This window comes from Streptomyces zaomyceticus, assembly GCF_014656215.1.
GTDB classification, from domain to species: Bacteria; Actinomycetota; Actinomycetes; order Streptomycetales; family Streptomycetaceae; genus Streptomyces; species Streptomyces zaomyceticus.
The window spans coordinates 1-56,401 of the sequence record NZ_BNBZ01000004.1 but is presented as its reverse complement, the minus strand read 5'-3'; the positions used below and the strand labels follow the sequence as shown (position 1 = coordinate 56,401).

Here is a 56,401-nt window from a genome sequence, read left to right as displayed (position 1 = left end):
GGTCGTTCGTCCCGTGCGCGGCACCGGCGACGATGCCCTCCGGGTCGACCACCAGGACCGTGTCGAACTCCAGCCCCTTCGCCTGGCGCGGGTCGAGCAGGACCACCGGCCGGGAGAGGTCGGGGGCCGGGCCGTGGGCGGCCTCCGGCAGGGCGGCGAGCAGGTCCGGATGCAGTTCCGGCGGGGCGATCACGGCGATCCTGCCCTCGTCGCGGAGCTCGGTCGCCACCGCGTCCGCGGTCTCCTTCACCGGATCGTCGACCGTCCGGTCCCAGGGCTCCACGCCGGTGGACCGCACCGAGCTCGGCGGCTCGAACCCCGGGTCGTCGACCCGTCGCACCTCGGCCGCGACCGCCATGATCTCGGCGGGCGTCCGGTAGTTGACGCCGAGCCGCACCAGCTCCCAGCGGCCCTCCACGTACGGGGCGAGGATCCCTTCCCAGGCACCGACGCCCGCCGGGTCGCCGGTCTGGGCGGGGTCGCCGACCAGGGTCATGGAGCGGTTGGGGCTGCGGCGCATGAGGAGCCGCCAGGCCATCGCGGAGAGCTCCTGCGCCTCGTCCACGATGATGTGCCCGAAGGCCCAGGTCCGGTCGGCCGCCGCGCGCTCGGCGGCGGTGCGGTGGTCGGCCTCCTCGTGGCGCTCGGCGAACCGTTCGGCGTCGATGATGTCGTGGGCGGAGAGGACCTCGGAGGCGTCCTTGTCCTGCTCCTCCTTGTCCTCGAACTCGTAGGTGCGGGAGGCGTAGGAGACGTCGAGGACGCCCTGCGCGTACTGGATCTGCTTCTGCCGTTCGGCCTCCTCGGCGGCGCGGGCGGCCGAGTCGTCCTCGCCGAGGAGTTCGGCGGCCTCGTCGAGGAGCGGTACGTCGGCGGGGGTCCAGGGGCCGCCGGAGCGCCGGATCTCGGCGGCGTCCGCGTCGGCGAGGTGGGTGGGCTCGGCCAGGTAGTCGGCGAGGAGGTCCTGCGGGGTGAGCGCGGGCCAGAGCGTGCCGATCGCCGTGTACACCTCGGGGTTGGCGGCGATGCCCTTGGCGAGCAGGGCGATGTCGTCGGGGCCGAGGAAGTTGGGGCCGCCGTAGGGGTCGGCGCCGATCCGGTCGGCGAGCTGTTCGGCGAGCGCGTCCAGGATCCGGAAGACGAAGTAGGGGCGGGCCAGGTTGTGCGGGAGTGCGGTCTCGCGGGCCTTGTGGCGGGCCTCCAGCGCCATGTCCCAGTCGATGACCAGGTCGCCGTCGTCGTGCGGGACGATCAGCGGTTCGCCGCGTTCGGGGACCTGTTGCCGGTCGCGTACGGCGGCGGCGAGCGCCCCGGCCATGGCGGCGGAGCCCTTGACGGCGGCGGCGCGGGGGGTGTCGGTGCCGGTGGCGCGGACGCCGGGGAACAGTTCGGCGGGGGTGGCGAGGAGGACTCCGGTCTCGCCGAGGGAGGGCAGCACGTTGCCGATGTAGCCGAGGAACGCCGGGTTGGGTCCGACGATGAGGACGGCCCGCTTGGCGAGTTGCTCGCGGTGGGCGTAGAGGAGGTAGGCGGCCCGGTGGAGGGCGACCGCCGTCTTTCCGGTGCCGGGTCCGCCCTCGACGACGAGGACCCCGCGGTGCGGGGAGCGGATGATCGCGTCCTGTTCGGCCTGGATGGTCTGCACGATGTCGTGCATCCGGCCGGTGCGGGCGGCGTCGAGCGCGGCGAGGAGCACCTCGTCGGCGTCACGGCTCTCGTGCCCGGTGCGGGTGGCGTCGGCGAGGTCGAGCACCTCGTCGTGGAGCGCGGTCACGGTGCGGCCGAGGGTGCTGATGTGCCGTCGGCGGGAGAGCCCCATCGGCTCGTACCCGGTGGCGAGGTAGAAGGGTCGGGCGATCTCGGCGCGCCAGTCGACCACGAGCGGGGTGCGGTTCGGGTCGTCCTCGCGGATGCCGAGCCGGCCGATGTGGTGGTCGCGCCCGTCCTTGAAGACGAGGCGCCCGAAACAGAGCCCGCTCTCGCCCGCGTTGAACGCGGCGAGCAGTCCGGACTGCTCGGCGACCAGCACGTCGCGTTCGAGCCGCCCCTGGTTGCCGCCGACCCCGGGGGTGCGCAGGGCCCGCTCGACGGCGGCCTCCGCCTGGTCCCTCAGGTCGTCGAGTCGTGTGTAGAGATCGGTGATGAATTGCTGCTCTTTCCGAAATTCCTCGGTTGACAATTCGACTCCCGGCGCGATACAGTGCGTTTATTGAACTTCTCTGCGTCCGTGGCGTTTCCGGACACGGAATCCATTAATATACGCGAAGAAATACCCCGACTGTCAATTGTAGTCGGGGTATTTCCGTATGCCCTGCGGAAGTACCGGGCGTCCCTGGGGCCGTCCGGTGCGGCAGCCCTAGGAGACGGCCCGGCCGAGCACGTCCTCGAGCTCCGCCAGGAGGCGGCGCTTCGGGCGGGCGCCCACCAGGGACTTCACCGGCTCGCCCGCCCGGAACACCATGAGCGTGGGCGTCGCGAGCACCCCGTACCGCAGGGTCGTCCCCGGGTTCCGGTCCACGTCGATCTCGACGATCCGGAGGCGCTCCGCCTCCTCCGCGGCGATCGCGCCGAGCACCGGGTTCAGCTGCCGGCACGGCCCGCACCACTCCGCCGTGAACTTCACCAGGACCGGCAGAGCGGAGTCCAGCACCTCCGCACCGAAGTCCGCGTCCGTGACCCGGGCCACACCCTCCGCGTACGTCCTCATCCCCGTCGTCCCTCCGTCGTCTCCGCTGTTTCCGTGTCCCACTCCGTGCCGAGCTCGCACCGGGGCTCCGGGCCGAGCGGAAGTTCCGCCTCGGCCCGCAACAGCTGGGCGCCCACCTCGGCGCGCACCGCCCGAAGCTGCTCGATGAGCCCGTCCAGCTCCGCGACCTTCCGCCGGTAGACGGCGATCGAGGCGGGACAGGCGTCCCCCGCCGGGTGACCCGCGCGCAGGCAGTCGACGAACGGCCGTGTCTCCTCCAGCTCGAACCCGAAGTCCTGCAAGGTCCTGATCTGCTGGAGGAGCCGCAGGTCGTTCTCGTCGTACGTGCGGTGCCCCTGCTCCGTACGCCGGGCGGTGAGAAGCCCCCTGGACTCGTAGTACCGCAGAGTCCGCGTGGTGGTTCCGGCCCGCTCGGCCAGCTCTCCGATGCGCATGTCCCCGACCGTAGGCCTTGACGCCGACGTCAGGGCAAGAGGTCGGGGCAGGACGTCAGGCGCGGCCGGGCGGCAGCAGGGGTTTCCGCCCGACCGGGGAGGAGAGCACGATCGAGGTCGTGGTCCGGCCGAGCGCCGAGGTCTGCTCCAGGACCTCTTCCAGGTGGATGGTGTCGGTGACGGCGACCTTGAGGATCCAGCAGTCCTCGCCGACCACGTGGTGCACCTCGATCACCTCGGGGCGGGCGGTCAGTTCCAGGGTCCGCGGGTGCTTCAGGGTGTAGCCGCCGTGCGGGTTCACCCTGATGAAGGCCTGGATGCCGTAGCCGAGCCGGGCCGGGGAGACATGGGCGCCGTAGCCGGTGACCGCCCCGCCCGTCTCCAGGCGGCGGACGCGCTCGGTGACGGCCGCGGGACTGAGCCGGACCCGGCGGCCGAGTTCGCTGAGCTTGATGCGGCCGTCGGTCTGCAGGAGGTCCAGGATCTGCCGGTCGATGGCGTCGAAGGCGGCCGCCGAGGTTTCGTCGGTGACGGAACGCGTATGCCGTGGTTCCTTCGGTGCGGCGGCCGGGACTCCCATGTTCTCCCCTTCAGACGGCGACGGATCAACGTAACACTTGTCCGGTGAGACAAGGGAGTTGGAAATGAAGGACGTTCTGGTCATCGGCGGGAATCGCTATTTCGGCAAACGGCTCATCGCTCTGCTGAGGGAATCCGGGCATCGGATCACCGTTCTCAATCGGGGCTCTTCCGGCACCCCGGAGGGAATCGAGCACCTCGTCGCCGACCGCGACGACGAATCCGCGCTGGAATCCGTTCTCGCGGGCCGTTCCTTCGACGCCGTCGTGGACCAGGTCTGCTACACGCCGCGCCAGGCGGAGATCGCCCGGCGGGTGTTCGGGACGCGCGCCCGGCGCTATGTCATGACGTCGACGGTGGAGGTGTACGAGTACGAGGACTCGGCCACGCCGGTCGCCGAGGACGCCCTCGACCTGTCCGCGGTGACCGTCGACACGGGCCCGGCCTGGGACGACCCGGTGTACCGCGAGGCGCACTACGGGGAGGGGAAGCGGCAGGCCGAGGCGGTCTTCGCGGCCGCGCCGCCGTTCGCGTGGACGTCGGTACGGGTGGCCCATGTGCTCGGCGGCTCCGACGACTTCACCGGCCGGCTCGACCACTACGCGCGGCGCGTCCGGGCGGGCGAGCCGATCGCCGTACCGGTGGTGAACCGTCCCGCGACCTATGTGTACGTCGAGGAGATCGCCGCTTTTCTCGCCTGGGCGGTCGACGCCGAATTCACCGGCCCCGTGAACGCCCATTCCCACGGGCCGCTGACCACGGCGGAGATCTGCGCGGAGGTGGAGAAGCGGGTGGGCGGCCGGACGGTCTTCCGGGAGGTCGAGGTCGGCGAGGTCTCGCCGTTCTCCTTCGCCCGCTCGTACGCCATGGACAACTCCCGTGCGACGGAGCTCGGTTATTCCTTCTCGCATTCCGGTGAGTGGCTCGCGCGGGCGGTGGCCGAGACGGTCGGGGGGAGCGGGGAATGACACGGTTCCGGATGCTGGGGGACGTACGGGTGGGAGCCGTCGGGCTCGGCACGATGCCGCTCTCCGTCGAGGGCCGGCCGGACGAGGCGAGGGCCGTGGCCACCGTGCACGCGGCCCTCGACGCGGGAGTGACCCTGCTCGACACCGCCGACTCCTATCACCCGCCGGACGGCAGGCCCGGCGAGGGCGAACTGCTCGTGGCCCGGGCCCTCGCCTCGTACGGGGGCCGGGTGGACGACGTCCTCGTGGCGACGAAGGGCGGGCGGGGCCGGGCGCCCGACGGCGGCTGGACCGTGGACGGCCGGCCCGGGCATCTGCGGCGGGCCGCGGAGGCCTCGGCGCGACGGCTCGGCTCCGCGCCGATCGGCCTCTACCAGCTGCACAAGCCGGACCCCGCCGTCCCGTACGCCGAATCCCTCGGCGCGCTGAGGGAGCTGCTGGACGCGGGGACGGTCCGGCTCGCCGGGATCTCCAACGTCGACACGGCGCAGATCCTGCTCGCCCGCGAGATCCTGGGCGACCGGCTGGTCTCCGTACAGAACCGCTACTCACCGGCGGTGCGCACGAGCGAGGCGGAGCTGCGGCTCTGCGCGGAGCTCGGCCTGGCCTTCCTGCCGTGGAGCCCGCTGGGCGGGATCTCGCGCAGCTCCCTCGACGGCACGTCCGCCCAGGAGGAGGACCCGGCGTTCGGGGCCTTCCACCGGGTGGCCCGGGCCCACGGCGTCAGCCCTCAGCGAGTGGCGCTGGCCTGGCTGCTCGCCCGTACGGAGACCGTCCTGCCGATCCCGGGTGCGAGCCGGCCGGAGTCCGTACGGGACTCGGCCGCCGCGACCGGGCTGCCGCTCACCCGTGAGGAGCTGGCGGAACTGGACGGCCCCTGAGGGACGCGCGGCGGACGAAGAGGGGCGGCCCCGGCGGGGGCCGCCCCTCTCCCGGGGCCCGGATCCGGCTCAAGGCCCGGGACCCGGACTTCAGACGCCCGCGCGCGCCTTCTCCTCGCCCTCCTCGGCCCGCTGGTCCGGGACCGGGGCCGGGGCGTGGTCGTCGATGAGGGTCTTCTCGTCGAAGGGGACCCGGCCGGCGAGGACCTCGGAGACCCGGGCCCGGTCGATCTCCTTCGTCCAGGTGCCGACGAGGACGGTGGCGACGGCGTTGCCCGCGAAGTTGGTGAGGGCGCGGGCCTCACTCATGAAGCGGTCGATGCCGACGATCAGGCCCACTCCGTCGACCAGCTCGGGCCGGTGCGACTGGAGGCCGCCCGCGAGGGTGGCGAGACCGGCGCCGGTGACGCCCGCGGCACCCTTCGAGGCGATGATCATGAAGACGAGGAGCGAGATCTGCTCACCGACCGACAGCGGGTCGCCCATCGCCTCGGCGACGAAGAGCGACGCCATCGTGAGGTAGATCGCGGTGCCGTCGAGGTTGAAGGAGTAGCCGGTCGGCACGGTGATGCCGACGACCGGCTTGCTGACGCCGAGGTGCTCCATCTTCGCGATGAGACGGGGCAGCGCCGACTCCGAGGAGGAGGTGGAGAGGATCAGCAGGAACTCGCGGCCCAGGTACCTGAGCAGGGACCAGATGTTGATCCCGGCGACCAGCCTGAGGAGCGCCCCGAGGACGACGAAGACGAAGAGTCCGCAGGTCAGATAGAAGCCGATCATGATGACGGCGAGGGACTTGAGCGCGTCGACGCCGGTCGCGCCGACGACGGCCGCGATCGCTCCGAACGCGCCGACGGGGGCCGCCCACATGATCATGCCGAGAATGCGGAAGACGAGGCGCTGGATGTGCCCGATGCCACGCAGGACCGGTTCGCCCGCGGCGCCCATGGCCTGGAGCGCGAAACCGGCGAGCAGGGCGACGAGGAGCGTCTGGAGGACTTCGCCCTCGGTGAAGGCGGAGACGAGGGTCTTGGGGATGATCCCGAGCAGGAAGTCCGGCGTGGACTCGCTCGCCCCCTCGGCCTGCTTGGCGCCCGCCTCGGCGAGCTCCTTGGTGAGATGGAGCCCGGAGCCGGGCTCCAGGAGGTTGCCGACGACCAGGCCGATCGCGAGTGCGACGGTCGACATGACCATGAAGTAGCCGAGGGCGAGACCGCCGACCGCGCCGACCTTGGCGGCCTTCCGGACCGATCCGACGCCGAGCACGATCGTGCAGAAGATGATCGGCGAGATCATCATCTTGATCAGATTGACGAAGCCGGTGCCCAGCGGCTTGAGCTCGACGGCGACGCCGGGGGCCAGGAAGCCGACCGCGATGCCGAGCAGTACGGCTCCGATGACTGCCAGATACAGATAGTGGGTACGGTCCCGTCGTGCGGCCACGGGGTCCTCCTCGTGCTGATGGGTGTCCACGTCCCGGTGGACTCCGCGACTATCCATCAGCCTGTGACCGGGGTCACGGTTGCGTACGTTTCGTTCACGACCGAAACGACGGCGGGGCGGGAGCGAAGGGAACGATTCGGGAACGCAATGCCTCCGCGCAAATTCCGCCGTGCACACTTACCCGCATGCGTCTCCGCCTCCCCCACCCCCGCAGCCTGGCCGGCCAGCTCTTCGCCATGCAGGTCGTGCTCGTGGCCGTCGTCGTGGCGGGGTGCGCGGTCTTCGCGTACGTCACGGACCTGGCGCAAGCCGAGGAGACCGCGCGGCGCCAGGCCACCTCGACCGCCGCGGCCGTCGCCGACTCCCCGTCCGTGGTCGCCGCGGCCCGCTCGGCCGACCCGACGGCGGCGCTCCAGCCGTACGCCGAGTCGCTGCGCCGCCACGCGGACGTCGCCTTCGTGGTGATCATGGCCCCGGACGGCACCCGCTGGACCCACCCCGAGCCCGAGCAGATCGGCCGGACGTACCTCGGCCACATCGAGCAGGCCGCGGCGGGCCGGACCTACTCCGAGACCCACCTCGGGGTGCTCGGCCCCTCCGTGCGCACCGTGGCGCCCGTCTTCGACGGCGGGCGGGTCGTCGCCCTGGTCAGCGCGGGCATCACCATCGACAGGATCAGCGAGCAGGTACGGGAGCAGGTCACCGCCCTGCTCGGCATGGCGGGCGCGGCACTCGCCCTCGGCGGTGCCGGCACGTACGTGGTCAACGCACGGCTGCGCCGCCACACCCACGGCATGAACGCGACCCAGCTGAGCCGTATGCACGACTACCACGAGGCCGCGCTGCACGCGGTCCGCGAAGGGCTCGTGATGCTCGACGGGCGGCGCCGGATCGCCCTCATCAACGACGGGGCACGGGAGCTGCTCGGCCTGGACGAGGGGGTGGTGGGCAGGCCGGCGGCGGAACTCGGCCTCCCCGCGACGCTCACGGGCGCCCTGCTGTCCTCCGAGCCGCGCGTGGACGAGACGCATCTGACGGCTGACCGGGTCCTGGTGGTCAACACCCGCCCGGTGGTGGGCGGGGAGCGGCGCGGAACCGTCGCCACCCTCCGGGACCGGACCGAACTCCAGGCACTTTCCGGTGAATTGGACTCCGAACGGGGATTCACCGAGGCACTCCGCTCACAGGCCCACGAGGCGGCCAACCGGCTGCACACCGTCGTCTCGCTCATCGAACTGGGCCGGGTGACCGAGGCGGTGGAGTTCGCGACGGCGGAACTGGAACTCGCCCAGGCCCTCACCGACCGGGTCGTGGACGCCGTCGGCGAGCCGGTGCTCGCGGCGCTGCTCCTCGGCAAGGCGGCCCAGGCCAACGAGCGGGGCGTGGAGCTGGTCCTCACCGAGGACAGCCGGATCGACGACGGACTGGTCCCGGCGACCCTGCCGTCCCGGGACCTGGTGACGATCCTCGGCAACCTCGTCGACAACGCGGTCGAGGCGGTGAGCGGCACCCCTCAGGCGCGCGTGACGGTCACGGTCGCGGCCCGCAGCGGTGACGGCGAGCTGCTGCTGCGGGTCGGCGACAGCGGCCCCGGCGTCCGCCCGGCCGACCGGGACGTGGTCCTGGGCCGGGGCTGGACCACCCGGGGACCCGGCCGCGGCCTCGGTCTGGCGCTGGTCGGCCAGGCGGTCTCACGCGCCTCGGGCACGCTCGATCTCACGGACGCGGACGAGGGCGGCGCGGAGTTCACCGTACGACTTCCGCTGCCGGCGCGGACGGCGACGCCGGTGGCCGCCGACCCCGACCCCGCCTCCTTCTCCGCCACCACCCCCTCCGCCTCTCCCCTCCGCTCTCCCTCTTCCTCCTCGGAGGTGTCCGCGTGAGTGCGCAGCCCCTCCGGGTCCTCGTCGTCGAGGACGACCCCGTCGCCGCCGACGCCCACGCCCTCTACGCGGGGCGGGTCGAGGGCTTCACCGTCGTCGGGGTCGCCCACTCGCGGGCCGCCGCCGTACGGGTGCTCGACCGGACGCCCGTCGACCTGATCCTGCTGGACCTCTATCTGCCCGACGGCCACGGCCTCCAGCTGCTGCGCGCCCTGCGCGCCGCCGGGCACTCCGCCGACGTCATCGCCGTGACCTCCGCCCGCGACCTGGCGATCGTCCGCGAGGGCGTCTCCCTCGGCGTCGTCCAGTACGTCCTGAAGCCCTTCGCCTTCGCGACCCTCCGGGACCGGCTCGCCCGGTACGCCGAGTTCCGGGCGAGCGCCGGGGAGGCCTCCGGGCAGGACGAGGTCGACCGCGCGCTCGCCACTCTCCGCGCCCCGCACCCCGCCACCCTCCCCAAGGGCCTGAGCGCGCCCACCCTGGAGGCGGTGACCAGGACCCTCCGGTCCACACCCGCCGGGCTGACCGCCGCGGAGGCGGGCACGGTGGTCGGGATCTCCCGGATCACCGCCCGCCGCTATCTGGAACACCTGGTGACCGAGGGCCGGGCCGTGCGCGCCCCGCAGTACGGTCAGATCGGGCGGCCCGAGCTCCAGTACCGCTGGCTCGACGGCCCGACCCGCGGCCACTGATCGCCGTCCTGGTCGTTTTCTGAGGTCAGAGCCTCGGTCACTGATCGTTTCCAAGGTGACCACGCCCGGTTACCGACCGGTTCCCACGTTCCTACGAACTCATGGCCTTGGGGGAACACACCGTAGCCAGCCGTTACCCTGCGCACCTACCGTGACGCGGGTGCACCAACCCTCCCCACCCTTCAACGCCCTGGCCGCGCGCCGCCTCCGTGAGGGTCTCGGCATGGCCCCGGGACACGTCGCGTACGGCCTGCGCGCGCAGTACGGCCTCCAGGTCACCCCCGACACCGTCGTCGCCTGGGAACGCGGCCGGGCCGTCCCCGGCGAACAGGAGCTCACCGCCCTCGCGGGCGTCCTGTGGTGCTCCCCCGCCGAGCTGATCGCCGCCGCCACCACCCTCCGCGAGCACCGGATGGCGCGCGGACTCGCCCCCGAGGAACTGGCCCGGCGCGTCGGTGTCGCGGCCCACGCGTACCAGAAGATGGAGGACGAGGGCCGCTGGCGCGGCACCGAACGCCAGACGGCGACCCTCGCGGAAGTCCTCGGCCTCGGCCCCCGCGCCCTGATCACCGCCACCGGAGGCGACGAGCGGCTCGCCGAACTGCTCCGCGACGCGGCCACCACCCGCTGGCAGGCGTATGTGAAACCGGCGGTGAAGATGGTGCCGCTGCCCCGGCAGACGCTGGAGTTCGCCCTGCAGCGGCTGCACAGCGACTATCACGCCCGGATGGCGGCGACCAGCAGCTGGGGCGCCTCGGCCTCGACCGGCGACGAGGGGCGCGCGTACCTCGACGAGATCACCGGTCACTTCTGGGCGGCGGTCGGCGCCTAGGGGGTGCCCCTTCCGGGCAGCCCCGCGGCGCTTCTGGATCATCACGGACCGGCGCCGTAGGTTGGCGCCGTGAGACGACACATAACCTTCGAGCGACTCCACAACTTCCGTGATCTGGGCGGCTACCGGACCGCCGACGGAGGAACCGTGCGGTGGGAGACCCTCTACCGCTCCGACTCCCTCGCCAAGCTCGCGGACGCCGGCCCCGCCGACCGGGAGGCCTTCCGCGCGCTGAACGTGGCCACGGTGATCGATCTGCGCTACCCGTGGGAGATCGCCGCCAAGGGCCGCCTGCCGGAGACCGAGGGCATCTCCTGGCACAACCTCTCCATCGAGCACCGCCCCTACGACCAGGCGGAGATCGACCCCGACCTCGACCCCTGGCGCCATCTCGCCGACCGGTTCGCCGAGGTCGCGGAGGACGGAGCCGTGGAACTCCGTACGGCCCTGGAGGTCATCGCCGCCGCCGAAGGACCGCTCGTCTTCCACTGCGCGTCCGGGAAGGACCGTACGGGACTGCTCGCCGCCGTCGTCCTCGCCCTCGTCGGCGTCCCCGACGAGGAGATCCTCGCGGACTTCTCGCTCACCGAGCTGGCCACGGAGCGGCTGGTCGCCGACTGGCGGGCCTCGCACCCGGGCCGTGAACTGCGCTGGCCGGGCTACGGCCGGGCGCCCGCCGACGTCATCCGGCTCTTCCTCGCGGACCTGCGCGCCCGGTACGGCTCCGTGGACGCGTACGTCACCGGCCACGTCGGACTCGACCCGTCGGTGGTGACGACGCTCAGGACCCGGCTGGTCGACACCTCCCGCTAGGCCCTGTCGTCGAACTCCCGTCTGCCCCCCCTTCGGGCGACGACGGGAGTTCCACGACAGCACCTAGGGCGATGCCGGGCCGCGCCGGTCGAACGAGAAGAGCTGGCCGGCCGCGTCCGGCACGCAGGGCGCCTGGGCGAGCCGTGCCCAGGCGGCCTCGCGGTCGCCGACGACGGTGACGCAACTGCCGGGCGTGCCCGAGCCGACCGGCACGATCCGGTAGCCCCGGACAGGGCCTCCGGGGCCGTACGGCTCCAGGGCGAAGGTCTCGATCCGGCTGTTGTCCCCGCACTCGGAGTCCTCGTACGCGGCGTCGGGTATCCGGCCGCCGGAGGGTATGCCGGAGCACCCGGGACCGAAGTCGGGATGGTCGGAGACGATCCGCCACCGGCCCGCGCCCACCGCCGCGAGGGAGTACAGCGGGACGACCGCCTCGGCGCACGGCACCTGATGGATCTGTCCGGTACGGGTGCCGCGCCGCTCGGCGAGACAGAGGTCCGCGCCCATCACCCGGATGCGGACGTCCCCGGCGGCGGGGGCGGTGGCGGTGGGTGCGGTGCCGGAGGTCGCGGGGGCTGTGGTCGCGGGAGCGGGGGTGCGGTGCGACTGTCCGGCGGGTCCGGTGCGGCCGTCCCGCAGGAGGGCGACGACGCTGAACCCGGCGAGGACGAGCCCGGTCACCGCGACGGCCGCGACGGCCGCACGCCGTATCCGGGACGAGGTCTCCGACCGGGGGCGCGACGGACCGCCCGACGGCGCGGCGGGGGCGACGGGCCAGGAGAGCCCCGGGCCCGCGGCCCCGCTCGTACCGGACGCGTCGGAGGGCTCGGCCGCCGCCGGGCGCTCGTCCGACGGGTCCGCGCCCGCCCGATCCGCACCGGCCGGATCCGGCCTCGCCGCACCCGCCTCCGCCGGATCCTCGTCCGCCGCGTCCCCCTCCGCCGGATCCGCGCGCGCCGCATCCCCGTCCCCCGGGTCGGCCGGCGCGTACGGCCCCCGTCCCGCGAGCTCCCTCCGTACCTCCAGCCACCCCGCCAGCTCGCCCGGCGCGACCCCGCACGCGCGGACGAAGACGGTCAGCAGCTCCTCGCGCGGCAGGGTGGCGCGGGCCAGCATGTTCGCCACGGTCGAGCGGGGCAGGACCTCCCCGCGGGTCTCGGCCAGCGCCGAGAGCTCGCGGTAGGTCAGTCCTGACCGGTCCTTGAGCGCCTGGAGCAGCGCGAGGAACTCGGCGGGAGTCCGTGCCTCCCGCGGGTCGGGAGTGTGCCGCCCCGGTGTCATCCGCGCCTCTTCCCCTCCGCCGGACAGGGTTGGGACATGTCCGGGACAAGCCTCAAGCCTTGTTGATCTCGCGCTCCGGCTCAAGAGTGGAACCCGGCATTTCCGGGGGTGATGCCGGGCACGGCGGAGTGGCCCCGACCGTCCACGGGGGGACGTTCGGGGCCACTCGGGCGGGTTCGGGTCCACTCGGGCGGGTCCGGGTCCCGGAGCGAATCCGGGACGGGTCGGGACGGAGGTCCCGACGGCGGGGGCCGAAGGGCGGGCCCCGGATGCTAGAAGACCGACTCGGCCTCGCGGATGCGGTCCGCGGGGACCGTCTTGAGCTGGGTCACGGCCTCCGCGAGCGGCACCATCTCGACGTCCGTGCCCCGCAGCGCCGTCATCCTGCCGAAGTCCCCGCGGTGCGCGGCCTCCACCGCGTGCCAGCCGAAGCGGGTGGCGAGCACCCGGTCGTACGCGGTCGGGGTGCCACCGCGCTGGACGTGGCCGAGGATGACCGGGCGGGCCTCCTTGCCGAGGCGCCGCTCCAGCTCGACGGCGAGCTGGTTGCCGATGCCCTGGAAGCGCTCGTGACCGAACTGGTCGATCTCGCCCTTCCCGTACTCCATCGAGCCCTCGGCCGGGTGGGCGCCCTCGGCGACGCAGATGACGGCGAACTTCTTGCCGCGGGCGAAGCGCTCCTCGACCATCTTCACGAGGTCGTCGACCTGGAAGGGCCGCTCGGGGAGGCAGATGCCGTGCGCGCCGCCGGCCATGCCGGACTCCAGGGCGATCCAGCCGGCGTGGCGGCCCATCACCTCGACGACCATCACCCGCTGGTGGGACTCGGCGGTGGTCTTGAGGCGGTCCATCGCCTCGGTGGCGACGCCGACGGCGGTGTCGAAGCCGAAGGTGCGGTCCGTGGACGAGATGTCGTTGTCGATCGTCTTCGGGACGCCGACGACGGGCATGCCCGCGTCGGAGAGCATCCGGGCGGCGGTCAGGGTGCCTTCGCCGCCGATCGGGATGAGGACGTCGATGCCGTACTCGCGGGCCAGTTCGGGCGCGGACTCGGCGGCCTCGGCCAGCCGGTTCCGCTCCAGGCGGGCGGAGCCGAGGATGGTGCCGCCGCGGGCCAGGATGCCGCTGACCGCGTTGAGGTCGAGGGGCCGGAAATGGCCGTCGAGGAGGCCCTTGAACCCGTCCTCGAAGCCGATGACTTCGTCGTTGTGGCCGGTCAGCGCCCGGTGCACGACCGACCGGATCACTGCGTTCAGGCCGGGGCAGTCGCCGCCTGCGGTGAGAACTCCGATACGCATCGTGCTCTGTCTCCTGCTCGGTCGCGTTCCGTGGTGAGCCAGAGCGATTCTCACACGTTCGGCCGGAGGAGCGTGCTCGCGACCGTTCCGCGCGTCTCCGCGGACGCCCTCGCGGAGGCCTTTCGTCCCGGGTTTCCGGGCCCTACGTCCGGCGGGCGACTTAACTATCGGCGGGGGTATTGTCAAGGGGGTAATGCCGCCCTATCGGGGCTTTCTGAGCACAGCCGGTTGACGACTGCGTCGGTCGGCGGACGGACCGCGAGCCTGCCGCGAGGGCACCGCTCGCCCCGGCTCCGTGAGTCCCGTTTTCCGCAGGACTGGACAGGAGACCACGGCGTGACGCGCAGCGTGTACGTGACCGGGATCGACCGCGGTGACGGCCGCCAGGTCGTCGAGCTGGGAGTCATGGAGCTCCTCACCCGCCAGGTGGACCGGGTGGGGGTGTTCCGGCCGCTGGTGCACGACGGTCCCGACCGGCTCTTCGATCTGCTGCGCACCCGCTACCGGCTCTCGCAGGACGCCTCGACGGTCTACGGCATGGACTACCACGAGGCCTCCGCGCTCCAGGCCGAGCGCGGTACGGACGAGCTGGTCTCGCGGCTGGTCGACCGCTTCCACGCGGTCGCCCGCGACTACGAGGTCGTCCTCGTCCTCGGCACCGACTTCGCCGCCACCCAGCTCCCCGACGAACTGGCGCTCAACGCCCGCCTCGCCAACGAGTTCGGCGCCTCCGTCATCCCGGTGGTCGGAGGCAAGGGGCAGCCGGCCGAGTCGGTGCGCGCCGAGGCGCGCAACGCCTTCCGGGCGTACGAAGGACTCGGCTGCGACGTGCTCGCGATGATCGTCAACCGGGTGGCGGGCGAGGACCGCGAGGTCATCTCCGAGCGGCTCGCCGCCCGGGTGCCGGTGCCCTGCTACGTCCTGCCCGACGAGCCGGCGCTCGCCGCGCCGACCGTCGCCCAGATCAGGCACGCCCTCGGCGCCTCCGTGGTCCTCGGCGACGAGGCCGGTCTCGCGCGCGACGCCCTCGACTTCGTCTTCGGCGGCGCCATGCTGCCGAACTTCCTCAACGCCCTGACCCCCGGCTGTCTGGTCGTCACCCCCGGGGACCGGGCCGACCTGGTCGTCGGGGCGCTGGCCGCGCACTCGGCCGGCACCCCGCCGATCGCCGGCGTGCTGCTCACCCTGAACGAGCGGCCCAGCGACGAGATCCTCACCCTGGCGGCCCGTCTCGCGCCCGGCACGCCGGTCATCTCCGTGCCGGGCAACAGCTTCCCGACCGCCACCGAACTCTTCGCCCTCGAAGGCAAGCTGAACGCGGCCACCCCGCGCAAGGCGGAGACCGCCCTCGGCCTGTTCGAACGGCATGTGGACACGGCCGACCTGCTCAAGCGGATCTCGGTGGCCCGCAGCGGCCGGGTCACCCCGATGATGTTCGAGCACGAGCTCATCGAGCAGGCGCGCGCCGACCGGCGCCGGGTGGTGCTCCCCGAGGGCACCGAGGAGCGGGTGCTGCGCGCCGCCGACGTGCTGCTGCGCCGTGACGTCTGCGACCTGACGCTGCTCGGTGACGTCGAGACCATCCGCAAGAAGGCCGCCGACCTGGGCATCACGCTCGCCGGCACCCAGCTGATCGACCCGCAGACCTCGGAGCTGCGCGACTCCTTCGCGGAGAAGTACGCGGCGCTCCGCGCCCACAAGGGCGTCACGGTCGAGCTCGCGTACGACGTCGTCTCGGACGTCAACTACTTCGGCACGCTGATGGTCCAGGAGGGCCTGGCCGACGGCATGGTCTCCGGTTCCGTGCACTCCACGGCCGCGACGATCCGTCCCGCCTTCGAGATCATCAAGACGAAGCCGGACGCCTCGATCGTCTCCTCGGTCTTCTTCATGTGCCTCGCCGACAAGGTCCTCGTGTACGGCGACTGCGCGGTCAACCCGGACCCGAACGCCGAGCAGCTCGCGGACATCGCCGTCCAGTCGGCGGCCACCGCGGCCCGCTTCGGCGTCGAGCCGCGGATAGCGATGCTCTCGTACTCGACCGGCACCTCGGGCTCAGGCGCCGACGTCGACAAGGTGCGGGAGGCGACGAAGCTGGTCCGCGAGGCGCACCCGGAGCTGCGGATCGAGGGGCCGATCCAGTACGACGCCGCCGTCGAGCCCTCGGTCGCCGCGACGAAGCTGCCGGGCTCGGAGGTGGCGGGGCAGGCGACGGTCCTGATCTTCCCGGACCTCAACACCGGCAACAACACCTACAAGGCCGTGCAGCGTTCGGCCGGCGCCGTGGCCGTCGGCCCGGTGCTCCAGGGTCTGCGCAAGCCCGTGAACGACCTCTCGCGCGGCGCGCTCGTCAGCGACATCGTCAACACGGTCGCCATCACGGCGATCCAGTCCCAGGTCCCCGCCCAGGGTCAGGAGTTCCCCGCATGAGCGACGCCACCACCGATCCCACCACCGCCGCCGCCGATGCCGCCGCCTCCGCTGCCGCCACGACGGCCGCGGCCTCCGTCGCGGCCGGCGGCCCCTCCCGGGTCCTGGTCCTGAACTCCGGCTCCTCCTCGGTGAAGTACCAGCTGCTCGACATGCGGGACGACAGCCGCCTCGCCCAGGGTCTCGTGGAGCGCATCGGCGAGGAGACCTCGCGGCTCGTCCACAGCCCGCTCCAGGGCGGCGGGGGCGAGAAGCGCGAGCGGAACGGCCCGATCGCGGACCACGCGGCCGCGCTGAAGGCGGTCGCCGAGGAGCTGGCGGCGGACGGGCTCGGGCTCGACTCCCCCGAGCTGGCGGCGATCGGTCACCGGGTGGTGCACGGCGGGCTGCGGTTCACCGAGCCGACGGTCATCGACGACGAGGTGCTCGCGGAGATCGAGCGGCTCGTGCCGGTGGCGCCGCTGCACAACCCGGCGAACCTCACGGGGATCCGTACGGCGACGGCGCTCCGCCCCGACCTGCCGCAGGTCGCGGTCTTCGACACGGCCTTCCACACGACGATGCCGGAGTCGGCGGCGCGGTACGCGATCGACGTGGAGACCGCCGACGCGCACCGGATCCGGCGGTACGGCTTCCACGGGACCTCGCACGCGTACGTCTCGCGGGAGACGGCGAGGCTGCTCGGCAAGGAGCCGGAGGAGGTGAACGTGATCGTCCTGCACCTGGGCAACGGCGCCTCGGCCTCCGCGGTGAAGGGCGGCCGGTGCGTGGACACCTCGATGGGCCTGACGCCCCTGGAGGGTCTGGTCATGGGCACCCGCTCCGGTGACATCGACCCGGCGGTCACCTTCCACCTCAAGCGGGTGGCGGGCATGTCGGCCGACGAGATCGATGCCCTGCTCAACAAGAAGTCCGGCCTGGTGGGGCTCTGCGGCGACAACGACATGCGGGAGATCCGTCGCCGGATCGACGAGGGCGACGAGCGTGCGGTACTCGCCTTCGACGTCTACATCCACCGTCTGAAGAAGTACATCGGCGCGTACTACGCGGTCCTCGGCCGGGTGGACGCCGTGGCGTTCACCGCCGGGGTCGGGGAGAACGCGGCCCCGGTGCGGGAGGCCGCGATCACGGGTCTCGAGGAGCTGGGCCTCGCGGTGGACGCGGATCTCAACGCCGTCCGCTCCGACGAGGCGCGGCTGATCTCGCCGAATTACGCGCGGGTGGCGGTCGCCGTGGTGCCGACGGACGAAGAGCTGGAAATCGCCCGCCAGACCTTCGCTCTGGTGGGCGAGGAATCGCTCGGACGAGTGAACGCCTGAGCACCCCCGCGCCCATTTGTACTTTCCACCAGACGGAATATTCCGCAGTGAAACAAACCGATAGGATCCGCCTTATGCGCCGTTCCAAAATCGTCTGCACGCTGGGCCCCGCCGTCGACTCCTATGAGCAGCTGAAGGCTCTCATCGAGGCCGGCATGAACGTGGCCCGATTCAACTTCAGCCACGGTTCCCAGGCGGAACACCAGGAGCGGTACGACCGCGTCCGGCAGGTCTCCGCGGACACCGGTCGTGCCGTCGGCGTGCTCGCCGACCTCCAGGGCCCCAAGATCCGTCTCGAGACCTTCGCCGAGGGCCCGGTCGAGCTGGTGCGCGGTGACGAGTTCACCATCACCACCGAGGACGTCCCCGGTGACAAGTCCATCTGCGGCACCACCTACAAGGGCCTGCCCGGCGATGTCTCCAAGGGCGACCAGGTCCTGATCAACGACGGCAACGTCGAGCTGCGCGTCGTCGAGGTCGAGGGCCCCCGGGTCAAGACGATCGTCGTCGAGGGCGGCGTCATCTCCGACCACAAGGGCATCAACCTGCCCGGCGCGGCGGTCAACGTCCCCGCCCTGTCGGAGAAGGACGTCGACGACCTCCGCTTCGCGCTCCGCATGGGCTGCGACATGGTCACGCTCTCCTTCGTCCGCGACGCCGACGACGTCAAGGACGTCCACAAGGTGATGGACGAGGAGGGCCGCCGGGTCCCCGTCATCGCCAAGGTGGAGAAGCCGCAGGCCGTCGAGAACATGGAGGCCGTCGTCGCGGCCTTCGACGCGGTCATGGTGGCCCGTGGCGACCTCGCCGTCGAGTACCCGCTCGAGAAGGTCCCGATGGTGCAGAAGCGCCTCGTGGAGATGTGTCGCCGCAACGCGAAGCCGGTCATCGTCGCGACCCAGATGATGGAGTCGATGATCACCAACTCCCGTCCGACCCGCGCCGAGGCGAGCGATGTCGCCAACGCGATCCTGGACGGCGCGGACGCGGTCATGCTGTCGGCCGAGTCCTCGGTCGGCGCCTACCCGATCGAGACCGTGAAGACGATGTCGAAGATCGTCGCCGCGGCCGAGGAGGAGCTGCTCTCCAAGGGCCTCCAGCCCCTGGTCCCGGGCAAGAAGCCGCGCACCCAGGGCGGCTCGGTCGCCCGCGCGGCCTGCGAGATCGCCGACTTCCTGGGCGGCAAGGCGCTGGTCGCCTTCACCCAGTCCGGCGACACCGCCCGCCGGCTCTCGCGCTACCGCGTCCAGCAGCCGATCCTCGCCTTCACGACGGACGAGAACACCCGCAACCAGCTCACCCTGAGCTGGGGCGTCGAGTCCTTCGTCGTCCCGCACGTGGACAACACGGACGCGATGGTCGACCTCGTGGACGCCGAGCTCCTGAAGCTCCAGCGCTACGGCGCGGGCGACACCATGATCATCACCGCCGGTTCGCCCCCCGGCGTCCCCGGCACCACGAACATGGTCCGTGTCCACCACCTCGGTGGCGGCGAGAACGCCTGACCCCTCTTCGGCGGGGAAGGAAGGAAGGACCTCTCCGGTCCCACCCGACGGGTGACGACCCCGGAGGGGTCCTTCCGGAAGCCGGCCGGGAACGAACGACGGGCCGCACACCCCGCGGGGTGTGCGGCCCGTCGTTCGTCGCGGGTGGTACGGAGGTCAGCTGGGCTCGATCGTGTTGCGGAGGCCCGGGACCTTGAGGGTGCCGCCGAGCTGGCCCGCCTGGAGCACCGTCACGTCCGTGAAGAACGCGAAGGGGACGTCCAGCGGGGGCGGGGTCTCGGGGGTGAAGGTGACCGGGATGAGGCCGAAGAGGTTGCCCTTCAGCGACTCGGTGTACATCGTCACCGTGCCCTTGCGGATGGTCGACGTCGAGCCCCGGTCGGAGCGGACGTGGGCCGTGCGGCCCTCCGAGTGGACCGTCAGCTGGTGCAGGTCCTTGATGTCGACCTCGGACGAGGTGAACTTCAGGGCCTTCTTGATCTTGCCGCTGCCGGTCTTGACCTCGACGATGCCGTGGTACTTGAGGCCCTTGAGGGTGAGCAGCGAGCTCTCCAGGCGCCACGGGTCGTCCGGCAGCAGCGGGATTCCCGGCTCCAGGTCGGCGGCCGCGAGTGCCTCGGGGTCGGGCTCGGGGCAGGGGAACCGCGGCTTGGCGCCGTCGGGTATGGACTCGTCCTTCTTGGCGTCCAGGCCCTTCGCGCTCTCGGGCAGTTCCTCGACCGTCGCGCCCGCCTTCTCGGCGGCCTTCTCGATCTCCGCCTTGGTCTTCTCGACGGCCGGGTCGGCCGTCGCCTTCGGGGCGGTCGTCGCCTCCGGCGCGGCGGTCGTGGCCGGGTCGTCGGCGGTCGCCGGCTTCGCGGCGGGGGCCGTCGTCGTCGGCGCGGGAGCCTGCGTCGTCGGGGCCGCCGTGGTGGGCGTCGCCGTCGGCTGCGGGCCGTCGAGGAGGTCCCTGAGCGCGTCGCCCACGCCCAGCGGGTCCAGCGGGTTCTTCGACTTCGTCGGCGTGGGTGTGGCCGTCGGCGTCGGCGTCGCGGTGGGCGCGGCGGTGGCCTTCGCCCGCTCCTGCGTCTGCTGGGTGGTGGCCCCCTGGGTCTCCGTCGCGGTCGGCGTCGGGGTCCCGGTGGGGGTCGGGGTCGAGGTGGGGACGGACGTCGCGGTCGACGAAGGCGTCGAGGACGGGGTCGGCTTCGTGGTCTCGGCCGGCTTCGTCGTCTCCTCCGGCGTCGGCTCGTCCGAGCGGGTCACGCAGGGGCCGGGCGCGAAGGGGATGTCCTTGTCGTCGGCGAGGGCGAGCTTGGGCGTGAGGCCCATGCCCACGAACACCGCGGTCGGCATGGCGGCCAGCGCCATCGCCTTGCCCGCGGGGCCCTGGATCCTGTTCAGCAGCGACTTGCGCGGGGCCGCGTGCCGCGGGCCCTCCTTCGCGAGCGCCGGCTGAGTCTCGTCACCCCGCACTGTTCCTCCCGCCCTTGGCGTCGATCGTCGTGTCGGTCAGCGGCTGCGCGCCCTCGCGCTGCTCCGGGAATACCGCCGCCACCATGGCCTCGGTCTCGGGGTCGAGGGCGGGGGCGGCCTCCTCGGAGGCCTGACCGTCGTGCTCTGCGTCGGCCTCTGCCTCGTCGGTCTCCTCGACCGGCGGGGCGGGCGCCCACGCGGCGGACATACCGCCGCCGATCACCGCGAACAGATAGCCGATGATCAGGCCACCGAAGTTCGAGACCGGGATGGAGACGAGCGCCAGGACGATCGTCGCGACACCCGCGAACACCCGGACGATGGGCTGGAACCACATCGTCAGACCGAGCGTGATGAGCAGGACGCCGATGATCAGCGCGCCGGCTCCGGCGGTCGTCTGCATGGCGAGGGTGACATTGCCGAGCCGCATGTCCCCGTACGGAAGGTAGGCGATCGGCACGCCGCCGATCATGGTGAACAGTCCCGCCCAGAAGGGCCGGGTCTGCCGCCAGACCTTGAACCGGTTCTCCTTCTTGGGGACTTCGCGGGAGGCGGGGATCTCGGCGCTCATGGAACAGCTCCCTGGAAGCGGTGTTGCTGAGAAGTTGAAGAAAGGGTGCCTCGCGGGTGGGACCGCCGGGGCGGTCCCACCCTCAGGACGACCTGGTCCTCGCGGACCGGTCAGTCCTAGTAGCACTCCTTCGAGGTGCCCCGGCTCAGGGACAGGTGAAGGTCGGGGAGCTTGAAGGTGCCGGCCGTGGTGGCCCACGCCTTCTGCTCCACGTTGTTCAGCGTCGCCTGCTCGGCGCGCTGACCGAAGCCGTACGGGTTGGCCTTGGTGTTGGGCTGGATGCCCGGCTTGCCCGGAACCGGCTTGCCGTCGGGGCCCGCGTTGAGCTGGCCGGCCGCGATGCCGATGTCGATGTTGGTGAACTCGGCGTCGGCCTTGAGCTCGGAGACATCGAGGTAGATGCCCTTCGCGTAGACCTTGTCCTTGGTCTCGCCGGACTTCACCGCGTCGGTGCCGGCCTCCAGACGGAGGGTGACGTCACCGATGAACGGCACCTTCGGCGTCACGACCGACTGGCACATGTTGGTGATCCAGGCCTCGGAGAAGCCGGACACCGCCACCGGGGCGGCGAAGTCCTTGCCCTCGAGGTCCTTGCCGGCGTCGACGCTGCCGTACTGGACGAAGTTCGTACCGACAAGGCTGTCGGCCTTAACCTTGAACTCCTGGCCGGAGATGCTGAAGGACGCGGCGAGCGCGCCCTGGGCCAGGCCGACACCGATCGCGGCCGTCGCGGCCACACTCGGGACCATGACGACGGCGAACCGCTTCCATCTGGTCCCGCCACGAACCTGGGACTTCATGAGAATTCCTCCTTCTCGGACGTACATCTCCGGAAGGGCCGGGGCCCGTCCTGGGATGGGAGAAGAGCTACGTCCTCGGGAAGGAGAGCGCCGAGGCATCAGGCGGCGCGTTGCGCGTCCGAATCACCGGCGATCACCCCCGAGCGACAACCATGGGCCGCGCCTTGGCGCGCGACCTGATTGGACAGGCCCCGTTCGGTGAGAGCGGGAACCCCCCTGTCCAGGACCGGTGCCGGAACACCGGTCCGCCCGGTGGGGACCCTCCCCGCGATCCCGGGTGGTTGCCGGGGTGGTGCGGTTCGGACCGAGCGTCGCCGATCGTGGTCCATTCCGGGCCCCTGCACAAGGGGGTTCGTTACTGGCTAGTAACGGGTGGATAACCACGTCATGGCGAGGTGGGGCCGAACGGGCACGGAGGGTACGTTCGAGTCACAGGGAATGTCGGCAGATGGCCGGAAGAATGCGGACAGAACCACAGGTTCGATTTACTGCAAGTAACAGCGGCCGCGATTACCAAGTTTTGGTAAAGCGCGGCCGCCTTTTGTCACTCTGCTGCCAAATCGTCGGACGATCGGGCGCACGGGACGGTACTAGAACAGCACCCGCGCCAGGGCCTGCCGGGCCGCCGTGACCCGCGGGTCGTCGACGCCGATCACCTCGAAGAGCTCCAGGAGCCGCAGCCGCGCCGCGTCCCGGTCCTCGCCCGCCGTGCGGCGCACGGTCTCCACGAGGCGCCCGAAGGCGTCCTGCACATGACCGCCCACCAGATCGAGGTCGGCGGCGGCGATCTGCGCGGTGACATCGGCCGGTCCGTCGGCGGCGGCCTTGCGGACGGCGGCCGGGTCCAGGTCCTGCACCCGGGCGAGCAGCTCGGCCTGGGCCAGGCCGAGCTTGGCCTCCGGGTGGGCGGGGTCGTCGGCGAGCACGTTCTTGTACGCCTGGACGGCGCCCACCAGATCACCCGCGTCGAGCGCGGACATGGCCGCTTCGAGCAGGGCGTCGTACGGGCCGGCGGGGCGCGGGGTGCGGTCCGCACCGCCCTCGGGGCCCTCGGCGTCCGCGTCGACGGCGATACCGGTGAGACCGAAACGCTCCTCGCCGACCTGGATCAGCTGGTCGAGGGTCTCGCGGATCTGGGCCTCGGGCACGGCGCCCTGGAAGAGCGGCAGCGCCTGACCGGCGACCACCGCGAAAACGGCCGGAATTCCCTGGATGCCGAACTGCTGCATCAGCATCTGGTTGGCGTCGACGTCGATCTTCGCGAGCAGGAAGCGGCCGTTGTACTCGACGGCGAGCCGCTCCAGGAGGGGGCCGAGCTGCTTGCACGGCTCACACCACTCGGCCCAGAAGTCGAGGACGACCGGGACCTCGGCGGAACGCTGGAGCACATCGCGCTCGAAGCCCGCCTCGTCGACGTCGATCACCAGGGCGGAAGGCGGGACCGCCGCGGGGCCACCCTGCCGCGCGGCTTCGGCGCGGGCCTGCTCCGCCTTCGTCTTGGCCTCTCCGGCCGCCTTCACCGCGGCAAGGTCGACGACGCCGCTCATGGACATGTTTCGGGGCTGCATGCGTACATCCTCCCCCTTCCGCGCGCGTAACCGGTAAGCCATGGCTGAACCGTGCCGTCCGCACGTCTCCCGCCGGTGTGCGAGACGTGGGGCGGCACGGTTCTTCTCTTCGTCTTCGTCTTCCGCACCGGGTCCCCACCCGGCACGTGGTCGCACCGGGTCCCCACCCGGTGCCGTGGTTGTCGCTCAGGCCGCTCAATGCCTTTCGCTACAGGTCGTAGCGTAACTGTCCGGGGAGAGCCGCGGGGAGTGCCCGGGACCGATCCGTACGGTGAACTGCCTCACACGCCGGCCCTCTGGTGCCGTACCTACCGGCGGGTATGGTCGACCTCCATGTCGTCGATGTGTCGCCGCACCAACCCCCGCAGCAGCCGTACCGGGCGCCCTCGCTCCACCGAGGCCGACACGGCCATCCTGGAGGCGACCCGCGCGGCCCTGGTCGAGCTGGGCTGGTCCAAGCTCACGATGGGGGACGTCGCCGGCCGGGCCGGGGTTGCGAAGACGACCCTGTACCGCCGCTGGGCCAACAAGAGCGAGCTCGTGGTGGACGCCGTCGCCGTCCTCTTCGACGAACTCGAACTGCCCGACCTGGGTTCCCTCCAGGCCGACATCGAGCATGTGGTCCTGCAGTTCGCGGCGCTCCTCGAACGCCCCGAGACCAAGACGGCCCTGATGGCGGTGGTGGCCGAGTCGACCCGCGACGAACCGCTGCGCGAGCGCATACGGGCCTCGATCGTCGACCGGCAGAAGCGACTGGTCCTGGAGGGCCGGATGCGGGCGCAGCGGCGCGGCGAGCTCCCGGCGGACCGCGACCCGGTCGCGGTGGACGCGACCGACGACCTGATCTTCGACGTGATCGCGGGCGCGGTCGTGCACCGCGCCCTGGTCAGCGCGGAACCGGTCGACGAGCCGTGGGTGGCCCGCCTATCGGCCCTCCTGGTGGGCGGCCTCGGCGCGGCGGCGGCCGCCCTCGGCTGAGGACGTCATGGGAGAGGGGCGGTACGGGAGTTCCCGTACCGCCCCTCTCCCATGACAAGGGATCAGAAGCCCGGGGGCTCCGTGTAGACGCCCCACTCGTCGCGCAGCGCGTCGCAGATCTCGCCGAGGGTGGCCTCGGCCCGGACGGCCTCCAGCATCGGGGCGATCATGTTCGAACCGTCCCGGGCGGCGGCGAGCATCGCGTCGAGCGAGGCGCGGACCTTGGCGTCGTCACGGCGCTCCTTGCGCTCGCCGAGGACCCGGACCTGCTCCCACTCGACCTCGTGGCTGACCCGCAGGATCTCCAGGTCGCCGGTGACGGAGCCGTGGTGCACGTTGACGCCGACGACCCGCTTGTCGCCCTTCTCCAGGGACCGCTGGTACTGGAAGGCGGACTCGGCGATCTCGCCGGTGAACCAGCCGTCCTCGATACCGCGCAGGATGCCGGAGGTGATCGGACCGATCGGGTGCTGACCGTCGGGGTGGGCGCGACGGCCGCGCTCCTTGATCTGGTCGAAGATCTTCTCGGCGTCGGCCTCGATGCGGTCGGTGAGCTGCTCGACGTACCAGGAGCCGCCGAGCGGGTCGGCGACGTTGGCGACGCCGGTCTCCTCCATGAGCACCTGCTGGGTGCGGAGCGCGATCTCGGCGGCCTGCGCGCTGGGGAGCGCGAGGGTCTCGTCGAGGGCGTTGGTGTGGAGGGAGTTGGTGCCGCCGAGGACGGCGGAGAGGGCCTCGACCGCGGTGCGGACGACGTTGTTGTACGGCTGCTGGGCGGTGAGGGAGACACCGGCGGTCTGGGTGTGGAAGCGGAGCCACTGCGCCTTGTCGGTCTTGGCGCCGTACACCTCCTTCATCCAGCGCGCCCAGATCCGGCGGGCGGCGCGGAACTTGGCGATCTCCTCGAAGAAGTCGAGGTGCGCGTCGAAGAAGAAGGAGAGGCCGGGGGCGAAGACGTCCACGTCCATGCCGCGGCTGAGGCCGAGCTCGACGTAGCCGAAGCCGTCGGCGAGGGTGTACGCGAGCTCCTGCGCGGCCGTCGCCCCGGCCTCTCGGATGTGGTACCCGGAGACGGAGAGCGGCTTGTACGCGGGGATGCCCCGCGCGCAGTGCTCCATCAGGTCGCCGATGAGGCGCAGGTGCGGCTCGGGCTGGAAGAGCCACTCCTTCTGTGCGATGTACTCCTTGAAGATGTCGGTCTGGAGCGTGCCGTTGAGCACGGCCGGGTCGACACCCTGGCGCTCGGCGGCGACCAGGTACATGCAGAAGACGGGCACGGCGGGCCCGGAGATGGTCATCGAGGTGGTGACGTCGCCGAGCGGGATGTCCTTGAAGAGGACCTCCATGTCGGCGGCGGAGTCGATGGCGACACCGCAGTGGCCGACCTCGCCGAGTGCCTTCGGGTCGTCGGAGTCGCGGCCCATGAGGGTGGGCATGTCGAAGGCGACGGAGAGGCCGCCGCCGCCGGCCGCCAGGATCATCTTGTACCGCTCGTTGGTCTGCTCGGCGTTGCCGAAGCCGGCGAACTGGCGGATGGTCCAGGTCCGGCCCCGGTAGCCGGTCGGGTGGAGTCCCCGGGTGAAGGGGTACTCGCCGGGCCAGCCGATGCGCTCGAACCCCTCGTAGGTGTCGCCGGGCCGGGGGCCGTAGACGGGCTCGACGGCGTCGCCGGAGAGCGTGGTGAAGTCGGCGTCCCGCTTGCGGGCCTTGTCGTAACGGGCCTGCCAGCGACGGCGGCCTTCCTCGATCGCGTCAGCGTCCATGCTTCAAATTTACTAGGACGTCCTAGTAAATGTCGATGGCGAACCTCCGCACATGTGTGCGGAGGCAGGGGGGTCAGGCCTTGACCGGCTCCGGCCGCGCGCCGCCGATCAGCGGAAGCGTCTCGGCGACGACCTTGCGCTCGACGAAGAACGCGGCGAACGGGATGGTCCCGGAGAGCAGCACCCAGAGCAGCTTCCCGAACGGCCACCTGGCCTTGGAACCCAGGTCGAAGGCGAAGACCAGGTAGATGATGTAGAGGACACCATGGGCCTGGGACACCGCGAAGGTCACGTCCTCGCCCATGTCGAACCCGTACTTGAAGATCATGCAGGTGCACAGCACAAGCAGCATGACGGCGGTGATGTACGCCATGACGCGGTAACGGGTCAGCACGCTGGATTTCATGCCGTCGAGCGTAACGGCACGTTCCGGGCGATCTTCGCGCGGGTCAGCTCTCGTCGAAATCCCGCGCGCTCACCCGCAGCGGGCGCAGCATCGCGAAGATCTCGCCGCACTCCTCGGCGTCGTACGCGCCGAGCCCGAACTCCATCTCCATCAGGTCGCGGGTCGCGGCCTCGACCACCTCGCGGCCCTTCTCGGTGATGGTCGCCAGGGTGCCGCGGCCGTCGTTGGGGTTGGGGCGCTTGGCGACCAGACCCGACTTCACCAGGCGGTCCACCGTGTTCGTCACCGAGGTGGGGTGGACCATCAGCCGCTCGCCGATCTTCGACATCGGCAGCTCGCCCGCCTTCGAGAAGGTGAGCAGCACCAGGGCCTCGTACCGCGCGAAGGTCAGCCCGTACGGCTTCACGACGGCGTCGACCTCCGCGAGGAGGATCTGATGCGCGCGCATGATCGAGGTGATCGCGGCCATCGAGGGGACCGGGCCCCAGCGCTTCTGCCACAGTTCGTCGGCGCGGGCGATGGGGTCGAACGGGAGACTGAGGGGCTTCGGCACGCGTCGACCTTACCCATGGGGAACATGGCGGTCAGCCCCGTCTCGTCCCTCGGTCGCCCCGGCCGCCCTCAGCTCCGCCGCGGCGGCGAGAAGGCAGAGCGTGCCGAGGACTCCGGTGCCCGCGACGACCGTGTGCACGGGAGCGAACTCGGCCGCGACCCCGGCCCCGGCCATACCGATCCCCTGGACGGTCATCATGCCCGCCGTCATCAGGGTCATCGCCCTCCCCCGCTGCTCCTCCGGCACCGCGGCCACGAACCAGGCGTCGAGCCCGAGCGTGTACGCGCCGGTGGCACCCGCCAGGAAGAGCGCCACGGCCGCCAGGGCGACGCCGGGCTCGACCGCGTACACGAGATAGGGCAGCACACCGGTCAGGGCGAGCGGCAGCACGATCCGGGAGCGGGTCGACGCGGTGAGGAAGGACCCGGCGAACAGCTCCCCCGCGATGGTGCCGACCGGCAGCGCGCACATCAGCAGACCGAGGGCGGCGGTGGAGACGCCGATCCGGTCGGCGTACGGGGCGGCGAGCGCCTCCGGCACCACGGCGAAGAGGGGCGGCACCCAGAACATCAGCATCAGCGCCCTGACCCTGCGGTTCCGCAGGACGGCCCAGGTGCCGGAGAGCCCGCCGCCGGCGGCCTTCCCGGCGGCGCGGGCGGGGCGGCGGGCGGTGCCGAGCCGGAGCAGCAGCGCGGAGACGAGGAAGGTGGTGGCGGTGACGACGAGGGCGCCGCGCGGCGGGACGACGGTGAGCAGGACGCCACCGACGGCGAACCCGGCGAGCAGGGCACTCTGGGAGACGATCCGCAGCAGGGAGCGGCCGAGGACGAAGAGGTCGCCCTCCCCGAGGATGTCGGCGAGGGTCGCCATGCGGGTGCCGTTGAAGACGGGCGAGACGACGGCGACGGCACAGCGCAGGGCGAGCAGGACGGCGACGGGGGTGGCGGGGACGACCATCAGCGCGACGCAGCCGGCGCAGACGAGGTCGCAGACGACGAGGATGCGGCGGGGCGGGAGGCGGTCGGTGAGACCGGCGAGAAGGGTGCCGCCGACGAGGTAGGGGAGGAAGCCGAGGGCGAAGGTGAGGGAGGAGAGCAGCGGGGAGCGGGTGAGTTCGTAGACGAGGACGGTGAGCGCGAGCTCGCTGACGACGACCCCCAGCAGCGAGAACAGATGCGCCACGAAGACGACCCGGAACTCCCGGACGCGGAAGACGGCGCGGTATCCGGGCCCGGCGGGGGCGGGGCCCGGCGGGGGCGGGGGCGGCGCGGGGGCGGTCGGCTCCGGGCCGGTCCCGGGCAGCGCGGTGGTGGGGTCGTCGTGCTTCGGCATGGCACGCAGCGTGCCGCCGGGGACGGGTTCCGCCCTAGACTTTCGGCCCCGGACGAATCTTGCGACCGCGCCCCGAACGGGCGGACCCGAGCCGACCGGACCCGAATCGGCCGGATCCGGACCGGCCGGCACCGCAACGGGCCGGTCAGGACCGGGCGGACCCGAACCGACCAGACCCGAGCCGGAGGCGTCGCCCGTGCCGTACCACCTGCGCTTCGGAGAGGCCGACCCGCTGCGGATCCGGTTCGCGATCTCCCCGCTCTGGGAGACCCACTCCGCCGTGCGGGTCCTCGCCCGGCCCGGCAAGCAGGGCTACCACCTGCCGTGGATGCGGCGGATCGCCTCCGCCGCGCGGGAGCTCGACCTCGGGCCGCTGCATCTTCTGATGCCGTTGCACGGGCACAGCCCGGACTTCCTCTATCCGCCGCCGCTGGGGCCCGCCGCCGTGTTCGAGGACGAGATCGCCGCCGTACGGGAGACGGATCCGGCGCTGGTCCTGGACGACTTCGAGCGGGCGCTCGCGGACACCCCGGGAGCGGCCGGGACGGCCGAGGGGCGGCGGCTGCTCGCGGACCCCGCCGGGGCGGTGCTGCGGCTCGCGGAGCTGCTCCGGGCCGCGTGGGAGACGCTGATCGCCCCGGACTGGCCCCGGCTGCGGTCCCTTCTGGAGGCGGACGTGGCGTACCACTCGCGGCGGCTCGCGGAGGGCGGGCTCGAACGCCTCCTGGACGAGCTGCATCCGGCCTTCGCCTGGGACGCGGGGACCGCCACGCTCCGGGTCGCGTACCACGGCGAGCACATCCGCCCGCTGGACGGGCAGGGGCTCGTCCTGATGCCGTCGGTGTTCACCTGGCCGGACGTGGTGAGCGGTTTCGATCCGCCGTGGCAGCCGACGGTGGTCTATCCGGCCCGCGGGATCGGCGGGCTGTGGTCCGCGTCCGGGGACCGTACGCCGGAGGCCCTCGGGCGGCTCCTCGGCCCGGTGCGGGCGGACGTCCTGTGCGCCCTGGCCGAGCCGATGGGGACCACGGCCCTCGCCCATCTCCTCGGCCGGGCCTCCTCGACGGTCTCCGCGCATCTGTCGGTGCTGCGGGACGCGGGGCTGCTGACCTCGCGGCGGTACGGGCACCAGGTGCTGTACGAGCGGACCCCGCTGGGGATCGCGGTGTCGCAGCCCGGAACCGATTGACCGGGATGCCACGATGGCCCGGATCGCCGAGCCGTCCGTACGAAGCGCCGCACCCGCCGTACCCGACCCTGGGGGCCGGATGTCCCGCCGCACCGTCACCGCCGTCGCCCTGGCCCTCGTCTCCGCGCTGCTCCTGACCGGTTGCGGCGAGGACGAGCCCCCGAAGGGCCCCGTCCGCCCGCCGTCCGCGCGCGGCGAGTCCCCGGTCCCCGCGAGCGGCTCCCCGTTCTGGGTCGACCCGGAGAGCGACGCGGCCCGGCAGGTCCGCCGGTACGAGGCGGAGGGCAGGACCGAGGACGCGCGGGTCCTGAGGCGGATCGCGGACCGCCCGGTGGCGGAGTGGCCGGCCGGCGACGATCCCGTACCGGAGATCACCCGCGCGGTCCGGGGCGCGGCGGCCGAGAACCGCACGGCCGTCTTCGTCGCCTACAACATCCCGCACCGCGACTGCGGGATGTACTCGGCGGGCGGCTCGCACGACGCGGGGGCCTACCGGAGCTGGATCGACTCCTTCGCCACCGCGCTCGGGGACGCCTCCGCGATCGTCGTCCTGGAGCCCGACGCGGTGCCGCACATCGTGGACGGCTGCACCCCGGCGCAGTACCACGACGAGCGGTACGGACTGCTGGCCGGGGCGATCGAGCGGCTCAAGCGGCAGCCCGGCACCCGGGTCTATCTGGACGCGGGCAATCCGGCCTGGATCGACGATCCGGGCAGGCTGGTCGAGCCGCTGCGCCGGGCGGGGCTGGCCCGCGCCGACGGCTTCGCGCTCAACGTCTCCAACTTCCAGACGAACGACACGGTCGAGGACTTCGGCGCCTCGCTCTCCGGACTCATCGGCGGCGCCCACTTCACGGTGGACACCAGCCGCAACGGCGCCGGCCCCCTCCCGGGCGACCGGGCGGAGGCTTGGTGCAATCCGCCGGGCCGCTCCCTCGGGGTACCGCCGACGGAGCGGACCGGGGACGAACTGGTCGACGCGTATCTGTGGATCAAGCGGCCCGGCGACTCGGACGGCCCGTGCCGGGGCGGCCCGGCGGCCGGGATCTGGTGGCCCGAGTACGCCCTGGGCCTGGCGCGCCGGGCGAAGGGCTAGGCCGTCTCTTCCGGATCTTGCCTGGCAGAGACGACCTAGACCCGCCCCGGGCGCGGCACCACCCCCCGGCGAGCCCGGTCACCGGCCCGGTTCGACCTGGATCCACTTCGCCTCGGACGGGATGCCGTCGGCGTCGGTGACGAAGAGCATGTACCAGCCGGGCGGGACGAGGGTCCGGTCCCGGGGTACGTCGACGGTGAGCGTCATCCCGTCCCGGCCCTTCGTCAGGCCGAGTTCCACCGAGCGCTGCTCGACGTCCGTGGTGTGGGTGACGGCGCTGGGCCGCATGAGCCGGGCCGTGGCGATCCGGCCGGCGTCCTTGGTCTTGAAGGTGGCGCGGCCGTTCTGGTCGAGTTCCCGCGGCCCCTCCCCCAGGACGGGCCGGTCGGCGCCGGCCCTGTGGAGGTAGGGCGGGGTGAAGACCTCGACGCGCTGCTCGAAGGTGCCGAGCCTGGTGTTGTCCTTGTCGTCGAAGAGCGGGTCGGAGCCGAAGGTGGCGACCCTGCCGTCGGGCAGCAGCAGCGCCTCGGAGTGGTAGTTGCGGCCGACGGTGGGTTCGGCGGCCTCGGTGAAGGCATTGCTCCTCGGGTCGTAGAACTGTGCCTTGAGGATGTCGCTGCCGCCGCGGCCGCGGTACTGCTCGGAGCCGCCGGTGGTGAAGACGGTGTCGTCGGGCAGCAGGACGCTGCTGAGGTAGCGGGTGCCCTGCGGGAGCGCCGGGCCGTCGGTGAAGACCGGGCTGTCCTCGGAGAGGTCGACGATCGAGGTGCGGGCGGTCGACCTGGGTGACTCGCCGACCCCGCCGCCGCCGAGGACCATGACCTTCTGGTCCTGGGCCGGGGGCAGGATCAGGGAGGCGGAGGTCTCCAGCTGGTCGGGGTCGGTGAGCCCGCCGAGCTTGGTGAAGGAGTTCTTCTCCAGGTCCCAGAGGCCGGCTTCGCGGCCCTTCTCGGCGGGGCCGTAGCCGGCGTTGGAGCCGGTGTAGAGGAGCTTGCCGCCCTGGGTGAGGAAGAGGGAGGGGTAGGTGGGGAAGTAGCGGAAGGGGCCCTTGGACCACTTCTTGGTCACGGGGTCGTAGATCTCGTTGTCCCCGGGGACGACGTCGCCGACGTCGTTGAGTCCGGAGACGGCGAGGACCCTGCCGTCGTCGAGGGTGACCAGGGTGGGGTACCAGCGGGCGTCCTTCATGGGGGCGACCGGGATGTACTTCTCGGCCTTCGGGTCGAACTCGTAGGCGCCCTTGATGCCCTGGAAGTCCTGCTTCTCGGTGGTGAGCTTCTGCGCGAGGCCGTAGACGTTGTCGGCCTCCTCGCCCTTGAGGCCGACGACCTCGTACTGTGCGGCCTCGGTGGTGAGGGCCTCCGGGCCCTCCTCCCTCGCCTCGACGAAGACCCGGGCCTCGGCGGCGGTGACCTTGGTCGTCCACGGCTTCATCTGGCCGCTCGCGAAGTACGAGATCGCGAACTCGCGCTTGGCCCTGGGGACGGTGACGTCGAACCGTGAGACGTACTCGACCCCGGACGGGGAGCGGAAGACGGTGCCCTTCTTGAGGGTGACGGCCTTGTCGGGGCTCTCGTTCTTGACCCGCATGCCGCCGCCGGCCCTCTTGACCTCGCCGTCGAGGATCTCGTAGCGGGCGGTGCCGCCGGCGACGAGCAGCCGTCCGTCGGGGAGCTGGGTGTGGCCGGAGCAGAAGAAGTCCACGGGGGTGGGGATCTTCTCGAAGGTGTTCTTCACCGGGTCCCAGAGGACGGTCTCGAAGGTCCCGGCGTCGAAGTTCTTCTGGCTGTTGCCGGAGCCGGCGATCAGCAGCACCTTGCCGGTGTGCAGCAGGGCCGCGTGGATGGCGTTGATGCGGTACCCGTCGGGGACGGCGACCTCCGTCCAGGAGCCGAACCGACGCTGGTAGCCGGGCTGGGCGATCTTGTACGCGTGGTACCTCTCCTCGGCGAAGGAGACGGCGGCGGGGGCGTTGAGCGCCGCCAGGACCAGCACCGCTCCGCCGCCCAGCAGGGTCTTCCTGAACTTCTTCGACGGCCGGTGGGCCATGGCTCAGTTCCCTCCGGTCGTCGTGGGGGCCGGTGCCGCGGGCGCCGGCGGGGCCGGGGTGACGGCACGGACGTCGACCCCGTCACGGGCGCCGGCGGGACCGCGGGCCCTGACCCGGGCGCGGGCGTGCTCGCGGACGCGCAGCACGCGCCTGTCCCGGAGGCTCGTGAACACCCAGAGGGAGACCGGGGCGAGGGCGACGACCAGGGCCAGGGCGGCCCAGACGCGCATGGCCGCGTGGGTGTGCCCGAAGTGGACCGAGGCGGCGAGCGAGGCGATGAGGACGGCCGCCCAGAAGAGGTGGAAACGGAAGGTGCGGACCCGGTCGGGGCTGGCCGCTCCACCCTTGGGGGTGACGACGAAGCGGCCGCGGGTGCGCAGAACCGCCGAGCCGAGGGACATGAGGTAGACGGGGGCGGAGACCGCGGACATCGCCATGCCGGCGAGACCGCCGGAGCCCTCGGGCTCGTGCGGCGAGACGTTGTGGCGCCGGTTCCAGAGGTAGAGGCCGATCTGGAGGGCCACGGCATCGCTGTAGATCATCAGCCAGACCGAGGTGGAGACCTGGGTGCCGGAGGCGCCGAACCACAGGTAGAGGACGCCGCTGAGGACGCCGAGGAGCCAGTTGACCGCCGTCATCGGGTAGTAGGCGAGCATCAGGGTGTAGTTGAGGAAGCGGCCCGGCGGAGTGCGGAAGGGCGCCTTCCAGTACTGCTTGAGGATCGTCTCGTACGTGCCCCGGGACCAGCGGAGCTGCTGCGCGAAGAAGTCCGTCCAGGAGGCCGGGCCCTCGCCCACCGCGAGGACGTCGGGGGTGTAGACGGAGCGCCAGTGGCGGCCGGTGGCCGGGTTCTTCCTGCGGTGCAGTTCGAAGCCGGTGGCCATGTCCTCGGTGACGGAGTCGTACAGGCCGCCGATCTGCCGGAGCGCGGAGATCCGGACGGCGTTGTTCGTGCCGACGAACATGGGCGCGTGGTAGCGGTTCCCGGCGCGCTGGACGAGGGCGTGGAAGAGGAACTGCTGGGACTCGGCGGCCTTGGTGACGATGTTGGTGTAGTTGCCGTACACCTGCGGTCCCACGACGAAGGCGATGTCGGGGTCGCGGAAGTAGCCGAGCATCCGCTCCAGGAAGTCGGGGAGCGGGACGTGGTCGGTGTCCACGGAGGCGAAGTAGTCGTAGTCGTCGCCGTGCGTCGCGAGCCAGGCGTTGTAGTTGCCGTGCTTGGTCCTCGCCTTGTGGACGCCCTTCCGGCGGTTCCACTCGGGGACGCCGGCACGGGTGAAGTGGAGGACGCCGAGCTCGGCGCAGAGGGCCTTGGCGTCGGCGGAGTCGCCCTCGTCGAGGAGCCAGACGTCGAGGGGTCCGCCGTGCCGGAGCCGGCGGGCGCCTTCGAGGGTGGCGCGGACCATGGAGAGCGGTTCCTTGCCCGGGACGTACGTGGTGAGGAAGGCGACGCGGGTGCCCTTCTCGGCGTACACGGGTATCGGGTCGCGGGCGACCATGGTGGCGTGGGCGATCGATATGACGTTCACCAGCATGAAGAAGCAGATGAGGCCGATCGACACGAGCATCACCGTGTCGAGGTGGACGAGCAGGGGGTCGCCGCCCTCGCGGACGGTCCGGTGGCCGGGCCAGACGAGATAGGCGAGGAGCAGCGCCGAGAGGATCGGTGCGAGGCACATCAGGAGGACGGCTCGTACGCGGTGCGGCTCCTTCGAGAGGAGACTCCGGTACCGCACCCGGTAGGCCACCGGATCCGGTTCCGTGAGCGGACCGGCGAGACGGCTGTAGCTGTCGTAGTCGTAGCCTCCCTGCCGCACGGTGCCTCCAGCCGTCGTTGAACCATCCGATACCCCAACAGAAAGGGCAAACCTTCGGTGTGTCGACTGGAGTAGTCCGAGTGGGCGGTCCTACCGGGCGCGGCCGCTCTGTCGCCGCAGGGTGTACGTGACGGCCTTTCGGGCGACCGGGTTCAGCTCCTCGACGGCGGCCATCAGGGCTCCGAGCTGCTCGAGCGCGCCGAAGGCGGCCTCCGCGCCGGCGGGGTCGACGCCCTCGTACAGTTCGAGACCGACGAAGGAGGCGCCGACCGCGCGGGCGAGCCCGGCGGGGTCGGTGAACTCGGCGAGCGGGCTCCCCGCGAGGACCCGGGCGAGCACCTGTTCGATCTCGGCGATCCACAGGTCGAGCCCGGCGGCGGTGGCCGGAACGAGCCGGGGGTGCGCCTGCGCCCCCGCGAGCAGCTGCCCGAGGAAGGCCACGTGCCCGGCCTCCCGCTCCTCCTCGTGCAGCGCCCGCCCGAAGGCGAGCAGCTCACTGAGACTCCCGACGGAGCGCAGCCGCTCGCGGTGGCGGGCCACCCGCTGCTCGGCGCCGTGCCGGCAGGCCGCGGCGAGCAGTTCGTCGACGGAGCCGAAGTGGTAGAAGACGAGGGCCTGGTTGACTTCGGCGGTGGTGGCGATGGCGCGGGCGGAGGCTTTGGCGATGCCCTGTTCGACGAGGGTGCGCAGAGCGCCTTCGAGCAGCTTCTCCCGGGTCTCCCGGCTGCGCGCGTCCTGCGCCCGGGGCTCCCCGGCCCTCCGGTCCTTCACTTCCCGGCTCATGCCCGTACCTCCTCGCGCACCGGGCGCAGCCCCGCGCGCACCCCCCGGGAGCGTACGTCCGCGTACTCGGCGGTGAACGAACCCCGGTACCCGAAGAGCGGGCCGAAGTACCGGTTGTCCACCCGTACGTTGATGCGGAAGCGGCCGGTGCGCTCGTCGAAGGACTCGCGCACCTCGGCCCGGCCGCCGATCAGTTCCGGGACCCGCACGTCCAACGGGCCCTCGCGGAAGCGGTGTTCGCCGGAGCGGATGAGGAGCGAGCCGTCCGGCTCGGCGGACATGTGCAGATCGCTGGCGAGGTGCTGGTGGGTGCCGAGGTAGTCGAGGACGCAGTCCCGTTCGGGGCTGTGGACCATGGTGGCGTCGAAGCGCCGGGGCCCGCCGGGCAGGGCGAAGGTCCGGACGAAGGTGACGGTCTCCCGCCCGTACGAGTCCGTGTAGGGCACGTTCTCGATGGTGAAGGGGACGTTCCGGCCGGTGCGGGGCAGCAGGATGTTCCGCAGCCCGCCGACCGCGAGGAACGGCTTCACGGCGGCCCTGCCGTGCCAGATCCGGTCCATGACGCCCCGCCCGACGCACAGCTCGCCGCTCGCGAGCCCGACGGAGAAGCGCCGCTGGAGCTCGGGGTGCAGGCGCTCGAAGGCCGCGTCCCCCATGGCGGTGCGGAAGATCGAGGTCACGGCTGCTCCGGGGCGGCGTGGTCACGGGGCCCGCGGGAGGGCTCCAGGGTGGCGAGGAGCCGGGGCTCCCGGGTGCGGGCGGGCGGGGTGCGCAGACAGCGGCGGGCGGCGGGGGTGCGCGCGGAGGGCGGTACGAGCACGGCGGCGGCGAGCCCGAGGACGGTGAGCGGCACGGCGAGCGGCAGCGGGGCGAGCGCCGGGGGCGCGGCCACGAGGAGGACCCGGGCGGCGAGTTCGAGGAGCCAGTGGCCGAGCGCGCGTTCGGGGCTGACGCCCCGCTCGCACCAGAGCCGCAGCCGGTCGAAGGACCAGGCGGTGGCCCAGCCCATGAGGGGCCGGAACACGAGCCGGTCGGCGAGGCGGCCGGGACGGCCCCAGCGGGTCCGGTAGTCGTAGCCGGTGAGGAAGCGGACGCCGTCCGGGGTGGGGACGTATCGCCAGTAGCCGCTGCCCTCGGCGAGGAGCGAGAGCGGGTGCGGCGAGGAGAACCGGAGTGCGGAGACCCGGTCGCCGCCGGCCCGGTGGCGCTCCCCCGCGGAGACACCGGTGCCGGCGACGACCAGGAAGGGCAGGACGCGTGTCGCGTACCGGAAGTGCTGGGGCTCGCCCTCGGCGCGCGGAAGGTACGCGATCTCCGTGAACCGCAGGTCCCACCGCTGATGGCGGGCGGGTTCCTGCGTGTGCTCCCAGAGCGTCTCCAGGTCCGCGCGGACCTGTGTCTCGACATAGAGACCCATGGGGGTGTTCTCCCGGCTCATACGGCATTTTGAGCGACTGCTCAAAACCGCCCCGGGCTGAAGGTAGCCGATTTTGAGCAGTCGCTCAAGATGGATCCCGCGGCACGACGAAGCCCCCGGTCCCACAGGGGACCGGGGGCTTCTCGGGTACGGGGGAAGGCGGGACCTCAGCCCTCCAGGTGCCGCTCCACCGTCTCGACCTTCGAGGTCAGTCCGTCCGTGACGCCGGGACGGATGTCGGCCTTCATGACCACCGAGACGCGCGGCGCCCGGGCCTCCACGGCGGCGACGGCGCGCTTCACGACGTCCATCACCTCGTCCCACTCACCCTCGACGGAGGTGAACATGGCGTCGGTGCGGTTCGGGAGTCCCGACTCGCGGACGACCCGGACGGCGTCGGCGACGTACTCGCCGACCTCCTCCCCCACACCCAGCGGGGTCACCGAGAACGCGACGATCACGCCTTCACCGCGCTCTCCGTGCGGGCGCGGGAGGCGATGACCGCGTCCTCGGCCTCGCGCTTGAGCTTCCGCTCGGCGTAGAAGCCGCCCAGGGGCACCACGGAGCACAGGAAGTAGACGGCGGCGGTGCCGAAGCTCCACTTGGTGCGGTTCCAGGCGTCCAGCCAGAAGAGGACGTACAGGATGAACAGCACACCGTGGATCGCGCCCATGACCGGCACCGCGTTGAACTCCGTCGTCCGCTTCAGCACCGAGCAGACCAGCAGGAGCAGGAACGAGACGGCCTCCGGCGCGGAGACGAGCCGGAGCCGGTGGAGGGAGGAAGCGGTCTTGATGTCCACGGAGGGGGTCACCTTCGTTCGATCTTGTGAACGGATGCACAAGGGCCCGTCCATTGTGCACGCCGACTTTGCTGTCTCTTTATCCGGGTCCCCAGTACCTTCAGCGGGTGGCAACGTTCCGACTCCAAGGCAGCAAAGTGCTCGCCGTCTCCATGACCGGCGACTCCGTCAAGGCGAAGAACGGCTCGATGGTCGCCTACGACGGCCAGATGGCGTTCAAGAAGATGAGCGGTGGCGGTGAGGGCCTGCGGGGCATGGTCACCCGCAGGCTCACGGGTGAGCAGATGGAGGTGATGGAGGTACGAGGCCAGGGGACCTGCTGGTTCGCCGACCGGGCCTCCGAGATCAACCTCGTCTCCCTGCACGGCGACAAGCTCTGGGTCGAGGCGAGCAATCTGCTCTGCACCGACGCCGGCCTGCGCACCGGCACCACCTTCACGGGCATGCGCGGCGGCGCGACCGGCAACGGCCTCTTCACCACGACCGTCGAGGGCACCGGGCAGGCCGCGATCATGTCCGACGGCCCGGCGGTGGTGCTGCGGGTCACCCCGCAGTACCCGCTCCAGGTCGACCCCGGCGCGTACATCGCGCACCAGGGCAACCTCCAGCAGCACTTCCAGTCGGGTGTGACGTTCCGCACCCTGATGGGCGAGGGCGGCGGCGAGGCCTTCCAGATCCGCTTCGAGGGGGACGGCCTGGTGTACGTCCAGCCGAGCGAGCGGAACACCATCGGGGGTGACGTGTGAGCGTCGCACGCGCGGCCTCCGGGCCGCAGACGACGACGATGCCCGCACCTCTGCGCCGCGCGGGCGGAGAAGCGAACGAGGAGGACTGATGCCGTTCCGCGAGATCAACTCGAAGATGGTCGAGGCGACCGTCATTCCCGGACAGCGGATGTTCAGCCAGCGTGGCGCGATGCTCGCGTACCGCGGCGACGTCACTTTCACGCCGAACATGGCGGGTGGTCAGGGCGGCCTGATGTCGATGATCGGCCGCCGGGTGGCCGGCGAGGCGACCCCGCTGATGACCGTCGAGGGCAACGGCACGGTGATGTTCGGTCACGGCGGCCACCACATCCAGGTGATCGGCCTGACCGGCGACACCCTGTACGTGGAGGCCGACCGGCTGCTGGCCTTCGACGGCACGCTGGAGCAGGGCACGATGTTCATGGGCTCGCAGGGCGGGGTCATGGGCATGGTCCGCGGCCAGGTGTCCGGCCAGGGCCTCTTCACCACCACCCTGAAGGGCCACGGCGCGGTCGCGGTCATGGCGCACGGCGGGGTCGTCGAGCTGCCGATCACCCCGGGCCGCCCGGTCCACGTGGACCCGCAGGCGTACGTGGCCCACCACGGCGACGTACGGAACAAGCTCTCCACCGCGCTCGGCTGGCGCGACATGGTGGGACGCGGCTCGGGCGAGGCGTTCCAGCTGGAGCTGAGCGGCAGCGGCGCCGTCTACGTGCAGGCCTCGGAGGAGAAGCTGTGAGCACCCCGGTGATCCACGACCCGACGACTCTGCCGTCGGACGACAACGTGAACCCGTACACCTTCTGCGTGGAGCTCAAGGGCTCCCAGTGGTTCCTGCAGAAGGGCAAGATGATCGCCTATTACGGGCGGATCGAGTTCAACGGCATCGGCCACGGACGGCTCGACCGGCTGGTCCGGACGTCCTTCCACTCGCCGCTGCACGCGAGCGACTGGGTGGTGGCCGAGGGCAGCGGGAAGATGCTGCTCGCGGACCGGGCCTTCGACGTGAACTCGTTCGACCTGGACCAGGGCAATCTGACGATCCGTTCCGGCAACCTCCTCGCCTATCAGCCCACCCTGGCGCTGAAGCAGTCGATCGTGCCGGGCTTCGTGACCCTGATCGGCACCGGCAAGTTCGTGGCCGCCTCGAACGGCCCGGTGGTCTTCATGGAGCCGCCGATGAGGGTGGACCCGCAGGCCCTGGTCGGCTGGGCCGACTGCCCCTCCCCCTGCCACCACTACGACCACGGCTACATGACGGGCGTGATGGGCGGCGTCCGCGCCCTGACGGGCATCGGCGGCACCTCGGGCGAGGAGCACCAGTTCGAGTTCGTGGGAGCGGGTACCGTTCTGCTCCAGTCGACGGAGCTGCTGATGGCCGACCGGGCGATCGGCGCGCCTCCGGCGCAGGCGGGGGTGCCCGGCGGCCACGGAGCGCCCGCTTCCGGCCAGGGTGTGCCCGGATCGGTACCGCGCCTTCCCGGCCAGCTCGGTGACCTCCAGCGTCGCTTCGGTCTGTGAGCGGTAGTCTGCGGAGGGTGACGTACTCGAACGTGCGCTCCCAGACTTCGTCAAGTATTCAACTTCTTAGGTAGAATCCATATATGGAGACCGAGACCGCCACCCCGTGGCTCACCGACGCCGAGCAGTGTGCGTGGCGCACATTCCTGGACGTCAACAGAATGCTGACGTACCAGCTGGAGAGGGACCTCCAGCCCTTCGGCCTGACGATGAACGACTACGAGATCCTGGTGAACCTCTCGGAGTCGGCGGAGCGGCGGTTGCGCATGAGCGACCTCGCCGCGGCCACCCTCCAGTCGAAGAGCCGGCTCTCCCACCAGATCACCCGCATGGAGAACGCCGGACTCGTCCGGCGGGAGAACTGCGAGTCCGACCGGCGCGGGCTGTACGCCGTCCTGACCGACCAGGGCATGGAGACCATGCAGAAGGTCGCCCCGCACCACGTCGAGTCGGTGCGCAAGCACTTCATCGACCAGATCGGCCCGGAGGCGCTCGGCGACCTCCGCGAGTCCCTGAAGCCGGTCGCGGAGCAGCTGCGCGGACGGCGCGGCAAGCCGTAGCGGCGCCCGTGGACGCACCGGTACGGCACGGCAGGCCGTAGCGGCGGCTCCGGACGTACCCGCACGAGCGGCGGGCCTTGGCGGCGGCTCCGGACGTACGGGTGCGGCCCCGCGCGGTCGGAGCCGTACCGAAAGCCGAAGGGCCTCCCCGGTCGTCCCGGGGAGGCCCTTCGCCGTCCGTGTGCGCGCCGAACGCCGCTCAGTTGCCCGTCAGGCTCGCGACCAGTTCGTCCGAGGCCGCGTACGGGTCGAGGTCGCCCGCCACGATCCGCTCCGCGAGCGCGTCCAGACGCCGGTCGCCGTGCAGGTCGCCGATCCGCTCGCGCAGCGCCGTGACCGCGATGGTCTCGACCTCGCGGGCGGCACGGGCCCGGCGGCGCTCCGCCAGGACCCCGTGCTCCTCCATCCAGGCGCGGTGCTTCTCCAGGGCCTCCACGACCTCGTCGATGCCCTCGGCGCGCGCCGCGACCGTCTTCACGATCGGCGGCCGCCAGTCACCGGCGCCCCGCGCCTCGCCCAGACCCAGCATGTGGTTGAGCTCACGGGCGGTGGCGTCCGCGCCGTCCCGGTCGGCCTTGTTCACCACGTACACGTCGCCGATCTCCAGGATGCCCGCCTTCGCGGCCTGGATCCCGTCGCCCATGCCCGGCGCGAGAAGGACGACCGAGGTGTCCGCCTGGGAGGCGATCTCGACCTCGGACTGGCCGACGCCGACCGTCTCCACCAGGATCACCTCGCAGCCGGCCGCGTCCAGGACGCGGATGGCCTGCGGGGCGGACCAGGCGAGGCCGCCGAGGTGGCCCCGGGTCGCCATGGAGCGGATGTAGACCCCCGGGTCGGAGGCGTGCTCCGACATCCGGACCCGGTCGCCGAGCAGCGCCCCGCCGCTGAAGGGGGACGAGGGGTCGACGGCCAGGACGCCGACCCGCTTGCCCGCCCGCCGGTAGGCCGAGACCAGCGCGGACGTCGACGTGGACTTGCCGACACCGGGCGAGCCCGTCAGACCCACCACGTACGCGCCGCCGGTCAGCGGCGCGAGCGCCGCCATCACCTCGCGCAGCTGCGGGGACGCCCCCTCCACGAGCGAGATCAGCCGGGCCACGGCCCGCGGCCTGCCCTCCCGTGCCTGGGCGACGAGTTCGGGGACGTCCACCATCTGCGCTGCTCCTCGGTTGGGTGCTTACTTGCCGGACACGCGGACGATCAGCGCGTCGCCCTGACCGCCGCCGCCGCAGAGGGCGGCCGCGCCGATGCCGCCGCCGCGCCGCTTGAGCTCCAGGGCCAGGTGCAGCACCACACGGGCGCCGGACATGCCGATGGGGTGGCCGAGGGCGATGGCGCCACCGTTGACGTTCACCTTCTCGGGGGTAACGCCGAGGTCCTTCATTGACTGGACGGCGACCGCGGCGAAGGCCTCGTTGATCTCGATGAGGTCGAGGTCCTCGACGGTCAGGCCCTCCTTCTTGAGGGCGTGCAGGATCGCGTTGGACGGCTGCGACTGGAGCGAGTTGTCCGGGCCCGCGACGTTGCCGTGGGCACCGATCTCGGCGATCCACTCCAGACCGAGCTCCTCGGCCTTGGCCTTGCTCATCACGACGACGGCGGCGGCGCCGTCGGAGATCTGCGAGGAGGTGCCGGCGGTGATGGTGCCGTCCTTGGCGAAGGCCGGGCGGAGCTTGCCGAGGGACTCGGCGGTGGTCTCCGCGCGGATGCCCTCGTCCTTGGAGAAGACGACCGGCTCGCCCTTGCGCTGCGGGATCTCGACCGGGGTGATCTCGGCCTCGAAGATGCCGTTCTTCTGGGCGGCGGCGGCGCGCTGGTGCGAGAGGGCGGCGATCTCGTCCTGCTCGGGGCGCTGGATGCCCAGGCGGCTGTTGTGCTTCTCCGTGGACTCGCCCATGGCGATGTTCTCGAAGGCGTCGGTGAGGCCGTCGTACGCCATGGCGTCGAGCATCTCGATGGCGCCGTACTTGAAGCCCTCACGGGACTTCGGGAGCAGGTGCGGGGCGTTGGTCATCGACTCCTGGCCGCCGGCGACGACCACGTCGAACTCGCCGGCGCGGATCAGCTGGTCCGCGAGGGCGATCGCGTCGAGACCCGAGAGGCACACCTTGTTGATGGTGAGCGCGGGGACGTTCATCGGGATGCCGGCCTTGACGGCGGCCTGGCGGGCGGGGATCTGGCCGGCGCCCGCCTGGAGCACCTGGCCCATGATCACGTACTGCACCTGGTCGCCGCCGATGCCGGCCCGGTCGAGCGCGGCCTTGATGGCGAAGCCGCCGAGCTCGGCGCCCGAGAAGGACTTGAGCGAGCCGAGGAGGCGACCCATGGGCGTGCGGGCGCCCGCGACGATCACTGAGGTGGTACCGGTCGTTCCAGACATGAGGCACGGCCCCTAGGGATGAGAAGTGAACGAGGGTTTACCGCCAATGTACTGAGGCGCGGCTCGCGCGGTCACCGGGCAGCCGGTGTGACGGCGCGCACGTTGCGTAACCACCCTCCCGGCGTTGCACTGGAGGCATGCTGACGCGAATCGACCACATCGGGATCGCCTGTTTCGACCTGGACAAGACTGTCGAGTTCTACCGTGCGACGTACGGTTTCGAGGTCTTCCACTCCGAGGTCAACGAGGAGCAGGGCGTCCGCGAGGCCATGCTCAAGATCAACGACACCTCGGACGGCGGGTCCTCCTACCTCCAGCTCCTGGAGCCGACCCGGGAGGACTCGGCGGTGGGCAAGTGGCTCGCCAAGAACGGCGAGGGCGTGCACCACATCGCCTTCGGCACGGCGGACGTCGACGGCGACGCCGAGGCCATCCGTTCCAAGGACATCCGGGTCCTCTACGACGAGCCGCGGATCGGCTCCATGGGCTCCCGGATCACCTTCCTCCACCCCAAGGACACCCACGGTGTCCTCACGGAACTGGTCACCTCGGCCAAGCCCTCCGCTGACCACTCCTCAGCGGAGCACTGACCACCGGATTCCTGGCCCGGTAGAGTGGGCGACTCCGGGCCGGGGCCGGTCGGGGCCGCTCCGCGTGGCACCGAAGTCGGGATGTCGGGGTCGTCCGATCTGCCACGATTCCCCGGGGGTCCGTCCTCGGCCGTGAGGGCGGCTCGTCGGAGTTGCGACCAGGGTTGGGGTCTCCCCTGCTCGAAGAGCTCGGGGAAGGATGGACCGCGCAGTGCGGGGCTACGAACGCCAGGAGAGCCACCGAGCTGAAGACGACCATCTCGCCAGGTTCGAAGCCGAGATGGACCGGCTGAAGACCGAGCGCGAGAAGGCCGTCCAGCACGCCGAGGACCTCGGGTATCAGGTCGAGGTGTTGCGCGCCAAGCTCCACGAGGCGCGCCGCACCATCGCGTCCCGGCCCGCCTACGACAGCGCGGACATCGGCTACCAGGCCGAGCAGCTGCTGCGGAACGCGCAGGCGCAGGCCGAGCAGCTGCGGCAGGACGCCGAGCGCGAGCTGCGCGAGGCCCGCGCCCAGACACAGCGGATCCTCCAGGAGCACGCGGAGCACCAGTCTCGGCTCCAGGCCGAGCTGCACAACGAGGCCGTGCAGCGCCGCCAGCAGCTGGACCAGGAGCTCAGCGAGCGCCGGCAGACCGTCGAGGCGCACGTCAACGAGAACGTCGCCTGGGCCGAGCAGCTGCGCGCCCGCACCGAGTCCCAGGCCCGCCGCCTGCTGGAGGAGTCCCGCGCGGAGGCCGAGCAGTCGCTGGCCACCGCCCGCGCCGAGGCCACCCGGCTCGCCGAGGAGACCAGCCGCCGCGTCGGCACCGAGGCCGAGGCCGCCCGTGCCGAGGCCGAAGCGATTCTGCTGCGCGCCCGCAAGGACGCCGAGCGGCTCCTCGGCGCCGCCTCCAGCCAGGCGCAGGAGGCCACCAGCCACGCCGAGCAGCTCCGCACCACCACCACCGCCGAGACCGACCAGGCCCGCCGGCAGGCCACCGAGCTCTCCCGCGCCGCCGAGCAGCGCATGCAGGAGGCCGAGGAGAAGCTCCGCGCCGCCCGCGCCGAGGCCGAGAAGGCCCTCACCGAGGCCAAGGACGCGGCCGCCAAGCAGCTCGCCACCGCCGAGTCGGTCAACGAGCAGCGGACGCGGACCGCCAAGACGGAGATCGCCCGGCTCGTCGGCGAGGCCACCAAGGACGCCGAGGCCCTCAAGGCCGAGGCCGAGGAGAAGCTCCGCGAGGCGACCGCCGAGGCCGAGAAGCTGGTCACCGAGGCCTCCGACAAGGCCCGTACGGCCGCCGCCGAGGACTCCGCCGCCGCGCTCGCCAAGGCCGCGCGCAACGCCGAGGAGATCCTCACCAAGGCGTCCGACGACGCCCGCGAGACCACCCGCAAGGCCTCCGAGGAGGCCGAGCGGATCCGCCGCGAGGCCGAGGCCGAGATCGACCGGCTGCGTTCCCAGGCCGAGGAGCAGGCCGACGAGCTGCTCGGTTCGGCGAAGGACGACACCAAGGAGTACCGCGCCAAGACCGTCGAGCTCCAGGAGGAGGCACGGCGACTGCGCGGCGAGGCCGAGGGCCTGCGCGCCGAGGCCATCGCGGAGGGCGAGCGGATCCGTGGCGAGGCCCGCCGTGAGGCCGTCCAGCAGATCGAGGAGGCGGCCAGCACCGCCGAGACGCTGCTCACCAAGGCCCGTACGGACGCCGAGGAGCTGCGGACCAAGGCCGGCGCCGAGAGCGAGCGGGTCAAGTCGGAGGCCGTCGAGCGCGCCCAGACGCTCCGGACGCAGGCCGAGGAGACCCTGGAGCGCACCCGCGCCGAGGCCGAGCGGCTGCGCGTCGAGGCCGAGGAGCAGGCCGAGTCGGTGAAGGGCGCGGCCGAGCAGGCCGCCGCCGGGCTGCGTGCCGACGCCGAGCGGGCCGCCGAGGCCCGCCGCGCGGAGGCCGCCGAGGAGCTGACCCGGCTGCACACCGACGCCGAGGCGAAGGTCGCGGCCGCCGGTGAGGAACTCACCGACGCGCGTGCCGAGGGAGAGCTGATCCGGCGGGAGGCCGCCGAGGAGACGGAGCGGCTGCGGACCGAGGCCGCCGAGCGCATCCGGACCCTCCAGGCGCAGGCCGAGCAGGAGGCCGAGCGGCTGCGCGCCGAGGCCGCGTCGGACGCGTCCGGCACCCGTACGGAGGCGGAGACCGCTGCCGTACGGCTCCGCACGGAGGCGGCCGAGGAGGCCGAGCGGCTGCGCTCGGAGGCCCAGGAGAACGCCGACCGGGTACGGGCCGAGGCCGCCGCCGCCGCCGAGCGGGTCGCCACCGAGGCCGCCGAGGCGCTGGCCGCCGCGCAGGAGGAGGCCGTCCGGCGCCGCCGCGAGGCCGAGTCGACCCTGGAGTCGGCCCGTTCCGATGCCGGCCGGGAGCGCGAGCACGCCCGCGAACAGTCCGAGGAACTCCTCGCCGCCGCCCGAAAGCGCGTCGAGGAGGCGCAGACCGAGGCGCAGCGCCTGGTCGAGGAGGCGGACACCCGGGCGACCGAGATGGTCACCACCGCCTCGCGAGCCGCCCAGGAGGTCCGGGACTCGGTCGCGGGTCTGCGGGAGCAGGCCGAGGAGGAGGTCTCCGGGCTGCGCAGCGCCGCCGAGCACGCGGCGGAGCGGACGCGGAACGAGGCGCAGGAGGAGGCGGACCGGGTCCGCGCCGACGCGTACGAGGAGCGGGAGCGGGCGGCCGAGGACGCCGGCCGCACCCGGGCGCGTGCCCAGGAGGAGACCGAGGCCGCGAAGGCGCTGGCCGAGCGGACGGTCACGGACGCGATCGCCGAGTCGGAGAAGCTGCGGGCGGACACCGCCGAGTACGCGCAGCGGGTACGGACCGAGGTGACGGATTCACTCGCCTCGGCCGAGCAGGACGCGGCCCGCACCCGGGCCGACTCCCGCGAGGACGCGAACCGGATCCGTTCGGAGGCCGCCGAGCGCGCCGAGTCGGTCGTCGGCGAGGCCCGCACGGAGGCGGACCGGATCGCCGCCGAGGCGGAGCAGGTCCTGGACGAGGCCCGCAAGGCCGCGGACAAGCGCCGCGGCGACGCGGCCGAGCAGGCCGACGCGCTCCTCGCCGAGGCCACGAGCGAGGCCGAGCGGGTCACCCGCGAGGCGAACGCGGAGGCCGAGCGGCTCACCGCCGAGGCGGTCGAGCTCATGGAGACCGCCGAGCAGGACGCGCGGCGGCTCCGTACCGAGGCCGAGCAGGTCAAGGTCGACGGGGAGGCGCACGCGGAGGCACTGCGGGCGGCGGCGGTCGCCGACGGCGAGCAGGTCCTCGACGAGGCCCGCAAGGCCGCCGACAAGCGCCGCGGCGACGCGGCCGAGCAGGCCGACGCGCTCCTCGCCGAGGCCACGAGCGAGGCCGAGCGGGTCACCCGCGAGGCGAACGCGGAGGCCGAGCGGCTCACCGCCGAGGCGGTCGAGCTCATGGAGACCACCGAGCAGGACGCGCGGCGGCTCCGTACCGAGGCCGAGCAGGTCAAGGTCGACGGGGAGGCGCACGCGCAGGCCCTGCGCAACGCGGCCCTCGCCGACGGCGAGCAGGTCCTCGACGAGGCCCGCAAGGCCGCCGACAAGCGCCGGAGCGACGCCGCCGAGCAGGCCGACGCGCTCCTCGCCGAAGCCACGAGCGAGGCCGAGCGCGTCACCCGCGAGGCGAACGCGGAGGCCGAGCGGGTCACCCGCGAGGCGATCGAGCTCGCCGACGCCCTCACGGCGGACGCGCGCGGCGAGGCCGAGGCGACGGTGGGCTCCGCCCGCCAGGACGCCGAGCGGATCCGTACCGAGTCGGAGCGGCTCAAGGCGGACGCCGAGGCGGCGGCCGAGCAGATGCGCTCGGAGGCCCGCGCGGAGGCGGACCGGACGCTCGACGAGGCGCGGGAGGCCGGTGCCCGGAAGCGTTCGGACGCGGCCGAGCAGGCGGACCAGCTCATGGCCAAGGCCCAGGAGGAGGCGCTGCGCGCCACCACCGAGGCCGAGTCGCAGGCGGACCTGATGGTCGGCGCGGCCCGCAAGGAGGCCGAGCGGATCGTCGCCGAGGCGACCGTCGAGGGCAACTCGCTGGTGGAGAAGGCCCGCACGGACGCGGACGAGCTGCTGGTCGGGGCCCGTGGCGACGCGACGGCCATAAGGGAGCGGGCCGAGGAGCTGCGCGGTCGGGTCGAGGGCGAGATCGAGGAGCTGCACGAGCGTGCGCGCCGCGAGAGCGCCGAGCAGATGAAGACGGCGGGCGAGCGGGTCGACAACCTCGTGAAGGCCGCGACGGAGCAGCGCGCCGAGGCCGAGGCGAAGGCCAAGGAACTGATCTCCGACGCGAGTTCGGAAGCGAGCAAGGTCCGTATCGCCGCGGTCCGCAAGGCCGAGGCGCTCCTCAAGGAGGCCGAGCAGAAGAAGGCCTCGCTCGTCGCGGAGGCGGAGGGCATCAAGGCCGAGGCCGAGCGCATCAGAGCCGAGGCGCAGGCCGAGGCCGAGCAGACGGTCGAGGACGGTCAGCGCGAACTGGAGACTCTCGCGCGGCGCCGCAAGGACATCAATGCCGAGATCTCCCGTGTCCAGGACGTGCTGGAGGCGTTGGAGTCTTTCGAGACGCCGTCGGCCGGGGCGAAGTCCACCGGAGCGGTGGGTGCCAAGGCGGGTGCGTCGGCGGGCTCCACTCGTTCGAGTGGCAAGTCCCAGGACGGCTAGCCACTCAAAAGGCTGGACATTCTCCAGATCAAACGGGCATACGCTCGATGACACGCCGCTTCGGCCCCTAGGATTCCCTCTAACACCTCACCGGTCTCATTCGACAGGAAACCCATGAGCGACACATCCTCCCCCTTCGGCTTCGAGCTCGTGCGGCGCGGTTACGACCGCGGTCAGGTGGACGACCGCATTACCAAGCTCGTTTCCGACCGCGACAGTGCCCTGTCCCGCATCACCTCCCTGGAGAAGCGCATCGAGGAGCTCCACCTCGAGACGCAGAACGCCCAGGCGCAGGTCACCGACGCCGAGCCGTCGTACGCGGGGCTCGGCGCCCGGGTCGAGAAGATCCTCCGGCTGGCCGAGGAGGAGGCGAAGGACCTGCGTGAGGAGGCCCGTCGCGCCGCCGAGCAGCACCGCGAGCTGGCCGAGTCGGCCGCCCAGCAGGTGCGCAACGACGCGGAGTCCTTCGCGGCCGAGCGCAAGTCGAAGGCCGAGGACGAGGGCGTCCGGATCGTCGAGAAGGCGCAGGGCGAGGCCAACTCGCTGCGTGGCGAGGCGCAGAAGGACGCGCAGTCGAAGCGCGAGGAGGCGGACGCCCTCTTCGAGGAGACCCGCGCCAAGGCCGCCCAGGCCGCCGCGGACTTCGAGACCAACCTGGCGAAGCGCCGCGAGCAGTCGGAGCGGGACCTGGCCTCGCGTCAGGCCAAGGCCGAGAAGCGCCTCGCGGAGATCGAGCACCGCGCCGAGCAGCTGCGCCTGGAGGCCGAGAAGCTGCGTACGGACGCGGAGCGCCGGGCCCGTCAGACGGTCGAGACCGCGCAGCGCCAGGCCGAGGACATCGTGGCCGACGCGAACGCCAAGGCCGACCGGATCCGCAGCGAATCGGAGCGCGAGCTGGCGGCGCTGACGAACCGCCGGGACTCGATCAACGCGCAGCTGACCAACGTCCGCGAGATGCTGGCGACGCTGACCGGTGCCGCGGTGGCGGCGGCCGGCTCGCCGATCGACGACGAGCGTCCGGCCGGTGTTCCGGCCCAGCAGTCCCGCTGACGTCGTCCGGGCCGTTCCGGTCCGGTGGGCGCACGGCCGGTAACAAGTGCGTAGCGTTGCCCGAACCCCCCGCCATTCCAGTGGCGGGGGGTTTTGCGCGCCCGTAGGTTGGTGCGCATGATCGAGCTTGAGGGCCTGACCAAGCGATTCGGGGCGAAGACCGCGGTCGACCATCTCTCCTTCCAGGTGCGTCCGGGGGTGATCACCGGCTTCCTCGGGCCCAACGGGGCGGGCAAGTCGACGACGATGCGCATGATGCTGGATCTGGACAACCCGACGAGCGGGACGGTCCGGATCGACGGCAAGCACTACCGGGAGCTCGATGAGCCGCTGAAGTACATCGGTGCGCTGCTCGACGCCAAGGCGATGCACGGGGGCCGCTCGGCGTACAACAACCTGCTGTGTCTGGCGCAGTCGAACCGCATCCCGGAACGCCGGGTGGGCGAGGTGCTGGACATGGTGGGTCTGACGCCGGTCGCGAAGAAGAAGTCGAAGGGTTTCTCCCTCGGTATGGGACAGCGGCTCGGCATCGCGTCCGCGCTGCTCGGCGATCCCGAGATCCTGATGTTCGACGAACCCGTCAATGGTCTGGACCCCGAGGGAATTCACTGGATCCGCAATCTGATGAAGGCGTTGGCGGCCGAAGGCCGGACGATCTTCGTTTCCAGCCATCTGATGAGTGAAATGGCGCTGACGGCCGATCATCTGATCGTGATCGGGCAGGGAAAGCTGCTGGCCGACACGTCGATGGCGGATTTCATCCAGCAGAATTCCCGGAGTTATGTACGGCTGCGTTCGCCGCAGCAGGAGCGGCTCCGGGACGTGCTGCACGCCAATGGGTTCATCGCGGTCGAGGCGGGCAGCGGCAGCCTGGAGGTGGACGGGACGACGACCGAGAAGCTGGGCGAACTCGCGGCCGAGCACGCGATCGTGCTGCACGAGCTGAGCTCCCAGCGCGCCTCGCTCGAGGAGGCCTTCATGCAGATGACGGCGGGTGCGGTGGAGTACCACGCGCACGGCACCGATGTACACGGTGGCGCTCCGGCGCCCGGCCCCCAGTGGGGCAAGACCTCCCAGGGAGCCTGAACGATGGCAGCGGCATCCGCGGTCCTGCAGTCCGAGTGGACCAAGATCCGGACGGTCTCGTCGACCGTCTGGTCGCTCGCGAGCGCCTTCCTCGTCACCGTGGCGATGGGTGCGGGGCTGAGCGCCCTGGTGAGCTCCACCTTCGACGATCTGAGCGAGGCGGAGCGGGTCACCTTCGACCCCACCCTGGTCAGCTTCTCCGGGATGGTCCTGGGCCAGCTGGCGATGGTGGTCTTCGGTGTCCTGGTGGTGGGGACCGAGTACTCCTCCGGCATGATCCGCACCTCGCTGGCGGCCGTGCCGCAGCGCGCGACCTTCCTGTTCTCGAAGATCGCGGTGGCGGGCGGCCTCGCCCTCCTGGTGGGGCTCGCGACGAGCTTCCTCACCTTCTTCCTGTCGCAGGCCCTGCTGGGCGAGCACAGCGCCTCGATCGGTGACGACAACGTGCTGCGCGCCGTGTTCGGCGCCGGGCTCTACATGGGGCTGATCGCCCTGTTCTCCATGGGCGTGGCGGCGATGCTGCGTTCGTCGATGCTGTCGCTCGGCATCCTGGTGCCGTTCCTCCTGCTGGTCTCCAACATCCTCTCGGCGGTGCCGAAGGCGAAGGAGGTGGCCCAGTACTTCCCGGACCAGGCCGGCGCGAAGATCATGCGGGTCATCCCCGACGCCATGAACTCGGAGCCGGCTCCGTACGGCCCGTGGGGCGGGCTGGGGATCATGGTGCTCTGGGTGGCGGCCGCGCTGCTCGGCGGCTACCTGGTGCTGAAGAAGCGGGACGCCTGAGCCGTCCGGGCCGGACGCCCGAGCCGTCCGGGCCCCCTGGGGGAGAACCCTGAGGTTCCCCCCGGAGCGGGCCCGGAGGTCGTCTCCACTTCGCCGGAACCGTCAACGGCTGGATAAGCTCCTAGCTCATACGGGGGGCTCGGCCTTCGGCCGCCACGGCCCCGACATGGATGAGACCGACCTGTCGATGGGGCTGGAGAATGATCGAGGCAGTCGGCCTGACGAAGCGCTACGGCGCCAAGACGGCCGTGTACAACCTTTCCTTCCAGGTGAGGCCCGGTGTCGTCACCGGGTTCCTGGGGCCCAACGGGTCGGGCAAGTCGACCACGATGCGCATGATCCTGGGCCTCGACCGGCCCACCGCGGGACATGTCACGATCGGCGGCCACCCCTTCCGGCAGCTGCCGAACGCGCCCCGGCAGGTCGGCGCGCTGCTCGACGCCAAGGCCGTGCACGGCGGGCGGAGCGCGCGCAGCCATCTGCTGTCGCTCGCGCAGCTCGCCGGCATCCCGGCGCAGCGCGTCGACGAGGTCCTCGGCGTGGTCGGCCTCCAGGACGTCGCCAAGCGGCGCTCCAAGGGCTTCTCGCTCGGCATGGGCCAGCGGCTCGGCATCGCGGCGGCGCTGCTCGGCGACCCGCAGGTGCTGCTCTTCGACGAGCCGGTCAACGGCCTGGACCCCGAGGGCATCCTCTGGGTCCGCAACCTGATGAAGAAGCTGGCCGCCGAGGGGCGGACGGTCTTCGTCTCCAGCCACCTCATGAGCGAGATGGCCCTCACCGCCGACCATCTGATCGTGATCGGCCGCGGGCAGCTGCTCGCGGACATGAGCGTCACCGACTTCATCTCGGCGAACTCCGCCGACTTCGCCCGGGTGCGGACCCCGGGGACCGAGCCGGGACAGCGGGAGAAGCTGACGGCGGCCCTCATGGAGGCCGGCGGCCAGGTGATGTCCGAGCCGGACGGCGCGATGCGGGTGACCGGTCTGCCCCTGCCGAGGATCAGCGATCTCGCGCACGACGCGGACGTACGGCTCTGGGAGCTGTCCCCGCACCAGGCCTCCCTGGAGGAGGCGTACATGCGTCTGACGCAGGGCGCCGTGGACTACCGCTCCACCGACGACCGGCTCGCGCACCTCCAGCCGCCGCAGCAGCCCGGCCACCACGGGTACGGCATGCCGCCGCAGCCCGTGGTCCAGGAGGTGCCGCAGCAGGGCTGGTACGCCCCGCCGCCGCCCGGACAGAATCCTTACGCCGGGGCTCCCGGCCAGGCGCCCGCGCCGGGCCCGTACGCCTCTCCGGCCGCTCCGCAGCCGGGTACCCCCCAGCCGAGCGACACCCCCAAGGACGCCCGATGACCGCCCCCGCCCCGCATCACGCTCCGGCGCCGCACTCCTACGTCTCGCCGATCCCGGTCCGCAGGGCGAACCTCGGTGACGCCCTCGCCTCCGAGTGGACGAAGATCCGCTCGGTGCGTTCGACGCTGTGGACGCTCGGGGTCATGATCCTGCTGATGCTGGTCATCGGCCTGGGGGTGGCGGCGATCGCCGCGAGCTCCGAGGCGCCGATGGGCGACGAGTCCGCGCTCGGCTTCGGCTTCTTCGGGATGCTGCCGGCCTCGATCTGCGTCATCACGCTCGGCGTGCTGACCATCGCCTCCGAGTACGGCACCGGCATGATCCGTACGACCCTGACGGCGTGCCCGAGCCGGGCCCGGGTGCTGACGGCCAAGGCGATCGTCTTCTTCCTGCTGGTCTTCACCGTGACGACCGTGGTCGCCGCGATCGTGGGCGCCGGGCAGGTGGCCCTGGTGGACACGGCGGCCTCGCCGTCGGCGTCCGACTGGCTGCGGGCGACGGTCGGCGCGGGCGCCTACCTGGCCATGCTCGGACTGCTCTCGCTGGCGCTCGGCACGCTGATCCGGCACTCGGCGGGCGCGATCACGGTGATGATCGGTCTGCTGCTGCTGCCGCTGGTGGCGGCGCTGTTCATGTTCTCCGAGGCGCTGAAGTCCGTGCAGGAGTGGCTCTTCACCTACGCGATCCCCTCGCAGATGATCTCGCTGTACGCGGCGCAGCCTCCGTTCGGTGAGAACGGTCCGTCGGGCTGGGAGCCGCTGCTGATCATGACCGGGGTCGCCGGGGTCGCGCTCGCCGGAGCGTTCGCCCTGCTGAACAACCGGGACGTGTAGCCGGGGCTCAGTACTTCGGCCGGCCGGGGGCTCAGTACTTCGGCGCGTTGCGGGACCGCTGCACCCTGCTGGTGCGGCGGTCCTTCGCGTTCCAGCAGGCCTTGTGCCAGTGGCGCCGGTCGTCCACTCCCCCGTACTCCGGCCAGGCGACCACGTGCGGGGCGCCCCCCGGGATCTCCTGGTCGCAGCCGGGGCAGCGGTAGCGCTTGCCGGGCGCGCTCGCCCCGGCGACGAGGCGGACGTACCACTCCTCGCCCTGCCAGGTCTCGCTGCGCTGCGCGCCGCCGTACCGGTCGCCGTTGTCGCCCTGCTGCTGTTCGGGCTTCTCGCCGCCTCGGGAGCGGTTGTGGCGCGGGGACACGGGCACACCTCACGGGGTCTGGGAACACGGACCGTTCCGTCAAGCCTACGGGCCGCCACCCGGTGCCCCGGGCCCCGCCCGGGACGGCTTAGCCGAAAATCGCAAGAACTTCATGAACGGCCGTTGCCTTTGGCACGTGTCAGACGTTGTTGCCGATGCGAGGGGAGTTACGCGTCGGCCGCAAAGGAGGCACAAGGCGATGCGCGTGGGTACGTTCGTTCTGGCCGCCCAGTTCCCGGGCCAGGGACAGGGTGAGGCCCTGCACCGGGCGGTACGGACCGCCGAGGTCGCCGAGGAGGCGGGCCTCGACTCGGTCTGGCTGGCCGAGCACCACTTCGTGCCGTACGGGGTCTGCCCCTCGGCCGTGACACTGGCCGCACTGCTCCTCGGGCGCACGCGGCGACTGCGGGTGGGCACGGCGGTGAGTGTGCTGCCGACCGTCCACCCGGTCGCCCTGGGCGAGCAGGCGGCGCTGCTGCATCTGACCTCGGGCGGCAGGTTCACCCTGGGGGTGGGCCGGGGCGGGCCCTGGGTCGACCTGGAGGTGTTCGGCTCGGGCCTCGGCGCGTACGAGAACGGCTTCCCCGAATCGCTCGACCTGCTGCTCCGCTGGCTCACCGAGCCGCGCGTCGGCGCCGGGGGAGAACGATTCGCCTTCCGCGAGGTGCCGGTGGTGCCCCGCCCCGACGAGCTGATCGGCGGCGCGGCGGCCCCCGAGGTCGTGGTGGCCTGCACCTCGCCCAGGAGCGTGCGGCTGGCCGCGGAGCGCGGACTGCCGATGCTGCTCGGGATGCACTGCGGCGACGAGGACAAGGCCGAGATGGTCGCGGCCTGGAAGCGCTGCGCCCGGGAGGCCGGGCGGGACCCGGACGAGATCGCGCGGATCGGGGCCGGCCATGTGTCGGCGGGGGTGGCGCAGCTCGCGGACCGGGGCACGGACGCGGCGGAGGCGCTGGTGAAGGCGATGCCGGGCTGGCTGAAGCAGGGGCTCGACGCGCATGTCACGGTCGACGGCCGGCACCGGTCGATGCGGGACCCCGTGGCGTACACGGAGCTGCTGTGCGGGCTGCACCCGGTGGGCACGCCCCGGCGCGCGGCGGACCGGCTCGCGGCGACCGCGGAACGCACGGGCATCACCCGCTTCGCGCTGCTGGCCGAGGGCACGGGCGACCTAGCGGCGACCGAGGAGAACGTGCGGCGGCTGGGCGCGGAGGTCCTGCCGCTGCTCGTCTGACCGTACGGACCGGGTGGAGAAGGCCCGTACGGACGGGGGTGGGACCGTGCTGCCGCTCCGGCATCTCCCCGCGGCGATGCGCGTCGACACGCATCGATCGCGTCTCCCGCGACGGGGAGCGGCAGCACCATGTCTCAGCAGTCGCGCAGTTCCGGCGACTGGTTCAGCAGTTGCCCCCGTACGGACGTGAAGCGGGCGAGCCGCTCGTCCACCGACGGGTCCAGCGGGAACACCGCCACCCGGTGGCAGTTCTGGAAGGCGAGACGCACCCCGAAGTGCCGCTGCAGCGCACCACGAATGGCGTCGCTCGCGAGCGCGCGCAGCAGCTGACCACGTGCCTGCTCATTCGGCGGCGGCGTCTGGTTGTCGGCGAACTCTCCGCCGTCGACCTTCAGCTGGGCCACCAGAGAACTGATCATCTCCCATGCGTAGGGCAGGGAGGTCCGGACGCAGTCGACGAAGTCGGCTTCGTCGACCTCGCCTCGCTCGGCCTGTTCCAACAGTGCCGGTGAGACGTCGAGCGACATGGGTTCTCCTCTCGCGACCCCGCGCACGGGGTCTTGCGGGCAGGGACGAAGGCCGGGCCGCCCGCCACGCAGCGTGCACGGGCGACGACCTCCAGCTTCCACGGTAAGCGCGCAGTCCAGACCGCACCAGGAGATTGGGAACACAACCGGCTGATAACCGACGGGTGTTCGGCTCAGGATCATGCCCCGGAGGTGTCCGGGCGATGACCGAATCGCGCGGAAGAGGGCCCGTCTTGTAGCGTTGTCGACCATGCGTCTCGTCATTGCCCGTTGCTCCGTGGACTACGCGGGCCGGCTCACGGCCCACCTGCCCTCCGCGCCCCGTCTGATCCTGATCAAGGCAGACGGCAGCGTCTCCATCCACGCGGACGACCGGGCGTACAAACCGCTCAACTGGATGTCCCCGCCGTGCACCCTGAAGGAGGGCACCGAGGCCGAGGCCGGCATCTGGACCGTGATCAACAAAGCGGGCGAGAAACTGATCATCACGATGGAGGAGATCCTCCACGACTCCTCGCACGAGCTGGGTGTGGACCCGGGTCTCATCAAGGACGGCGTCGAGGCGCACCTCCAGGAGCTCCTCGCCGACCGCATCGAGACCCTCGGCGAGGGCTACACCCTGATCCGCCGCGAGTACCCGACGGCGATCGGCCCGGTGGACATCCTGTGCCGGGACTCGGACGGCGCGACGGTCGCGGTCGAGATCAAGCGGCGCGGCGAGATCGACGGCGTCGAGCAGCTGACCCGCTATCTGGAGCTGCTCAACCGCGATCCGCACCTCGCTCCGGTGAGGGGCGTCTTCGCGGCGCAGGAGATCAAGCCGCAGGCGCGGGTGCTCGCGACGGACCGCGGGATCGGCTGTGTGGTCCTGGACTACAACGCCCTGCGCGGCATCGAGGACGACAAGCTGCGGCTGTTCTAGGTCGTCGGGCAAGATCCGGAAGGGACGGCCTGGCCCTCCGGGGTGCGGGACGGCCGAGCGGAGAACGGGGGCGGCCCCGGGTGCGGTGATCGCACCCGGG

At 71.8% G+C, this 56,401-nt stretch carries 51 protein-coding genes (1 of these 51 cut by a window edge); 25 read left to right on the top strand and 26 right to left on the bottom strand.

Features of this window, described 5'->3' with window-relative positions:
- The 4 genes from IE311_RS07430 to IE311_RS07415 all read right to left on the bottom strand — a co-directional run.
- Positions 1-2,179: the 5' portion of a HelD family protein gene (locus IE311_RS07430; protein WP_189830781.1), read on the bottom strand. Its footprint begins 65 nt before the window's first position; 2,179 of the gene's 2,244 nt are visible here — the first part of the coding sequence; the start codon lies at positions 2,177-2,179; its stop codon lies beyond the left edge, outside the window.
- A 177-nt stretch (positions 2,180-2,356) separates the two neighbouring features.
- Positions 2,357-2,707, bottom strand: a complete 351-nt coding sequence (locus tag IE311_RS07425) for a thioredoxin family protein (RefSeq protein ID WP_308439799.1) — start codon at positions 2,705-2,707, stop codon at positions 2,357-2,359.
- A complete protein-coding gene (locus tag IE311_RS07420; RefSeq protein WP_189830780.1) occupies positions 2,704-3,141 on the bottom strand; it encodes a MerR family transcriptional regulator in 438 nt (145 codons plus the stop codon). Before IE311_RS07420 ends, IE311_RS07425 begins: the two co-directional genes overlap by 4 nt.
- A 55-nt stretch (positions 3,142-3,196) precedes the next feature.
- Entirely contained in the window at positions 3,197-3,721 is a 525-nt protein-coding gene (locus IE311_RS07415) for an Lrp/AsnC family transcriptional regulator (RefSeq protein WP_189830779.1), read from the bottom strand.
- Positions 3,722-3,785: 64 nt separating this feature from the next.
- Here IE311_RS07415 and IE311_RS07410 point away from each other — a divergent pair, with 64 nt between their 5' ends.
- Both IE311_RS07410 and IE311_RS07405 read left to right on the top strand, forming a co-directional pair.
- Positions 3,786-4,688: an NAD-dependent epimerase/dehydratase family protein gene (locus IE311_RS07410; protein ID WP_189830778.1), complete on the top strand. Its 903-nt coding sequence runs from the start codon at positions 3,786-3,788 to the stop codon at positions 4,686-4,688.
- Positions 4,685-5,569, top strand: coding sequence for an aldo/keto reductase (locus IE311_RS07405; RefSeq protein ID WP_189830777.1), 885 nt, complete (start codon positions 4,685-4,687; stop codon positions 5,567-5,569). Before IE311_RS07410 ends, IE311_RS07405 begins: the two co-directional genes overlap by 4 nt.
- Before the next feature lie 90 nt (positions 5,570-5,659).
- On the opposite strand, the gene IE311_RS07400 is transcribed toward IE311_RS07405, so the two are convergent.
- Positions 5,660-7,069, bottom strand: coding sequence for a cation:dicarboxylate symporter family transporter (locus IE311_RS07400; RefSeq protein ID WP_189830776.1), 1,410 nt, complete (start codon positions 7,067-7,069; stop codon positions 5,660-5,662).
- Positions 7,070-7,197: 128 nt separating this feature from the next.
- Here IE311_RS07400 and IE311_RS07395 point away from each other — a divergent pair, with 128 nt between their 5' ends.
- From IE311_RS07395 to IE311_RS07380, 4 genes are all read left to right on the top strand, one after another.
- Positions 7,198-8,895, top strand: coding sequence for a sensor histidine kinase (locus IE311_RS07395; protein WP_229901770.1), 1,698 nt, complete (start codon positions 7,198-7,200; stop codon positions 8,893-8,895).
- Positions 8,892-9,587 (top strand): response regulator, encoded by a 696-nt coding sequence (locus tag IE311_RS07390; RefSeq protein ID WP_189830775.1) that lies wholly within the window; start codon positions 8,892-8,894, stop codon positions 9,585-9,587. Before IE311_RS07395 ends, IE311_RS07390 begins: the two co-directional genes overlap by 4 nt.
- Positions 9,588-9,810: 223 nt before the next feature.
- Positions 9,811-10,419, top strand: a complete 609-nt coding sequence (locus tag IE311_RS07385; protein ID WP_229901792.1) for a helix-turn-helix domain-containing protein — start codon at positions 9,811-9,813, stop codon at positions 10,417-10,419.
- A gap of 69 nt (positions 10,420-10,488) precedes the next feature.
- Positions 10,489-11,232, top strand: a complete 744-nt coding sequence (locus tag IE311_RS07380; RefSeq protein WP_189830773.1) for a tyrosine-protein phosphatase — start codon at positions 10,489-10,491, stop codon at positions 11,230-11,232.
- Positions 11,233-11,295: 63 nt separating this feature from the next.
- Here the strand turns inward: IE311_RS07380 and IE311_RS36580 are convergent, their stop codons facing one another.
- Together IE311_RS36580 and IE311_RS07365 are read right to left on the bottom strand one after the other, a co-directional pair.
- Positions 11,296-12,513 (bottom strand): hypothetical protein, encoded by a 1,218-nt coding sequence (locus IE311_RS36580; RefSeq protein WP_229901769.1) that lies wholly within the window; start codon positions 12,511-12,513, stop codon positions 11,296-11,298.
- Between the two features lie 272 nt (positions 12,514-12,785).
- Positions 12,786-13,811: an ATP-dependent 6-phosphofructokinase gene (locus IE311_RS07365; protein WP_189830771.1), complete on the bottom strand. Its 1,026-nt coding sequence runs from the start codon at positions 13,809-13,811 to the stop codon at positions 12,786-12,788.
- A gap of 336 nt (positions 13,812-14,147) precedes the next feature.
- Here IE311_RS07365 and pta point away from each other — a divergent pair, with 336 nt between their 5' ends.
- The 3 genes from pta (at position 14,148) to pyk (ending at position 19,065) form a co-directional block, all read left to right on the top strand.
- A complete protein-coding gene (gene pta, locus IE311_RS07360; RefSeq protein ID WP_189830770.1) occupies positions 14,148-16,241 on the top strand; it encodes a phosphate acetyltransferase in 2,094 nt (697 codons plus the stop codon).
- The gene (locus IE311_RS07355; RefSeq protein ID WP_229901768.1) at positions 16,238-17,560 is read left to right on the top strand and encodes an acetate kinase; all 1,323 of its coding nucleotides are present in this window, start codon (positions 16,238-16,240) and stop codon (positions 17,558-17,560) included. The genes pta and IE311_RS07355 overlap by 4 nt, the downstream gene beginning before the upstream one ends.
- A 74-nt stretch (positions 17,561-17,634) precedes the next feature.
- A complete protein-coding gene (gene pyk / locus IE311_RS07350; protein WP_189830769.1) occupies positions 17,635-19,065 on the top strand; it encodes a pyruvate kinase in 1,431 nt (476 codons plus the stop codon).
- A 156-nt stretch (positions 19,066-19,221) separates the two neighbouring features.
- On the opposite strand, the gene IE311_RS07345 is transcribed toward pyk, so the two are convergent.
- The 4 genes from IE311_RS07345 to IE311_RS07330 form a co-directional block, all read right to left on the bottom strand.
- The gene (locus IE311_RS07345) at positions 19,222-20,520 is read right to left on the bottom strand and encodes a hypothetical protein (RefSeq protein ID WP_189830768.1); all 1,299 of its coding nucleotides are present in this window, start codon (positions 20,518-20,520) and stop codon (positions 19,222-19,224) included.
- Positions 20,510-21,091 carry a DUF6114 domain-containing protein gene (locus IE311_RS07340; RefSeq protein WP_189830767.1) on the bottom strand — a complete coding sequence of 194 codons (582 nt, stop codon included), beginning with the start codon at positions 21,089-21,091 and terminating at the stop codon, positions 20,510-20,512. Before IE311_RS07340 ends, IE311_RS07345 begins: the two co-directional genes overlap by 11 nt.
- A gap of 116 nt (positions 21,092-21,207) precedes the next feature.
- Positions 21,208-21,891 carry a DUF6230 family protein gene (locus IE311_RS07335; protein ID WP_189830766.1) on the bottom strand — a complete coding sequence of 228 codons (684 nt, stop codon included), beginning with the start codon at positions 21,889-21,891 and terminating at the stop codon, positions 21,208-21,210.
- A 590-nt stretch (positions 21,892-22,481) separates the two neighbouring features.
- Positions 22,482-23,459, bottom strand: a complete 978-nt coding sequence (locus IE311_RS07330; protein WP_189830765.1) for a tetratricopeptide repeat protein — start codon at positions 23,457-23,459, stop codon at positions 22,482-22,484.
- Between the two features lie 342 nt (positions 23,460-23,801).
- On the opposite strand from IE311_RS07330, the gene IE311_RS07325 reads away from it, so the two are divergent.
- Positions 23,802-24,437 (top strand): TetR/AcrR family transcriptional regulator, encoded by a 636-nt coding sequence (locus IE311_RS07325; protein ID WP_189831023.1) that lies wholly within the window; start codon positions 23,802-23,804, stop codon positions 24,435-24,437.
- A 62-nt stretch (positions 24,438-24,499) separates the two neighbouring features.
- Here IE311_RS07325 and IE311_RS07320 read toward each other — a convergent pair whose 3' ends face one another.
- The 4 genes from IE311_RS07320 to IE311_RS07305 all read right to left on the bottom strand — a co-directional run bounded on the left by IE311_RS07320 (position 24,500) and on the right by IE311_RS07305 (position 28,491).
- Positions 24,500-26,200, bottom strand: coding sequence for an acyl-CoA mutase large subunit family protein (locus IE311_RS07320; protein WP_189830764.1), 1,701 nt, complete (start codon positions 26,198-26,200; stop codon positions 24,500-24,502).
- Positions 26,201-26,273: 73 nt separating this feature from the next.
- Positions 26,274-26,606, bottom strand: coding sequence for a DUF3817 domain-containing protein (locus tag IE311_RS07315; protein WP_189830763.1), 333 nt, complete (start codon positions 26,604-26,606; stop codon positions 26,274-26,276).
- 43 nt (positions 26,607-26,649) lie between these two features.
- Entirely contained in the window at positions 26,650-27,159 is a 510-nt protein-coding gene (locus IE311_RS07310) for a MarR family winged helix-turn-helix transcriptional regulator (protein ID WP_189830762.1), read from the bottom strand.
- A 9-nt stretch (positions 27,160-27,168) separates the two neighbouring features.
- Positions 27,169-28,491 carry an MFS transporter gene (locus IE311_RS07305; protein WP_189830761.1) on the bottom strand — a complete coding sequence of 441 codons (1,323 nt, stop codon included), beginning with the start codon at positions 28,489-28,491 and terminating at the stop codon, positions 27,169-27,171.
- A gap of 196 nt (positions 28,492-28,687) precedes the next feature.
- Between IE311_RS07305 and IE311_RS07300 the strand changes: the two genes are divergently transcribed.
- On the top strand, positions 28,688-29,680 hold the full coding sequence (locus IE311_RS07300; RefSeq protein WP_189830760.1) for an ArsR/SmtB family transcription factor: 993 nt from the start codon (positions 28,688-28,690) through the stop codon (positions 29,678-29,680).
- 79 nt (positions 29,681-29,759) lie between these two features.
- A complete protein-coding gene (locus tag IE311_RS07295) occupies positions 29,760-30,776 on the top strand; it encodes a glycoside hydrolase family 6 protein (RefSeq protein ID WP_189831022.1) in 1,017 nt (338 codons plus the stop codon).
- Positions 30,777-30,854: 78 nt separating this feature from the next.
- Here the strand turns inward: IE311_RS07295 and glxA are convergent, their stop codons facing one another.
- The 7 genes from glxA to IE311_RS07260 all read right to left on the bottom strand — a co-directional run bounded on the left by glxA (position 30,855) and on the right by IE311_RS07260 (position 37,648).
- The gene (glxA, locus tag IE311_RS07290) at positions 30,855-32,825 is read right to left on the bottom strand and encodes a radical copper oxidase GlxA (RefSeq protein ID WP_189830759.1); all 1,971 of its coding nucleotides are present in this window, start codon (positions 32,823-32,825) and stop codon (positions 30,855-30,857) included.
- Positions 32,826-32,828: 3 nt separating this feature from the next.
- A complete protein-coding gene (locus IE311_RS07285; protein ID WP_189830758.1) occupies positions 32,829-34,646 on the bottom strand; it encodes a glycosyltransferase family 2 protein in 1,818 nt (605 codons plus the stop codon).
- A 90-nt stretch (positions 34,647-34,736) separates the two neighbouring features.
- On the bottom strand, positions 34,737-35,429 hold the full coding sequence (locus IE311_RS07280; protein WP_229901767.1) for a TetR/AcrR family transcriptional regulator: 693 nt from the start codon (positions 35,427-35,429) through the stop codon (positions 34,737-34,739).
- On the bottom strand, positions 35,426-36,109 hold the full coding sequence (locus IE311_RS07275; protein WP_189830757.1) for a DUF4166 domain-containing protein: 684 nt from the start codon (positions 36,107-36,109) through the stop codon (positions 35,426-35,428). Before IE311_RS07275 ends, IE311_RS07280 begins: the two co-directional genes overlap by 4 nt.
- Positions 36,106-36,846, bottom strand: coding sequence for a hypothetical protein (locus IE311_RS07270; RefSeq protein WP_189831020.1), 741 nt, complete (start codon positions 36,844-36,846; stop codon positions 36,106-36,108). The genes IE311_RS07275 and IE311_RS07270 overlap by 4 nt, the downstream gene beginning before the upstream one ends.
- 167 nt (positions 36,847-37,013) lie before the next feature.
- Complete coding sequence (locus IE311_RS07265; protein ID WP_189830756.1) at positions 37,014-37,307, bottom strand: MTH1187 family thiamine-binding protein; 294 nt, start codon at positions 37,305-37,307, stop codon at positions 37,014-37,016.
- Entirely contained in the window at positions 37,304-37,648 is a 345-nt protein-coding gene (locus IE311_RS07260) for a DUF3817 domain-containing protein (RefSeq protein WP_189830755.1), read from the bottom strand. The genes IE311_RS07265 and IE311_RS07260 overlap by 4 nt, the downstream gene beginning before the upstream one ends.
- 107 nt (positions 37,649-37,755) lie before the next feature.
- On the opposite strand from IE311_RS07260, the gene IE311_RS07255 reads away from it, so the two are divergent.
- The 4 genes from IE311_RS07255 (at position 37,756) to IE311_RS07240 (ending at position 40,475) form a co-directional block, all read left to right on the top strand.
- Positions 37,756-38,394, top strand: a complete 639-nt coding sequence (locus IE311_RS07255) for an AIM24 family protein (protein WP_189830754.1) — start codon at positions 37,756-37,758, stop codon at positions 38,392-38,394.
- Positions 38,395-38,482: 88 nt separating this feature from the next.
- Positions 38,483-39,133, top strand: a complete 651-nt coding sequence (locus tag IE311_RS07250; protein ID WP_189830753.1) for an AIM24 family protein — start codon at positions 38,483-38,485, stop codon at positions 39,131-39,133.
- Complete coding sequence (locus IE311_RS07245; RefSeq protein ID WP_189830752.1) at positions 39,130-39,915, top strand: AIM24 family protein; 786 nt, start codon at positions 39,130-39,132, stop codon at positions 39,913-39,915. The genes IE311_RS07250 and IE311_RS07245 overlap by 4 nt, the downstream gene beginning before the upstream one ends.
- Before the next feature lie 83 nt (positions 39,916-39,998).
- Positions 39,999-40,475, top strand: a complete 477-nt coding sequence (locus IE311_RS07240) for a MarR family winged helix-turn-helix transcriptional regulator (RefSeq protein ID WP_189830751.1) — start codon at positions 39,999-40,001, stop codon at positions 40,473-40,475.
- Positions 40,476-40,674: 199 nt separating this feature from the next.
- Here the strand turns inward: IE311_RS07240 and meaB are convergent, their stop codons facing one another.
- Together meaB and IE311_RS07230 are read right to left on the bottom strand one after the other, a co-directional pair.
- The gene (gene meaB, locus IE311_RS07235; RefSeq protein ID WP_189830750.1) at positions 40,675-41,631 is read right to left on the bottom strand and encodes a methylmalonyl Co-A mutase-associated GTPase MeaB; all 957 of its coding nucleotides are present in this window, start codon (positions 41,629-41,631) and stop codon (positions 40,675-40,677) included.
- A gap of 24 nt (positions 41,632-41,655) precedes the next feature.
- Positions 41,656-42,858 carry an acetyl-CoA C-acetyltransferase gene (locus IE311_RS07230; RefSeq protein WP_189830749.1) on the bottom strand — a complete coding sequence of 401 codons (1,203 nt, stop codon included), beginning with the start codon at positions 42,856-42,858 and terminating at the stop codon, positions 41,656-41,658.
- 137 nt (positions 42,859-42,995) lie between these two features.
- Here IE311_RS07230 and mce point away from each other — a divergent pair, with 137 nt between their 5' ends.
- The 7 genes from mce to IE311_RS07195 all read left to right on the top strand — a co-directional run bounded on the left by mce (position 42,996) and on the right by IE311_RS07195 (position 53,257).
- Complete coding sequence (mce, locus tag IE311_RS07225; protein ID WP_189830748.1) at positions 42,996-43,448, top strand: methylmalonyl-CoA epimerase; 453 nt, start codon at positions 42,996-42,998, stop codon at positions 43,446-43,448.
- Positions 43,449-43,659: 211 nt separating this feature from the next.
- Positions 43,660-48,150: a polarized growth protein Scy gene (gene scy / locus IE311_RS07220; protein WP_373313781.1), complete on the top strand. Its 4,491-nt coding sequence runs from the start codon at positions 43,660-43,662 to the stop codon at positions 48,148-48,150.
- Between the two features lie 114 nt (positions 48,151-48,264).
- A complete protein-coding gene (locus IE311_RS07215) occupies positions 48,265-49,200 on the top strand; it encodes a coiled-coil domain-containing protein (protein WP_189830746.1) in 936 nt (311 codons plus the stop codon).
- 117 nt (positions 49,201-49,317) lie between these two features.
- Positions 49,318-50,286, top strand: a complete 969-nt coding sequence (locus IE311_RS07210) for an ABC transporter ATP-binding protein (RefSeq protein WP_189831019.1) — start codon at positions 49,318-49,320, stop codon at positions 50,284-50,286.
- Positions 50,287-50,289: 3 nt separating this feature from the next.
- Positions 50,290-51,069: an ABC transporter permease gene (locus IE311_RS07205; protein ID WP_189830745.1), complete on the top strand. Its 780-nt coding sequence runs from the start codon at positions 50,290-50,292 to the stop codon at positions 51,067-51,069.
- A gap of 200 nt (positions 51,070-51,269) precedes the next feature.
- Positions 51,270-52,424: an ATP-binding cassette domain-containing protein gene (locus IE311_RS07200; protein WP_189830744.1), complete on the top strand. Its 1,155-nt coding sequence runs from the start codon at positions 51,270-51,272 to the stop codon at positions 52,422-52,424.
- Complete coding sequence (locus tag IE311_RS07195; RefSeq protein ID WP_189830743.1) at positions 52,421-53,257, top strand: ABC transporter permease; 837 nt, start codon at positions 52,421-52,423, stop codon at positions 53,255-53,257. The genes IE311_RS07200 and IE311_RS07195 overlap by 4 nt, the downstream gene beginning before the upstream one ends.
- 31 nt (positions 53,258-53,288) lie before the next feature.
- Here the strand turns inward: IE311_RS07195 and IE311_RS07190 are convergent, their stop codons facing one another.
- Positions 53,289-53,618: an ATP/GTP-binding protein gene (locus IE311_RS07190; protein ID WP_189830742.1), complete on the bottom strand. Its 330-nt coding sequence runs from the start codon at positions 53,616-53,618 to the stop codon at positions 53,289-53,291.
- Positions 53,619-53,817: 199 nt separating this feature from the next.
- Between IE311_RS07190 and IE311_RS07185 the strand changes: the two genes are divergently transcribed.
- Complete coding sequence (locus tag IE311_RS07185; protein ID WP_189830741.1) at positions 53,818-54,852, top strand: LLM class flavin-dependent oxidoreductase; 1,035 nt, start codon at positions 53,818-53,820, stop codon at positions 54,850-54,852.
- A 134-nt stretch (positions 54,853-54,986) separates the two neighbouring features.
- Here the strand turns inward: IE311_RS07185 and IE311_RS07180 are convergent, their stop codons facing one another.
- A complete protein-coding gene (locus IE311_RS07180; RefSeq protein ID WP_015036224.1) occupies positions 54,987-55,379 on the bottom strand; it encodes an SCO5389 family protein in 393 nt (130 codons plus the stop codon).
- 250 nt (positions 55,380-55,629) lie between these two features.
- Between IE311_RS07180 and nucS the strand changes: the two genes are divergently transcribed.
- Positions 55,630-56,301: an endonuclease NucS gene (nucS, locus tag IE311_RS07175; RefSeq protein ID WP_189830740.1), complete on the top strand. Its 672-nt coding sequence runs from the start codon at positions 55,630-55,632 to the stop codon at positions 56,299-56,301.
- Positions 56,302-56,401: the final 100 nt, after the last annotated feature.

Bases quoted from the DNA above. Each gene is read 5' to 3' on its own strand.
- IE311_RS07425 (WP_308439799.1), bottom strand. From the start codon at position 2,707: ATGAGGACGTACGCGGAGGGTGTGGCCCGGGTCACGGACGCGGACTTC.
- IE311_RS07420 (WP_189830780.1), bottom strand. From the start codon at position 3,141: ATGCGCATCGGAGAGCTGGCCGAGCGGGCCGGAACCACCACGCGGACT.
- IE311_RS07415 (WP_189830779.1), bottom strand. From the start codon at position 3,721: ATGGGAGTCCCGGCCGCCGCACCGAAGGAACCACGGCATACGCGTTCC.
- IE311_RS07410 (WP_189830778.1), top strand. From the start codon at position 3,786: ATGAAGGACGTTCTGGTCATCGGCGGGAATCGCTATTTCGGCAAACGG.
- IE311_RS07405 (WP_189830777.1), top strand. From the start codon at position 4,685: ATGACACGGTTCCGGATGCTGGGGGACGTACGGGTGGGAGCCGTCGGG.
- IE311_RS07400 (WP_189830776.1), bottom strand. From the start codon at position 7,069: ATGGATAGTCGCGGAGTCCACCGGGACGTGGACACCCATCAGCACGAG.
- IE311_RS07395 (WP_229901770.1), top strand. From the start codon at position 7,198: ATGCGTCTCCGCCTCCCCCACCCCCGCAGCCTGGCCGGCCAGCTCTTC.
- IE311_RS07385 (WP_229901792.1), top strand. From the start codon at position 9,811: ATGGCCCCGGGACACGTCGCGTACGGCCTGCGCGCGCAGTACGGCCTC.
- IE311_RS36580 (WP_229901769.1), bottom strand. From the start codon at position 12,513: ATGACACCGGGGCGGCACACTCCCGACCCGCGGGAGGCACGGACTCCC.
- IE311_RS07365 (WP_189830771.1), bottom strand. From the start codon at position 13,811: ATGCGTATCGGAGTTCTCACCGCAGGCGGCGACTGCCCCGGCCTGAAC.
- IE311_RS07355 (WP_229901768.1), top strand. From the start codon at position 16,238: ATGAGCGACGCCACCACCGATCCCACCACCGCCGCCGCCGATGCCGCC.
- pyk (WP_189830769.1), top strand. From the start codon at position 17,635: ATGCGCCGTTCCAAAATCGTCTGCACGCTGGGCCCCGCCGTCGACTCC.
- IE311_RS07340 (WP_189830767.1), bottom strand. From the start codon at position 21,091: ATGAGCGCCGAGATCCCCGCCTCCCGCGAAGTCCCCAAGAAGGAGAAC.
- IE311_RS07335 (WP_189830766.1), bottom strand. From the start codon at position 21,891: ATGAAGTCCCAGGTTCGTGGCGGGACCAGATGGAAGCGGTTCGCCGTC.
- IE311_RS07330 (WP_189830765.1), bottom strand. From the start codon at position 23,459: ATGCAGCCCCGAAACATGTCCATGAGCGGCGTCGTCGACCTTGCCGCG.
- IE311_RS07325 (WP_189831023.1), top strand. From the start codon at position 23,802: ATGTGTCGCCGCACCAACCCCCGCAGCAGCCGTACCGGGCGCCCTCGC.
- IE311_RS07320 (WP_189830764.1), bottom strand. From the start codon at position 26,200: ATGGACGCTGACGCGATCGAGGAAGGCCGCCGTCGCTGGCAGGCCCGT.
- IE311_RS07315 (WP_189830763.1), bottom strand. From the start codon at position 26,606: ATGAAATCCAGCGTGCTGACCCGTTACCGCGTCATGGCGTACATCACC.
- IE311_RS07305 (WP_189830761.1), bottom strand. From the start codon at position 28,491: ATGCCGAAGCACGACGACCCCACCACCGCGCTGCCCGGGACCGGCCCG.
- IE311_RS07295 (WP_189831022.1), top strand. From the start codon at position 29,760: ATGTCCCGCCGCACCGTCACCGCCGTCGCCCTGGCCCTCGTCTCCGCG.
- glxA (WP_189830759.1), bottom strand. From the start codon at position 32,825: ATGGCCCACCGGCCGTCGAAGAAGTTCAGGAAGACCCTGCTGGGCGGC.
- IE311_RS07280 (WP_229901767.1), bottom strand. From the start codon at position 35,429: ATGAGCCGGGAAGTGAAGGACCGGAGGGCCGGGGAGCCCCGGGCGCAG.
- IE311_RS07270 (WP_189831020.1), bottom strand. From the start codon at position 36,846: ATGGGTCTCTATGTCGAGACACAGGTCCGCGCGGACCTGGAGACGCTC.
- IE311_RS07250 (WP_189830753.1), top strand. From the start codon at position 38,483: ATGCCGTTCCGCGAGATCAACTCGAAGATGGTCGAGGCGACCGTCATT.
- IE311_RS07240 (WP_189830751.1), top strand. From the start codon at position 39,999: ATGGAGACCGAGACCGCCACCCCGTGGCTCACCGACGCCGAGCAGTGT.
- meaB (WP_189830750.1), bottom strand. From the start codon at position 41,631: ATGGTGGACGTCCCCGAACTCGTCGCCCAGGCACGGGAGGGCAGGCCG.
- IE311_RS07230 (WP_189830749.1), bottom strand. From the start codon at position 42,858: ATGTCTGGAACGACCGGTACCACCTCAGTGATCGTCGCGGGCGCCCGC.
- mce (WP_189830748.1), top strand. From the start codon at position 42,996: ATGCTGACGCGAATCGACCACATCGGGATCGCCTGTTTCGACCTGGAC.
- IE311_RS07215 (WP_189830746.1), top strand. From the start codon at position 48,265: ATGAGCGACACATCCTCCCCCTTCGGCTTCGAGCTCGTGCGGCGCGGT.
- IE311_RS07210 (WP_189831019.1), top strand. From the start codon at position 49,318: ATGATCGAGCTTGAGGGCCTGACCAAGCGATTCGGGGCGAAGACCGCG.
- IE311_RS07205 (WP_189830745.1), top strand. From the start codon at position 50,290: ATGGCAGCGGCATCCGCGGTCCTGCAGTCCGAGTGGACCAAGATCCGG.
- IE311_RS07200 (WP_189830744.1), top strand. From the start codon at position 51,270: ATGATCGAGGCAGTCGGCCTGACGAAGCGCTACGGCGCCAAGACGGCC.
- IE311_RS07195 (WP_189830743.1), top strand. From the start codon at position 52,421: ATGACCGCCCCCGCCCCGCATCACGCTCCGGCGCCGCACTCCTACGTC.
- IE311_RS07185 (WP_189830741.1), top strand. From the start codon at position 53,818: ATGCGCGTGGGTACGTTCGTTCTGGCCGCCCAGTTCCCGGGCCAGGGA.
- IE311_RS07180 (WP_015036224.1), bottom strand. From the start codon at position 55,379: ATGTCGCTCGACGTCTCACCGGCACTGTTGGAACAGGCCGAGCGAGGC.
- nucS (WP_189830740.1), top strand. From the start codon at position 55,630: ATGCGTCTCGTCATTGCCCGTTGCTCCGTGGACTACGCGGGCCGGCTC.